This is a genomic window from Variovorax sp. 01T432, assembly GCF_056398605.1.
Genome location: NZ_JBFTPS010000016.1, coordinates 55,473 through 110,012, shown reverse-complemented (window position 1 = coordinate 110,012; position 54,540 = coordinate 55,473). Strand labels below are relative to the sequence as shown.

56 protein-coding genes (2 of these 56 running past the window's edge) are annotated in these 54,540 nt (G+C 68.4%); 30 read left to right on the top strand and 26 right to left on the bottom strand.

Annotation, left to right across the window (positions count from 1 at the left end):
* Positions 1-541, bottom strand: the 5' portion of a protein-coding gene (locus AC1DNF_RS14830) for a hypothetical protein (protein WP_478149364.1). Its footprint begins 449 nt before the window's first position; 541 of the gene's 990 nt are visible here — the first part of the coding sequence; the start codon lies at positions 539-541; its stop codon lies off the left edge, out of view.
* A gap of 229 nt (positions 542-770) precedes the next feature.
* On the opposite strand from AC1DNF_RS14830, the gene AC1DNF_RS14825 reads away from it, so the two are divergent.
* Both AC1DNF_RS14825 and AC1DNF_RS14820 read left to right on the top strand, forming a co-directional pair.
* Positions 771-1,508, top strand: a complete 738-nt coding sequence (locus tag AC1DNF_RS14825) for a glycosyltransferase family 2 protein (RefSeq protein ID WP_478149363.1) — start codon at positions 771-773, stop codon at positions 1,506-1,508.
* 18 nt (positions 1,509-1,526) lie between these two features.
* On the top strand, positions 1,527-3,941 hold the full coding sequence (locus AC1DNF_RS14820; RefSeq protein ID WP_478149362.1) for a catalase: 2,415 nt from the start codon (positions 1,527-1,529) through the stop codon (positions 3,939-3,941).
* 17 nt (positions 3,942-3,958) lie between these two features.
* Here AC1DNF_RS14820 and AC1DNF_RS14815 read toward each other — a convergent pair whose 3' ends face one another.
* From AC1DNF_RS14815 to AC1DNF_RS14800, 4 genes are all read right to left on the bottom strand, one after another.
* Positions 3,959-4,399 (bottom strand): hypothetical protein, encoded by a 441-nt coding sequence (locus AC1DNF_RS14815; RefSeq protein WP_478149361.1) that lies wholly within the window; start codon positions 4,397-4,399, stop codon positions 3,959-3,961.
* A gap of 173 nt (positions 4,400-4,572) precedes the next feature.
* Positions 4,573-5,580 (bottom strand): extracellular catalytic domain type 1 short-chain-length polyhydroxyalkanoate depolymerase, encoded by a 1,008-nt coding sequence (locus tag AC1DNF_RS14810; protein ID WP_478149360.1) that lies wholly within the window; start codon positions 5,578-5,580, stop codon positions 4,573-4,575.
* Positions 5,581-5,593: 13 nt separating this feature from the next.
* Positions 5,594-5,800 carry a hypothetical protein gene (locus tag AC1DNF_RS14805; protein WP_478149359.1) on the bottom strand — a complete coding sequence of 69 codons (207 nt, stop codon included), beginning with the start codon at positions 5,798-5,800 and terminating at the stop codon, positions 5,594-5,596.
* Between the two features lie 362 nt (positions 5,801-6,162).
* A complete protein-coding gene (locus tag AC1DNF_RS14800) occupies positions 6,163-7,017 on the bottom strand; it encodes a restriction endonuclease (RefSeq protein WP_478149358.1) in 855 nt (284 codons plus the stop codon).
* A 242-nt stretch (positions 7,018-7,259) separates the two neighbouring features.
* Here AC1DNF_RS14800 and AC1DNF_RS14795 point away from each other — a divergent pair, with 242 nt between their 5' ends.
* The gene (locus AC1DNF_RS14795; RefSeq protein ID WP_478149357.1) at positions 7,260-7,694 is read left to right on the top strand and encodes a hypothetical protein; all 435 of its coding nucleotides are present in this window, start codon (positions 7,260-7,262) and stop codon (positions 7,692-7,694) included.
* A gap of 264 nt (positions 7,695-7,958) precedes the next feature.
* Here the strand turns inward: AC1DNF_RS14795 and AC1DNF_RS14790 are convergent, their stop codons facing one another.
* Positions 7,959-8,945: an HNH endonuclease gene (locus AC1DNF_RS14790; protein WP_478149356.1), complete on the bottom strand. Its 987-nt coding sequence runs from the start codon at positions 8,943-8,945 to the stop codon at positions 7,959-7,961.
* Positions 8,946-9,013: 68 nt separating this feature from the next.
* On the bottom strand, positions 9,014-9,937 hold the full coding sequence (locus tag AC1DNF_RS14785) for a nuclease-related domain-containing protein (protein ID WP_478149355.1): 924 nt from the start codon (positions 9,935-9,937) through the stop codon (positions 9,014-9,016).
* A gap of 414 nt (positions 9,938-10,351) precedes the next feature.
* Here AC1DNF_RS14785 and AC1DNF_RS14780 point away from each other — a divergent pair, with 414 nt between their 5' ends.
* The gene (locus AC1DNF_RS14780) at positions 10,352-11,065 is read left to right on the top strand and encodes a hypothetical protein (RefSeq protein WP_478149354.1); all 714 of its coding nucleotides are present in this window, start codon (positions 10,352-10,354) and stop codon (positions 11,063-11,065) included.
* Between the two features lie 102 nt (positions 11,066-11,167).
* Here AC1DNF_RS14780 and AC1DNF_RS14775 read toward each other — a convergent pair whose 3' ends face one another.
* The 4 genes from AC1DNF_RS14775 to AC1DNF_RS14760 all read right to left on the bottom strand — a co-directional run bounded on the left by AC1DNF_RS14775 (position 11,168) and on the right by AC1DNF_RS14760 (position 12,968).
* A complete protein-coding gene (locus AC1DNF_RS14775; RefSeq protein ID WP_478149387.1) occupies positions 11,168-11,326 on the bottom strand; it encodes an excalibur calcium-binding domain-containing protein in 159 nt (52 codons plus the stop codon).
* A gap of 173 nt (positions 11,327-11,499) precedes the next feature.
* Positions 11,500-11,994 (bottom strand): hypothetical protein, encoded by a 495-nt coding sequence (locus AC1DNF_RS14770; RefSeq protein ID WP_478149353.1) that lies wholly within the window; start codon positions 11,992-11,994, stop codon positions 11,500-11,502.
* Entirely contained in the window at positions 11,978-12,190 is a 213-nt protein-coding gene (locus AC1DNF_RS14765) for a restriction endonuclease (protein ID WP_478149386.1), read from the bottom strand. The genes AC1DNF_RS14770 and AC1DNF_RS14765 overlap by 17 nt, the downstream gene beginning before the upstream one ends.
* Complete coding sequence (locus AC1DNF_RS14760; RefSeq protein ID WP_478149352.1) at positions 12,123-12,968, bottom strand: restriction endonuclease; 846 nt, start codon at positions 12,966-12,968, stop codon at positions 12,123-12,125. The genes AC1DNF_RS14765 and AC1DNF_RS14760 overlap by 68 nt, the downstream gene beginning before the upstream one ends.
* A 434-nt stretch (positions 12,969-13,402) precedes the next feature.
* Here AC1DNF_RS14760 and AC1DNF_RS14755 point away from each other — a divergent pair, with 434 nt between their 5' ends.
* The 9 genes from AC1DNF_RS14755 (at position 13,403) to AC1DNF_RS14715 (ending at position 21,141) form a co-directional block, all read left to right on the top strand.
* Positions 13,403-13,789 (top strand): hypothetical protein, encoded by a 387-nt coding sequence (locus AC1DNF_RS14755; RefSeq protein WP_478149351.1) that lies wholly within the window; start codon positions 13,403-13,405, stop codon positions 13,787-13,789.
* A 141-nt stretch (positions 13,790-13,930) separates the two neighbouring features.
* Positions 13,931-14,905, top strand: a complete 975-nt coding sequence (locus AC1DNF_RS14750; RefSeq protein WP_478149350.1) for a Bug family tripartite tricarboxylate transporter substrate binding protein — start codon at positions 13,931-13,933, stop codon at positions 14,903-14,905.
* Positions 14,906-14,919: 14 nt separating this feature from the next.
* A complete protein-coding gene (locus AC1DNF_RS14745; RefSeq protein WP_478149348.1) occupies positions 14,920-15,336 on the top strand; it encodes a hypothetical protein in 417 nt (138 codons plus the stop codon).
* Positions 15,337-15,345: 9 nt separating this feature from the next.
* The gene (locus AC1DNF_RS14740) at positions 15,346-16,053 is read left to right on the top strand and encodes a PepSY-associated TM helix domain-containing protein (protein WP_478149347.1); all 708 of its coding nucleotides are present in this window, start codon (positions 15,346-15,348) and stop codon (positions 16,051-16,053) included.
* Positions 16,054-16,077: 24 nt separating this feature from the next.
* Entirely contained in the window at positions 16,078-17,826 is a 1,749-nt protein-coding gene (locus AC1DNF_RS14735; RefSeq protein WP_478149346.1) for an IlvD/Edd family dehydratase, read from the top strand.
* A gap of 44 nt (positions 17,827-17,870) precedes the next feature.
* Positions 17,871-18,590 (top strand): hypothetical protein, encoded by a 720-nt coding sequence (locus AC1DNF_RS14730; protein WP_478149345.1) that lies wholly within the window; start codon positions 17,871-17,873, stop codon positions 18,588-18,590.
* A 79-nt stretch (positions 18,591-18,669) separates the two neighbouring features.
* Positions 18,670-19,638, top strand: coding sequence for a LysR substrate-binding domain-containing protein (locus AC1DNF_RS14725; protein ID WP_478149344.1), 969 nt, complete (start codon positions 18,670-18,672; stop codon positions 19,636-19,638).
* Positions 19,639-19,747: 109 nt separating this feature from the next.
* Complete coding sequence (locus AC1DNF_RS14720) at positions 19,748-20,320, top strand: carboxymuconolactone decarboxylase family protein (protein WP_478149343.1); 573 nt, start codon at positions 19,748-19,750, stop codon at positions 20,318-20,320.
* A complete protein-coding gene (locus AC1DNF_RS14715; RefSeq protein ID WP_478149342.1) occupies positions 20,317-21,141 on the top strand; it encodes an amidohydrolase family protein in 825 nt (274 codons plus the stop codon). Before AC1DNF_RS14720 ends, AC1DNF_RS14715 begins: the two co-directional genes overlap by 4 nt.
* A 157-nt stretch (positions 21,142-21,298) precedes the next feature.
* Here the strand turns inward: AC1DNF_RS14715 and AC1DNF_RS14710 are convergent, their stop codons facing one another.
* Positions 21,299-21,916, bottom strand: coding sequence for a glutathione S-transferase family protein (locus AC1DNF_RS14710; RefSeq protein WP_478149341.1), 618 nt, complete (start codon positions 21,914-21,916; stop codon positions 21,299-21,301).
* The gene (locus tag AC1DNF_RS14705; RefSeq protein WP_478149340.1) at positions 21,916-23,145 is read right to left on the bottom strand and encodes a CaiB/BaiF CoA transferase family protein; all 1,230 of its coding nucleotides are present in this window, start codon (positions 23,143-23,145) and stop codon (positions 21,916-21,918) included. The genes AC1DNF_RS14710 and AC1DNF_RS14705 overlap by 1 nt, the downstream gene beginning before the upstream one ends.
* 204 nt (positions 23,146-23,349) lie before the next feature.
* Between AC1DNF_RS14705 and AC1DNF_RS14700 the strand changes: the two genes are divergently transcribed.
* Positions 23,350-24,318 (top strand): Bug family tripartite tricarboxylate transporter substrate binding protein, encoded by a 969-nt coding sequence (locus AC1DNF_RS14700; RefSeq protein WP_478149339.1) that lies wholly within the window; start codon positions 23,350-23,352, stop codon positions 24,316-24,318.
* Positions 24,319-24,355: 37 nt separating this feature from the next.
* Here AC1DNF_RS14700 and AC1DNF_RS14695 read toward each other — a convergent pair whose 3' ends face one another.
* The 5 genes from AC1DNF_RS14695 to AC1DNF_RS14675 all read right to left on the bottom strand — a co-directional run bounded on the left by AC1DNF_RS14695 (position 24,356) and on the right by AC1DNF_RS14675 (position 29,130).
* Positions 24,356-25,132, bottom strand: coding sequence for an enoyl-CoA hydratase/isomerase family protein (locus AC1DNF_RS14695; protein WP_478149338.1), 777 nt, complete (start codon positions 25,130-25,132; stop codon positions 24,356-24,358).
* A gap of 136 nt (positions 25,133-25,268) precedes the next feature.
* A complete protein-coding gene (locus AC1DNF_RS14690; RefSeq protein ID WP_478149337.1) occupies positions 25,269-26,435 on the bottom strand; it encodes a mandelate racemase/muconate lactonizing enzyme family protein in 1,167 nt (388 codons plus the stop codon).
* A 40-nt stretch (positions 26,436-26,475) separates the two neighbouring features.
* Complete coding sequence (locus AC1DNF_RS14685; RefSeq protein ID WP_478149336.1) at positions 26,476-27,177, bottom strand: SDR family NAD(P)-dependent oxidoreductase; 702 nt, start codon at positions 27,175-27,177, stop codon at positions 26,476-26,478.
* Positions 27,167-28,135 carry a Bug family tripartite tricarboxylate transporter substrate binding protein gene (locus AC1DNF_RS14680; protein WP_478149335.1) on the bottom strand — a complete coding sequence of 323 codons (969 nt, stop codon included), beginning with the start codon at positions 28,133-28,135 and terminating at the stop codon, positions 27,167-27,169. The genes AC1DNF_RS14685 and AC1DNF_RS14680 overlap by 11 nt, the downstream gene beginning before the upstream one ends.
* 56 nt (positions 28,136-28,191) lie before the next feature.
* Positions 28,192-29,130, bottom strand: coding sequence for a dihydrodipicolinate synthase family protein (locus AC1DNF_RS14675; RefSeq protein ID WP_478149334.1), 939 nt, complete (start codon positions 29,128-29,130; stop codon positions 28,192-28,194).
* A gap of 108 nt (positions 29,131-29,238) precedes the next feature.
* Between AC1DNF_RS14675 and AC1DNF_RS14670 the strand changes: the two genes are divergently transcribed.
* Entirely contained in the window at positions 29,239-30,204 is a 966-nt protein-coding gene (locus tag AC1DNF_RS14670) for a LysR family transcriptional regulator (protein ID WP_478149333.1), read from the top strand.
* On the opposite strand, the gene AC1DNF_RS14665 is transcribed toward AC1DNF_RS14670, so the two are convergent.
* A complete protein-coding gene (locus tag AC1DNF_RS14665) occupies positions 30,201-31,805 on the bottom strand; it encodes an EAL domain-containing protein (RefSeq protein ID WP_478149332.1) in 1,605 nt (534 codons plus the stop codon). The two genes, AC1DNF_RS14670 and AC1DNF_RS14665, sit on opposite strands and share 4 nt — an antisense overlap.
* A gap of 119 nt (positions 31,806-31,924) precedes the next feature.
* On the opposite strand from AC1DNF_RS14665, the gene AC1DNF_RS14660 reads away from it, so the two are divergent.
* Positions 31,925-33,265 carry an Nramp family divalent metal transporter gene (locus tag AC1DNF_RS14660; protein WP_478149331.1) on the top strand — a complete coding sequence of 447 codons (1,341 nt, stop codon included), beginning with the start codon at positions 31,925-31,927 and terminating at the stop codon, positions 33,263-33,265.
* A gap of 122 nt (positions 33,266-33,387) precedes the next feature.
* Here the strand turns inward: AC1DNF_RS14660 and AC1DNF_RS14655 are convergent, their stop codons facing one another.
* Complete coding sequence (locus tag AC1DNF_RS14655) at positions 33,388-33,786, bottom strand: hypothetical protein (RefSeq protein WP_478149330.1); 399 nt, start codon at positions 33,784-33,786, stop codon at positions 33,388-33,390.
* 136 nt (positions 33,787-33,922) lie between these two features.
* Positions 33,923-34,810: a LysR substrate-binding domain-containing protein gene (locus AC1DNF_RS14650; RefSeq protein ID WP_478149329.1), complete on the bottom strand. Its 888-nt coding sequence runs from the start codon at positions 34,808-34,810 to the stop codon at positions 33,923-33,925.
* 287 nt (positions 34,811-35,097) lie between these two features.
* Here AC1DNF_RS14650 and AC1DNF_RS14645 point away from each other — a divergent pair, with 287 nt between their 5' ends.
* The 8 genes from AC1DNF_RS14645 to AC1DNF_RS14610 all read left to right on the top strand — a co-directional run bounded on the left by AC1DNF_RS14645 (position 35,098) and on the right by AC1DNF_RS14610 (position 44,206).
* Positions 35,098-36,951, top strand: coding sequence for a TRAP transporter large permease (locus AC1DNF_RS14645; protein WP_478149385.1), 1,854 nt, complete (start codon positions 35,098-35,100; stop codon positions 36,949-36,951).
* 37 nt (positions 36,952-36,988) lie between these two features.
* Positions 36,989-37,849 carry a transketolase gene (locus AC1DNF_RS14640; protein WP_478149328.1) on the top strand — a complete coding sequence of 287 codons (861 nt, stop codon included), beginning with the start codon at positions 36,989-36,991 and terminating at the stop codon, positions 37,847-37,849.
* The gene (locus AC1DNF_RS14635) at positions 37,846-38,859 is read left to right on the top strand and encodes a transketolase family protein (protein ID WP_478149327.1); all 1,014 of its coding nucleotides are present in this window, start codon (positions 37,846-37,848) and stop codon (positions 38,857-38,859) included. Before AC1DNF_RS14640 ends, AC1DNF_RS14635 begins: the two co-directional genes overlap by 4 nt.
* 51 nt (positions 38,860-38,910) lie before the next feature.
* A complete protein-coding gene (locus AC1DNF_RS14630; RefSeq protein WP_478149326.1) occupies positions 38,911-39,660 on the top strand; it encodes an SDR family NAD(P)-dependent oxidoreductase in 750 nt (249 codons plus the stop codon).
* Between the two features lie 25 nt (positions 39,661-39,685).
* Positions 39,686-40,711, top strand: coding sequence for a TRAP transporter substrate-binding protein (locus tag AC1DNF_RS14625; protein WP_478149325.1), 1,026 nt, complete (start codon positions 39,686-39,688; stop codon positions 40,709-40,711).
* Positions 40,708-42,735: a transketolase gene (gene tkt, locus AC1DNF_RS14620; protein ID WP_478149324.1), complete on the top strand. Its 2,028-nt coding sequence runs from the start codon at positions 40,708-40,710 to the stop codon at positions 42,733-42,735. Before AC1DNF_RS14625 ends, tkt begins: the two co-directional genes overlap by 4 nt.
* 8 nt (positions 42,736-42,743) lie before the next feature.
* Positions 42,744-43,709 (top strand): D-2-hydroxyacid dehydrogenase, encoded by a 966-nt coding sequence (locus AC1DNF_RS14615; protein WP_478149323.1) that lies wholly within the window; start codon positions 42,744-42,746, stop codon positions 43,707-43,709.
* Between the two features lie 95 nt (positions 43,710-43,804).
* Positions 43,805-44,206 (top strand): hypothetical protein, encoded by a 402-nt coding sequence (locus AC1DNF_RS14610; RefSeq protein WP_478149384.1) that lies wholly within the window; start codon positions 43,805-43,807, stop codon positions 44,204-44,206.
* A 16-nt stretch (positions 44,207-44,222) separates the two neighbouring features.
* Here the strand turns inward: AC1DNF_RS14610 and ylqF are convergent, their stop codons facing one another.
* Positions 44,223-45,161: a ribosome biogenesis GTPase YlqF gene (ylqF, locus tag AC1DNF_RS14605; protein ID WP_478149322.1), complete on the bottom strand. Its 939-nt coding sequence runs from the start codon at positions 45,159-45,161 to the stop codon at positions 44,223-44,225.
* 67 nt (positions 45,162-45,228) lie between these two features.
* A complete protein-coding gene (locus AC1DNF_RS14600; protein ID WP_478149321.1) occupies positions 45,229-45,474 on the bottom strand; it encodes a hypothetical protein in 246 nt (81 codons plus the stop codon).
* 115 nt (positions 45,475-45,589) lie between these two features.
* Here AC1DNF_RS14600 and AC1DNF_RS14595 point away from each other — a divergent pair, with 115 nt between their 5' ends.
* The 5 genes from AC1DNF_RS14595 (at position 45,590) to AC1DNF_RS14575 (ending at position 51,730) form a co-directional block, all read left to right on the top strand.
* Positions 45,590-46,171: a MarR family winged helix-turn-helix transcriptional regulator gene (locus AC1DNF_RS14595; protein ID WP_478149320.1), complete on the top strand. Its 582-nt coding sequence runs from the start codon at positions 45,590-45,592 to the stop codon at positions 46,169-46,171.
* Positions 46,119-47,249, top strand: coding sequence for an HlyD family secretion protein (locus AC1DNF_RS14590; protein WP_478149319.1), 1,131 nt, complete (start codon positions 46,119-46,121; stop codon positions 47,247-47,249). The genes AC1DNF_RS14595 and AC1DNF_RS14590 overlap by 53 nt, the downstream gene beginning before the upstream one ends.
* Positions 47,249-48,787, top strand: coding sequence for an MDR family MFS transporter (locus tag AC1DNF_RS14585; protein WP_478149318.1), 1,539 nt, complete (start codon positions 47,249-47,251; stop codon positions 48,785-48,787). Before AC1DNF_RS14590 ends, AC1DNF_RS14585 begins: the two co-directional genes overlap by 1 nt.
* Positions 48,784-50,250 carry an efflux transporter outer membrane subunit gene (locus tag AC1DNF_RS14580; protein ID WP_478149317.1) on the top strand — a complete coding sequence of 489 codons (1,467 nt, stop codon included), beginning with the start codon at positions 48,784-48,786 and terminating at the stop codon, positions 50,248-50,250. Before AC1DNF_RS14585 ends, AC1DNF_RS14580 begins: the two co-directional genes overlap by 4 nt.
* 91 nt (positions 50,251-50,341) lie before the next feature.
* Complete coding sequence (locus AC1DNF_RS14575; protein WP_478149316.1) at positions 50,342-51,730, top strand: FAD-binding oxidoreductase; 1,389 nt, start codon at positions 50,342-50,344, stop codon at positions 51,728-51,730.
* A 13-nt stretch (positions 51,731-51,743) separates the two neighbouring features.
* On the opposite strand, the gene AC1DNF_RS14570 is transcribed toward AC1DNF_RS14575, so the two are convergent.
* On the bottom strand, positions 51,744-52,487 hold the full coding sequence (locus AC1DNF_RS14570) for a histidine kinase dimerization/phospho-acceptor domain-containing protein (RefSeq protein WP_478149383.1): 744 nt from the start codon (positions 52,485-52,487) through the stop codon (positions 51,744-51,746).
* A gap of 329 nt (positions 52,488-52,816) precedes the next feature.
* Complete coding sequence (locus AC1DNF_RS14565; RefSeq protein ID WP_478149315.1) at positions 52,817-53,494, bottom strand: response regulator transcription factor; 678 nt, start codon at positions 53,492-53,494, stop codon at positions 52,817-52,819.
* Between the two features lie 171 nt (positions 53,495-53,665).
* Between AC1DNF_RS14565 and AC1DNF_RS14560 the strand changes: the two genes are divergently transcribed.
* Positions 53,666-54,022 (top strand): HPF/RaiA family ribosome-associated protein, encoded by a 357-nt coding sequence (locus tag AC1DNF_RS14560; RefSeq protein WP_478149314.1) that lies wholly within the window; start codon positions 53,666-53,668, stop codon positions 54,020-54,022.
* A 7-nt stretch (positions 54,023-54,029) separates the two neighbouring features.
* On the opposite strand, the gene AC1DNF_RS14555 is transcribed toward AC1DNF_RS14560, so the two are convergent.
* Positions 54,030-54,540, bottom strand: partial view of an efflux RND transporter permease subunit gene (locus AC1DNF_RS14555; RefSeq protein ID WP_478149313.1) — the 3' portion only. 2,615 nt of this gene lie beyond the right edge of the window; the window shows 511 of its 3,126 coding nt (coding positions 2,616-3,126); its start codon lies off the right edge, out of view — the gene reads right to left on this strand; its stop codon occupies positions 54,030-54,032.

The following is a 54,540-nucleotide window of genomic DNA, read 5'->3' as shown; positions in this document are numbered from 1 at the left end:
TCGGGCCGCCATCGGCCGATGCGGCAGCGCCCATCCCGGCGCCGGCGCCGGCCGCCACCGTGGCGGCGCCTCCGACCAGCGAAGCGCCCGCCTGCGCGCCGCCGCTCACGATGGCCCCGATCGTCGAGCCCAGCAGCGCGGCCGTCGCGAGCGAAGCGATGGCCCAGGCGAGAAAGCCGTGGGCGGTATCGCGGAAGTACACCTCGTCGGTGTGCAGCGCCGACCATCGCGTGCGAAGCCGGCCGGCGAGATAGCCGCCCATGCCGGATGCCGCGAGCTGCGTGAAGGTGAGCCAGAGGATGGTCGAGACACCGAACGCCGTCGCGCTGGCGCCCCTGCCTGCCCAGGGCGAGACGGAAGACAGCCCGAGGCCGGTACCCAGGATCAGCAGGATCAGGGACAACGCCGCCGCGGCGACCCCACCGGCCAGGATCGCGCCCCATGAGACACCGCTGCCCGAAGGCCGCGCGTCGCCGGCGAGGTCGCGGCGCGCCGCAAATTCTTCATTGGCCAAGAGATCCTGGGTCGCAATCGTTGCCATGTCCGATCCTTGTAGTGATGTGGCGGCGAGGATGCTTGATCGGAGGTGAACGAAAGTGGGCCGAAGGCCAGCGCTGTCGTAGGAGGCCGGCTGTTCGCGGGGCTCGCTGTGTGAAAAGACATGCTGCGACGCCCCACGCCCGCGCACGCCTACAAGTCCAGTGCCGCACTGCTGACCCGGCCGCGCCACCGGAGCCCTCAGCCTTGCCGGCCTGCCCACGAAAGAACCCATGCTCGGCATCGTCATACCCGCCCACAACGAAGAATGCGTCATTCACGATTGCGTTCGCGCCGCGGTCGCCGGCGCGAACCATCCCGCGCTCGACGGCGAGCATGTCGAGATCCTGGTCGTCCTCGACAGTTGCACCGACGCCACCGAAAGCAGGGCCCTCGCGGCCGGCGCGAACCGGGTCCGCGTTCAAGCGCGCAACGTGGGCATCGCACGCGCCGTCGGAGCCGAACATCTTCTCGCCAAGGGCGCGCGATGGCTCGCCTTCACGGATGCGGATACCCTGGTCTCCCCTTCGTGGCTGGTCGACCAGCTCGCCTTGCGGGCGGACGCGGTCTGCGGTTGCGTGACCGTGGACGATTGGTCGCCCCATGGCATCCATGCGGACATGCTGCATGCGCATTTCCGGGAAACCTATACGGACCGGGACGGCCACCGGCACATCCACGGGGCCAACCTCGGCGTCTCCGCCGCCGCCTATCGGCGCGCCGGCGGATTCCAACACCTCGCGTGCAGCGAAGACGAAGCGCTGGTCAAGGCGCTGGAACGCACCGGCGCGCGCATCGCCTGGAGTGCCGGCCCGCGCGTGGTGACCAGCGCGCGTCGCGACGCGCGCGCCAAGGGCGGCTTCGCCGATGCGCTGTTGCACGCGATGCGGGCCCGGCTGGCGTCATTGCCCGATCACGCCCGCCCCTGCGCCAACGTGAATCCCTCCTTCGCGATCCCTCCCCTGCACTGAACCTCACCAAGGAAAACCATGTCCACCCCCAAGCCGCCGCCCGCGCCAAAACCCGCAGCCCCTGTCGCCGCCGCATCCGCCGCGCGCAACACCGACAGCGGCGCCGCCCATCTTCCGCCGGGCCACCCGGCCGACGCCCTTGCGCTCAAGGCCGCGCACGTCGAAGAGCTGGCGGCCCTGATGCCGTACAACCTCAACAAGTCCCTGGAGCACGGCCACGACAATGCGCTCAGGCCGCCCATCGGCCTGAGCGTCGAGCCGCCTTCGCCCGCCGCCACGGCGAGCACGCTGTCGGAAGAGGTCGGTTCCGCCAAGGTGGGAAGCATGGCCGCGCCGGGCATCAACGCGAGCATCGAATCGCTGGACCGGGTCCGCGTCGACGCGGCGGGGCAGCCGCTCACGACGAACCAGGGCGTGGCCATTGCCGACAACCAGAACTCGCTGAAGGCGGGCCTGCGCGGCCCGGCGCTGCTCGAAGACTTCATCCTTCGCGAGAAGATCACGCACTTCGACCACGAGCGCATCCCCGAGCGCATCGTGCATGCGCGAGGCTCCGCCGCGCACGGCTTCTTCGAGTGCTATGACGCCATCCCGCAGTTCACCAAGGCAGCGCCCTTCCGGGAGGCCGGCAAGATCACGCCCGTGTTCGCGCGCTTCTCCACCGTGGCCGGCGAACGCGGCTCCAAGGACACCGCCCGCGACGTGCGCGGCTTTGCCGTCAAGTTCTACACCGACGAGGGCAACTGGGACCTGGTGGGCAACAACATGCCGGTGTTCTTCATCCAGGACGCGATCAAGTTTCCGGACCTGGTGCATGCCGTCAAGCCGGAGCCGCACCACCAGATGCCGCAGGCGGCGAGCGCGCACGACACCTTCTGGGACTTCGTGTCGCTCATGCCCGAGTCGACCCACATGCTGATGTGGCAGATGTCGGACCGCGCGATTCCGCGCAGCTACCGGATGATGCAGGGCTTCGGCGTGCACACCTTCCGGCTCGTCAACGAAGCCGGCCAATCGGTGTTCTGCAAGTTCCACTGGAGTCCGGTGCTCGGCACCCATTCGCTCGTGTGGGACGAGGCGGTCAAGATCTCCGGCGCGGACCCCGACTACCACCGCCGCGACCTGTGGGAAGCCATCGAGGCCGGCGCGTTCCCCGAATGGGAACTCGCGCTGCAGATCTTCACCGAGGAACAGGCCGAGGCCTTCAGCTTCGATGTGCTGGACGCGACCAAGATCGTGCCCGAGGAGCTGGTGCCGCTCACGCCCGTGGGCCGCATGGTGCTCAACCGCAACCCGGACAACTTCTTCGCCGAGACCGAACAGGTGGCGTTCTGCACGGCGCACGTGGTGCCGGGCATCGACTTCAGCAACGATCCGCTGCTGGCGGGGCGCATCCATTCCTACGTCGACACGCAGATCACCCGGCTCGGCGGACCGAATTTTCACGAGCTGCCGATCAATGCGCCGCTCGCGCAGGTTCACAACAACCAGCGCGACGGCATGCATCGCCAGGCGATCCACCGCGGCCGTGTCGCCTATGAGCCGAACTCGCTGGGCGGGGGCTGTCCGTTCCAGGCGGGTGCCTCGGCCGGCTTCGTGACCTTTCCGCAGAAGGTCGAGCAGGACAAGGTGCGCGGCAAGCCCGAGAAGTTCGCCGATCACTACACGCAGGCGACCTTGTTCTTCGAGAGCCAGACGCCCGCCGAGCAAGCCCACATCGCCGCAGCCTTCCGGTTCGAACTCTCCAAGTGCACGGTGCCCGCGATCCGCGAACGCATGGTGGCAGGCCTGATCAACGCCTCGCCCGCCCTCGCGCAGAAGGTGGCGGAAGGGCTGGGCATGGCGCTGCCCGGCGCATTGCCCAGAGCCCTGGCCGTGCCCGCCAGGCCCGAGGTCACGCGGTCGCCTTCGCTCTCGCTCATGGCGCGCCCCGGCGACGGATCGATCCGCACGCGCAAGGTGGCGCTGCTGGTGGCCGACGGCATCGACGGCACGGCGCTGGCCGCGGTGCAGGCGGCGCTGCTCGATGCGGATGCCGTCGGACGGCTGGTCGGCCCGCGCATCGGGCCCTTCAAGACGGCGCAGGGAGAAGGAATGGAGGCCGACGCCTCGATGGAGAACGAGCCGGGCTTCCTGTTCGATGGACTGGTGCTGCCGGACGGCGAGGCGGGCGTGGCGCTGCTGGCCGGCGACGGCCATACGGCCGAGTTCATCAAGGACCACTTCCGGCACGGCAAGGCCATCCTGGCACGCGGCGCGGCGCAGTCGCTGCTGGTCGACAACAAGATACCGGAGACGCTGCCCTCGGGCGACGCGGACCCCGGCATCGTGCGGGGGGATGCATCGGCGGCGCGCAGCGCGATCGACGCCTTCCTGGCCGCACTCGCGAAGCACCGGCATCCCGAGCGCGAGACCGATCCGCCACGCGTGTGATCCGGAGGCCGCAGGGCCTATTGACGGCGGCTTCGCCGAAACGCGAACAGCAGCATCGTCGTCGCCAACGCCCCGGCGGCGATGGCGATGAGCGACGCGCGCACGGGCTCGTCGGCGACGTACTTCGCGCAGTTCGCCTTCGCGTCGCCCACGCGCTCCTTCAGGTGCCGGATCTTCTGGCCGGCCGCATGGACGGCGTCCCTTGCGTAGGCCCGGCCGGTGGCGCCCGCGTCCCTGGCGACGTCCTTCACGTCAGCGGAGATGGCGGCGGCCGTGTCGGCGGCCCGCCCGCCCATCTCCCTGGCATCTTCGACGCTCGCCCGAATGGACCGCAAGGCGTCGCCGCCGATGCGCCCGCTCTCCTGCGCATAGCCCTGCGCCGCCTGGAGCGCGTCACCGCCGAATTGCCGGGCCTCGTCCGCGAGTTCCGAGGGGCTCAAGATGTTGTCTGTTGCCATGTCTTTCTCCTGTTTGCCGCAGCGGCAGCGTGCCGCCTTGAAGCATTGATTTCAAACCATGGGAAAGGCGGCGGTGTGAGCCTTCCGCGCAGACAGGCGTAGGCCAACGCGGCCTCGCGCAGGCATGCGACCGCCGCCGCGCGCGCGGCTCACTCAAACACTCACTCACTCACTCAGCGACGGAACTGCCTGGCCGCAAAGGCCCAGACCATGCGGGACGCGTCCGGCCCCAGACCATCGCTGAACAGTTGCTTCGCAGCCCCGCCGCTCCAGGCGTGCCCCAGGCCGGTGACATCCACGAGCGTGGCCACGGTGCTCCCCCTGCGCTTGAAGTCGGTGACGTTGGCGGGGTACCTCTTGCCGCGTTGGACGAGGCGCGGCTTTCCCGACGAGGCGCCCGCGGCGTCTGCCCAGGCCTGGACCGCGGCAAGCCCATTGCTGGGCGCCACGGTCCTGTCGCCGGCACCATGGATCACCATCAGAGGGGGCCATGACGCCCCCATGGCCACGGGCGTGGCCGGCAGTGGCCTGGTCGCCCGGTGACCATGCATGGCCCCCAGCGCCGACATGGTGGAATGCGCCGTGCCCGGCGGAATTCCCGAATGCATGACCACCGCCTTGAAGCGCTCGGGATGCCGCGTCACCAGGAGCGCGGCCATGCTCGCGCCGGCGGACAGCCCCGCAACCGCCACGCGCGTGCGGTCGGCGGCGTACATGACGCTCACCTGGTCGATGGCATTCATGATCAAGGCCGCCTCGCCATAGGCCCTGCCGGACGTGGTGTCGAACCAGTTCCAGCAGCCATGGGGATTCGACAGGCGGTCCTGCTCCGGATAGAGCACCATGAAGCGCTCGCGCGCCGCGATGGTGTTCATGCGTGTGCTGGTGGCGAAGCCCTTCGCGTCCTGGCCGCAGCCATGGAGCATCACCAGCAGGGGAAGGCTCTCGCCGAACTTGACGCCCGGCGGCCGGTAGAGCCGGTACTTGCGCATGCCCGCGGGTCCCAGGGCCGTGCCGGCGAGCCATTGGCCCTCGCCGGGTGGCGCACGGCGCTTTTCAAGCGTGGGTTTGAGCGCGCGGCTGGCGGCCAGCGTGTTCGCGCGCAGGGCGATGCCGGTGAAGGATGCGACGCTGCGACCGATGATCTTGGCCCATGATGAGTTCTGTCGCCGTTTGGCCATTCAATGTTTCCGCTCAGCGGCGAGTCTTCTTCCGTGCCACGGGGGTGGCCGGCTTGCCGGTCCAGAAATCGACGATCTGCCGCGCGGCCTCGGCCTGCGTCGCGGCGACCTGGCGCCTGGCCATGGCGCTCGCCTTCCCGCGCGCGGTGCCCGCGGCCCGATTGGCCGCACTGAGCCACATGCTCATCAGGGGGTTCTTCTTTGTCCAGGGATTGCTCATGATTCCTCTCATCGGGCCGTGGCCACCATGGGAGTCTGGGGCGTGGGAGAGCCGTGCGCCTAAGGGCCGCGCCTGTTTTCGCGTGGCTCGTGTCCTACGCCGCACCGCGGGTGTGCATGCATGCACGCGCGAGGGAGCGCGGTACCCTCATCGTGCTGGTGTCGATGGGACGGATATGACAGGTCGCCCTCTGTAGATTTCTCGGTTCGACGGCTCTGGACGGGAATCCGGCACGCTGTTCCGGTCAATGACACCACTGCTTCTCGCTCGGAACCCCGTCGCCGTTGCCGTTGCCGTCCATGTTGACCCCGGGGCGGTTCAGTTCGTGGAATCGATCGCCGGGAGGGCTGGGGGTCGGTTCTTCACGCGGTTCCCCTGCATTGAGGGAACGCGGCGCATCCCCAGAATGAATCGCCCGCGTGCGCGCCCTTCCTCGCGGTTCTGCGCACCATCGCGCCCGCGCATTTCGGGCAGGCGGGCGCCTGCGGTGCCGGCGCTGCCTTGCTGGCCGGCGCCGGCGGCACCGCCTGCGCCGCTCGCGAAGGCGCTGCGCGCTCGACGGCTCGCGCGGATCGAATCAAGGCGAACAAGGCATCGCCATCGAGCAATTGGAGGTTGCGCCCCTCGGCAAAGGCGCGCGCCTCATCGGTGAACCGGCCAGAGGTCACGACGAAACCACCCGCCGCGCCTTCAGCCGCCATCACGCCGAACAGCTCCCGCACGACCTGCACGCCCACCTTGTAGGCGCGCCATTGCTTGCACTGCACGAGATGCTTCTCGCCACCCCGGCGCAAGACGAGATCGACACCGCCATCGGCCCCGCCACCGCCCCGCTCTTCGACCTGGAAGCCCTTGCGCCTGAAGCCCTCGCCGACCAGGATCTCGAACTCAGGCCAGCTCATGCCTTGAAGGACGTCCGCCGTCTTCGCGGCGGCCACGTTGTCGGCCAGGCCCCGCCTCTGACGGCGGCGCCATGCGGAGACGGCCGCGCCGGAGAGACAGATGAAAGGCAAGAGGTATTGGCCTGCGAGTGCCAATGCGTAATAGATGCCCGATGTGAGCTGCGGTCTGGTCAGCATCTCGGCTGTGATTCGAGCAGCCCATGCATGCGCAAGGAAATAGCTCAGCGGGGCCAGCGCGACGCCGACCCACCAGGGGAGCATCGATACGACCTCGATCAGGTCTTCCAGCAGGCTGGTCTTCTTGCGTCGTGGCATGGGGTCTCCTCGTTGTTGTTGGTGCGGCGGGGCCGGACGTGTTTGCCCTGGACTCTAGCCAAAGCGGCGGCGCGGATGCGGTTTGATCGGGCGACCAGGATCGAATTCGTGACTATTGGCACCGGATGCCGTCGTCCAGGCTAAAGAATTCATCGGCGGTGCCGATATCCCTGAGGATGCTCGTCCTCAGAAGACCTCTTGACGGCGCGTCACAACCCCAGCACCGCGTCTACCAACAACATATGAATTTCAATCCTTCAGTGCGCGTCTTGATCATCTGTGCCTCAATCCTTGGGGCGGGCGAGACCTCCGCATCCGCAGCAGCCGAATGGGACTTCCTCCTGCCGCCCAACTCGTTTGCCGCCAACATCAAAGCCAACCTCAACCCCGGCTATCGGCGAGCCAAGGCGCAACTGTTCCAGGAGGGGGCGGCATATTCCTTCCGCGTTCAAGGTGCAGGCGTCGACGAGTGTCTTGATCGAGAGATGCCGGCATCGGTCGAAAAATCGGCGGAGACGACAACCATCACACCGGAGCCGCCAATGAAGGCATGTCCGCGCATTCGGTTGGTCATCAAGAACGATGGAACCGGCGGTCTCTTGCAAGTCAAGGCTGGCAAACGGAATGCCGAAACTTGGGTTGATGATGAGAATGACTATGGCTTGACCAAGAGGTGACGCACGAGGCGAAACCAAGTCCGCTGCCCCGCCAAGGAAACGCCAACGGAGCGGCGCGAAGGTGGTCAAAGCCGCGCACCAAGCGTGCCGTCCTGCTCAGCCTGCGCCAGCCGCACCAAGCCGCAGGCGTGTCTGATGCCGCTGACCAGGATCTGGGTGTAGCTGACATGCGGACCAGTCGGTGTCTGGTCGACCCGCTTGCTAAGCGGAGGAAGTCTGCCGAAGGGTTGCCTGTGACTGAATGAAATCCTGACGCGGGCCAATTTAGGCCAAATGATCCAGAAAGCTAGACCGCAGCAACACATTCTCGCGATGGAATTCCAGGAAGCGTCGCTGCCCCGTCGAGAAGCCGCCCACGTTCGGCGGTCGTTCGGGCTCGATCCCCATCCTCACCAATGATTCGCGGTGCGCGACCGGCGACACGATCACCTGTCCGCTGTCCTCGAAGGCGATGAAGCCGCGATCGAAGAGGTGGTCAATGCTCGGCGTGAGCAGCAGACCGTTCTCGCCATCCAGCCGCTCTTCGTGGGTCGCATCACGCCAGGGCTTGCAGTGGCTTGCCCGCAGGTGCTCTTCGCGGTCTACCCCGGTGATTCGGCAGGCGTGCTCGATCTTCATCACGCGCTTCTTGAAAAGACCTTGACCGCGGCGCGCCAGCACGATGGCTTGCCGGTCCGTCTCCGGCAGCGAGAGGTCCGATTGAACCTTGTTCAGTTCGTGCTCTTCCCATTCCACCAGGCCAATGGCGGAAGCGGCCGATGATTCATCCGCAACGCGATAACCCAGCACCAGGTCGCGTGCCTCGGCGCCCAGCAGGTCGACCAGCGCTGCCGCGAGTCGGTCGGGGAGGCGTGTGAGATACACGCTCTGAAGGCCGGCACCGTTGGGGCGCAGCGGAGCGTACCGCTCTGGCAGCAGCGGCTCCAGCGTGGCCATGTGTTCGGACGGTCTGATCGGCAAGCGCAACTCGCTGAAGCGCACATCGATGCGCCAGCCGATCTTGTCCCAATAGGCGCCGGCAACGCCGAACTCCAGCGGCTTGGGCGCCTCGTAGGCATGCGACCCGGCGATGCCGATGGCGCGAATGACGGTGTTCGCGAACGAGAACACGACGTCTCCCGGCGCCACCTCGCGCATGAAGTCGTAGAAGGGGTTCTTCGCCTGGTTGGCCTTGCGCTTCGGCGACCATAGGTAGCCGCCGCGCACTTCGTGGCGGTACGTTTGGTTCTGGTTGACCCACCAATAGCGCATGTGTGAATGTACGTGGGCCCGGGGCTACGGCCTGGCGCTCCGGGCTTTCGCCTTCACACGTGCTGTTCTCAAGACGCTTTCACCTTCTCCGAATACTTCGGAGCGACCGTGCGACAACGCTGTTGCACCTGATGAGCGACGCGTTGAACGTCCTGATCGGACAAAGGTAGAGCACCGCGCGACCTCAGCAACTGAGGCAGTTGCTTCCCGCTGTAAACGCTGACATTGCCGAGACCATTGAGCTCGACGAACCAGCCGGGAAGCGCCAGAACCGGAAGCGCATGGACTGGGCTGCCGATGGCACTCGTCAACCACTTGGCGAGCCAGTCGGCCTGTCGCTCAGCCTGCTCCAGCGGCTCCTTGGTCGTCCATGCCGGGAACTTCAGAACCTTGCCGTCGAAGGAAACGGTTGCATCGGCCCGGCCCCGTCCGCGCTTCGGCTTCGTGAAGCCCTTTGTCTCCACTGCGAAGACGCCTTCGGCGGCGATCACCACATGGTCGATGTTGAAGTTCGTCGCAGGGAAGTCATGGAACACAAAGGCGCCCTGGCGCATCAGTTGGTCGAGTTCCTGCCCTATTGCAAGCTCGGCGTCATACCCGGCCTTGAGCTTGTCCAGTTGCTCGCCTGATTTCCAGAGCCTGTAAACCATGAAGGCCACGAAACTCAACGTGAAGATCGCATAGAACGGCCCCAGATGCATCATCCCCTGCATGCCACGCAGAAGGCCTTGCGCGAGGAATACAGCGATGGCCATCAAAGGCACCAGCATCAGCAAGAACGCATCACTGAGTACATCGGCACCCGCTTCATCGATCTGGTCGCGCAGCGTATGTCCGGGGCTGCGAAGCAGGTCGATGCCAATAGGAGACCGGCGACGGGCCCGAGCGCGGCGCTTGCGAACGACGAGAAATCCGATGGCTAGCAGCGGCCCGGCGAAGCTCCCGGCGAGCACGCCCGCGATGATCGCGATTTGCAGGGCGATCTCGCCCATTACGTCGATCCGGGGAGTTGCACTGTCATCAGTCCCTGGTCGGGAGTCAGCGCAACCTTGACCCCTGGTTGGCGCATCAATGCCAGGCCAATCATGTCCCCCAGCGGGCTGCTATTCATCCGTCTCGACATGCGTTCTCCTCATTGTTGTTCGTTCGGCGGCTCCGGACGTGAATGCGGCACTCTATCGCGAAGGAGCACGCATAGGTGCGCATTGGTTATCGGGTGAGGTGCGATTCCGTGACTAGTGAGACTTTCTGCCTCGCGTTCGGCGCATGTGCTGGCAACAATGCTTGCCTGCCATAGAACAACTACAGGAGACGCACACGTGGGCTTGTCAAAGAATCAAATCAGTTTCACGAAGGCCGTCGCCCTCATCTGCATATCGGCACTCGCAACAAGTGGGTGCAGCACCATGGTTGCGTATTCCGCCAAGCCAAACGCTCCCGCACAGGCCCTGAAATATTCTCAAGGCGTGGGCACGGTATCCGAGCGAAGTGAAGTCCATGAAGTCTTCATGTTCCCGACGTTCAAGACCCAGGGCACAACCATGCCGACGTTCACGATCGGCTATGCCAACAACGGCGGCGAGGCTATCAACTTCGACACGAGCAATATCAAGGCCTATTTTCGCGGCCAGCCCGTGCCGATCTACACGTACACCGAGCGCATCGCCGAGATTCAAAACGAGAAGCGAGGCCAGCAGGTTGCATTGGCCATCCTCGGGGGATTGGCTGCAGGCGCAGCCGCGTACAACGCGTCGCACCAGACTTACACCACGAACTACCACGGCTATGTCGCCGGCCGCGGCGGCGGGGCCACATTCGCAGGTGCTAATACGGTACGAGTCTACGACCCGCTTGCCGGCATCGTGGCGGGCGCCGCAATCGGCGGGGCTACTGGCCTCGGAGTTCAACAGCTCGAATTCAATGCCCAGAATCAGGAGCAGGCCGCCAATTCCATTCTGCAGACCAACACAGTCGACCCGCTGCATATGGTTTCTGGAGAACTGATCCTCAGGAACTGCTGCGATCCGTACGCCCAGGCAAACGATTTGATCCGCTTCGAGGTGACAGCGAGCGGAAAGACTTCAGTCTTCGAGTTCGAGCGCAGGAAGGTATCTCAGTGAGTGGTGAGTGCTGAAGCCTGAGCCTTGAAGGAACACGCGATTCAAATGCACCAAGGGCCGCCGCACACTGATTGCGGCAATCGACGAGGGGGGAAGTCCCGGTCAATGACACCACTGCTTCTCGCACGGCACCCCGTCGCCGTTGCCATCCATCTTGACCCCGGGGCAGTTCTTCAGGAAGAAGGTCGCCTCGGCGCATGAGTTCATCTGAGAGCAGTACGTGCGGCCGTCGCACTTGAAAGCGGTGTTGGTGGATTCGATGGCCGGGCGGCTGGACGTGGAAGGACTCCATGCCGGGTCGGCAACGGCTGCGCGGCCGCCCTGCTCCCGCTGCTCGAAGTGGGTGTAGTGCCTTGGTTGGCAAAGAAGTAAGAGGCCATGTGATCGGACGATAAAGTGTGGGTGTGAAATCTTCTGGTAGACGAACTCCGAAACTACAGCGGGTTGAGCACCGGCTTAACACCGAATGCAGTTCCGTTTCGACAATCACGTTCAATTTGGAAGGCCAGATTCGCTGACGAGGCAAAGGCGAACTGGTACTCCAACCTCTCGTGAATGTACTGGCGGGTTAGTCTGTCGAGGTTCAATTCACCTGATGCGAACAACGGCAGTTGCTCAGGTCGAAGTGCAGGGACCACAAATCTGTTGGCAACGTAGACGCAAAACTGGTTGCCGCTGAGGCGTCCATTGGCGTGCATACCAAGACGGTTTATCAATCCGACCTTCGTTCGACCGGTGGCTACAGATTTCTCGAACTCGCGGCCTGCCATGCCACAGTAGATAAGCTTGTTGCCATCCCAAATGGCATACACGCCAGCTGCGACGTTCGGGATTTCCGCGTTAGGCCAGTGCGCGAATTTGTGGCGGGCAGAGAACGCAGGCGCGCTCATTTGATACACAGCGCGAGCGGCGTCAGGAGGCTTCTTCAAAGTAGTCGCCGTCGATCCGCTTGAGTTCGTACGTGGTGGCGGCCATCACGCCGATGTTGTGATCGACCATGAGAGCCACCAGCTTCTCGCCATCAATCAGCGCGATATTCCCGTGATCTTGAGCATATTCACGCGCCCCCTTGGTGAAATAGGAAGTAGTGACAAATACACCCTTGCTTGCGCGCTTGCCTCTCAGTGCGCCGGCAAACGCTTGCAGGCGATCGACTCCTACGGGGTTGTCCCTCGGCGTTGCACTTGGCCTGGATGTAGATACGATCAAGTGCAAGGCGATCTTCATCGATGACACCATCCACGCCACCATCTCCCGATGTCTGGAATGCTCGCCCTGCGTTGCGCCTGGAACCCCCGTATCCCATTGCCAGCAGGAGATCCACGACAACCTTCTCGAAGTAGCGGTGGCCCGCGAGCCTGATCTGCTCCAGGAGCTTCGTCTCGATGTCACTGCGATGGCTCTTGTACGCGCCTTCCATGGCCTCTTCTGGTGGCACTTCAAGGTCCACGGTTGACGCGTCGGCAGCTTCAACTAGCGACACGGCGTTTGTCACTGCTGGAAGACCCGTGGGAAGACCATCCTGCTGTTCCTTCTCCTTCCGTTGCTTGCTGGCAGCCGCATAGGCAGGAATCGTCATCAAGAACCTGCCATCTATCTTTTCCGGAGGCGCCGCTAACAACTTCCGGCCCTCGTCGGTGATTTGATACCGGCCGCGCTGAGGTTGAGCGATTAGGGCTGCGCGCTTCAGAAACATCGCTCCCCATGCGACACGATTAGCAAACAGGTAGTCGGTATCGCTGGGTACGCGCTCCGCGAGTTGATCCTCGGTAAGTTGAAACTCTCGAGCCAACTGCTCGACCAGGTCTCGAAGCTTTATGTCCCCGCCATCTCGAATCGCCTTCAGCAAGGGAAGGGTGGTGTCGGTAGCTGAAGGAATTTCGTTGAATGGTTCGGCGGGCATGAGTGCATTGTGGCCGAGCCAGCCTTGGTTGCACGCAACAGGTTGAGGTGACTCGACGGCTGTCACCGGGCACTTCTATCTCGCGAAGGTGGGCCATCGCGGCGTTGCCGATGTTCCGAACGACTACTCAATTCCCACAGGCCGCCTTTCCGGAATCCACGAGACGCCCGTATCCTTGCGTCGGCTAGCCAGCCTAGTTGGGAGCCAAGCCCTGTCGACAGCTTCGACTGCAGTTGGATCCTCCCGGGTGCCCCTCATCAGACGCGCATATTTGCGCCCCGCCCGCCCCCATCACCGTAGCTATACTGCCCGCCACGCCCAAAAAGGCGTGGCGGGATTGGCGTCCTGCAATAACACCGCTTGCAAGGTCAGTCGCACTCTCTACCGCAGAGGGTGCGGCCGTTTTTTGTCATCTGTTTTGCTAGGAGCCACCCATGGCCAATCGCCCTTGCGCATCCGCGCATGCCCGCACCCTTCCTGATTCCCGCGACGCTTCCGCGCCCGCTGTCGACTCCGAATCCGCCCCCAGTCCCGCGTCCCTCGCCCTCCGCGCCATCGACGAAGCCGACAACCTCCACGAGGTCCAGCAAGCCTACGCCGGCCTCGAACTCCTCCTCGCCCCTGTAGGCGTGGACGAGTGCGAGGACATCCAGGCCACGCGCAGCGAGCTCAGCGCCTTGCTGCGCCTGGTCAATGAAGCGCTGGGTCGCCGCATCGACTGCGTCGACGACGCCCTGCGCACCGTCCACGAGGCCCTTCTCGACTTGCAGGCCGCCGCGCGCCTCGACGCGCCCGAAGCGGCCGAAGCCCCGGCCGGCTGAACCCGCGCGCACCCGCGCCCACGGCGGCGCGGGTCACGAACACGCCCGCCGGCCGCCGGCCGCCGTAGCCCGGGTCCCCACCGGCTGCGCCGCCCCGCGCTTTGTGGCATGGTCTGTCTCCCCACAAGGAGACAACACCCCATGATTCAACGCCGCCATTTCACCCCTCTCCTCCTCGCCGCCGCCCTCGCGCCGGCCTTCGCGCTCGCCCAGGCCGCCTGGCCCACCAAGCAGCCGATCCGCATCATCTCGCCCTACGCCCCGGGCGGCACCACCGACGTGCTGGCGCGCATGCTCGCGCCTATCCTGCAGCAGAAGCTCAACCAGACCGTCGTCGTGGAAAACCGCGGCGGCGCCGGCGGCAACATCGGCACCGACTACGTCGCCAAGGCCGCGCCGGACGGCTACACCCTGCTGCTCGCGGCCAGCGGCCCGATCGTGATCTCGCCCTCGCTCTACGCCAAGCTGCCCTACGACCCGATGAAGGACCTCACCTACGTCGCGCCGCTGGTCAACACCTCCTTCGTGATCCTGGCCAATCCGGCCTCGGGCATCACCTCGCTCAAAGACCTCATCGACCGCAGCAAGCGCGGCGAGAAGATCAACTTCGCCTCGGCCGGCTCGGGCACGCCGCAGCACATCATCGGCGAGATGTTCAACCAGCGCGCCGGCATCAAGATGCAGCACATCCCCTACAAGGGCTCGGGCCCGGCGATGAACGACCTGCTCGCGGGCACCGTGCCCATCTCCTTCGAGAACCCCTTGCCCGCCATGCCGCACGTGAAGGCCGGCAAGCTCAAGGTGCTGGCCAGCACCGGCGCCAAGCGCGCCGAAGCCTTCCCCGACATCCCGACGGTGGCCGAGCTCGGCCTGCCGGGCTTCGACGCCAAGCCCTGGTACGGCCTGCTCGCCCCCGCCGGGCTGGACCCGGCCATCACGCTCAAGCTCAACCAGATCGTGCGCGAGGCGCTGGCGCAGACGGAGATGAAGGCGCGCCTGTTCGCGCTCGGCACCGAGCCGATGTCGATGAGCACGCCGGAGTTCCACAACTTCGCGCGCAAGGACCTGGAGAAGTGGACGCAGGTGGTGAAGACCTCGGGCGCCACGCCCGATTGAGCGCGGGGGCCGGCATGAGCAGCAGCAGCAATAGCAGCGGCGGCACCGCGCCGACCCTCTCGCCCTCGGGGATCCGCGCGCTCGCGGCGGCCTATGTGCCCCTGGCGGGCTGCCGCTGCGCGCGGCTGCACTGCCCGGGCTGGGAGACGGTGTCGTCGACCTTCGACGAATCGATGCTGCGCCGCGTGGGGCGCGTGGCCGGGGGCGATGCCTACGACGAGCCGACGGTGGAGGAATACCATCCCGACGGCACGCGCTACGATTCGCCGCAGGCGCCGATCGCGCTGGGCTATTTTCCGTACAACCGCTGCGAGGTCTGGCAGTGCGTGCAATGCGCGCGCCCCTTTCTGCGCTATACGGAATATGGCGGCTATTACATCGACCACCGCATCCGCGAGCTGAACGGGGCGCTGGTGGTGGATGCTCCCTGACGAATCTCAATGAACACGGTCCTCCCCTCCTCTTCCGCCGACACACCCGCCGTTGCCGAACGACATCCCCACCACCGCCGCGCGGTCTTCGTGCGCTGGCTTCGCAAGACGCACGGCTGGTTCGGCCTGTGGGGCGCCGTGCTCGGGCTCACCTTCGGCCTGAGCGGCATCTGGCTCAACCACCGCGCGGTGCTGAAGCTGCCGGCCATGGCGCAGGTGCGCGCCAACAGCCAGATCGCGCTGCCGGAGCCCGCACCGGCCGACGCGCAGGCGCTGGGCGCCTGGCTGCAACAGGCGCTGGAGCTGCCCGCGCCGCCGACGAACATCCGCATCGACAAGGCCCGGCCCGTGCCCTGGGCGGACAAGGCGGAGAAGGCCGACAAGGCCGCGCCCGCGCTGATGCAGCCCGAGCGCTGGGTCTACACCTTCGGCGGCCCGCGCGAGAGCGTGCAGGTGGAGCACTGGCGCGGCAACCGCTCGGTGGCGGTGACGACGACGCGCAACGGCTTCATGGCCACGCTGACCAACATGCACAAGGGCAACGGGATGCCGCTGCCCTGGATCCTGCTGGTGGATACGCTGGCCGGCAGCCTGATCTTCCTCTCGCTCTCCGGCGTGATCCTGTGGGTGCAGATGCACCGGCGGCGCACGGTGGGCCTGAGCATTCTCGGGCTGTCGGCGCTGACCTATCTGGCGATCGTCTCCCTGCGGCTTTGAACACTGAACATCGAGCAAGCAAGCATGCCCTCTTCCCCCTTCGAACCCGATGACGCCGCCGAACCGGGCGGCATGCGCAAGGGCCTGACCAGCTACGGCGACCAGGGCTTCTCGCTCTTCCTGCGCAAGGCCTTCATCAAGGGCGCGGGCTATACCGACGCGGCGCTCGACCGCCCGGTGGTCGGCATCGCCAACACGGGCAGCGCCTACAACCCCTGCCACGGCAACGCGCCGCAGCTGATCGAGGCGGTCAAGCGCGGCGTGATGCTGGCCGGCGGGCTGCCGATGGACTTCCCGACGATCTCGGTGCACGAGAGCTTCGCGGCGCCGACGAGCATGTACCTGCGCAATCTCATGTCGATGGACACCGAGGAGATGGTGCGCGCCCAGCCGATGGATGCCGTGGTGCTCATCGGCGGCTGCGACAAGACGGTGCCGGCGCAGCTGATGGGCGCGGCTTCGGCGGGCATTCCCTCCATCCAGCTCATCACCGGCTCGATGCTGACGGGCAACCATCGCGGCGAGCGCGTGGGCGCGTGCACCGATTGCCGGCGCTACTGGGCCAAGTACCGCGCGGGCGAGATCGAGGCCGAGGAAACCGCCGACGTGAACAACCAGCTGGTGGCGAGCGTGGGCACCTGCTCGGTGATGGGCACGGCCAGCACCATGGCCTGCATCGCGGAGGCGCTGGGCATGACGATGCCGGGCGGGGCCTCGCCGCCGGCCGTGACGGCCGACCGCATCCGCATCGCGGAGCAGACGGGCGCGCAGGCGGTGCGGATGGCGCGCGAGGGGCTCACCATCGACAAGATCCTCACGCCCGCGGCCTTCGAGAACGCGATGCGGGTGCTGCTGGCCATCGGCGGCTCGACCAACGGCATCGTGCACCTGACGGCCATCGCGGGCCGCGTGGGGCTGGAGATCGACCTGCAGGCGCTCGACCGCATGGGCCGCGAGACGCCGGTGCTGCTGGACCTCAAGCCCTCGGGCCAGCACTACATGGAAGACTTCCACAAGGCGGGCGGCATGGCGACGCTGCTGCGCGAGCTCAAGCCGCTGCTGCGCCTGGACGCGATGACGGTCACGGGCCGCACGCTGGGCGAGGAGATCGAGCGCGCGGGGCCGGGCTTCAGGCAGGACGTGGTGCGATCCCTGAGCGACCCGATCTATCCGCAGGGCGGTATCGCGGTGCTGCGCGGCAACCTGGCGCCGGGCGGGGCGATCATCAAGCAGTCGGCGGCCGATGCGGGCCTGATGGAGCACGAGGGCCGCGCGGTGGTGTTCGAGAACATCGAGGACCTTGTCACGCGCATCGACAGCGACGAGCTGGACGTGACGCCGCAGGATGTGCTGGTGCTGAAGAACATCGGCCCCAAGGGCGCGCCGGGCATGCCGGAGGCGGGCTACATCCCGATTCCGCGCAAGCTCGCGCGGGCGGGGCTGAAGGACATCGTGCGCATCTCCGACGGGCGCATGAGCGGCACGGCCTTCGGCACCATCGTGCTGCACGTGACGCCGGAGTCGGCCATCGGCGGGCCGCTGGCCCATGTGCGCAACGGCGACCGCATTCGCCTGAGCGTGGCGAACCGCGAGATCGCGCTGCTGGTGTCGGACGAGGAACTGGCGCGCCGCGCGAAGGAGGCGCCGGTGGTGGAGCCGAAGGGCGAGCGCGGCTATCTCAAGCTCTTCCTGCAATCGGTGACGCAGGCCGACCAGGGCGTGGACTTCGACTTTCTTCGCGCGACGAAGACGATCGGCAAGGCGCCCCGCTAGCACGGCGCGGCCGGGGCGCTGTTTCAGGGGCGGACGGAGCGCGGATGATCTACGGCAAGGACTTCTTCGACCTGCAGCTGGAGTTCGCGCGCGGCGTGAGCGCGCTGTCGGGGATGCGGCTGTCCGGCGCCCTCCTCGTCTACACCAACCTCTATGTGCGCTTCGGGCTCGGGCGGGATTTCGACGCGGAGCATCCCGCATGGCGCGCCTACCTGGCGGGCGTGGAACGCGCGGGGGATGCCCGCGACTGGACCTATGCCTTCTATCTCACGCGCACGCCCGATGACGGCATGCCGCCGGTGATGGCGACGGTGGGCTGCTTCTCGTATGCCCGCTGGGGGGACAGCCACGTCCGCCTGCATTTTCAGGACGCGGAGGCCGATGGCGATTCGCCGCTCGCCGCGGACCGCCGCGCCCGGAGGCGGGCCGAGCTGCGCACGCTCTTCGCGGAGATCCGGCGCAGCGAGCCCGCGGAGGTGCGCGTGGCGGGCACCTCCTGGCTCTACAACATCGAGGCGTATCGCGGGCTCTTTCCCCAGGGCTACCTGCGCACGGCGAGGCCGGCGGGGCCGCGCTTTCGCAACATGTCGCTGTGGGGGCAGTTCCTGGACCGCAAGGGCGAGCTCCGGCCCGGGCCCACCGCGGTGCTGCGGCAGCGGCTGGCCGCGGCGTCGGGGCTGGAGGGTGTGGGGCGGTGCTTTCCGCTGCAGGTGCTGGCGCTCGATGCACCGCTGTCGGCGTTCGAGGGCTTCTATGCGGCATAGCGCGTGAGGGAAACCCGGCATTCGCCTGCCGGGCGCAGGCCGGACAATCGCACGCTTTCAATGCTCCGAGCAACGTTCCATGCAAACTGGCAAGGCCACTCAGATTCAGCTCGCCATCACCTCGGACCTGCAGAAGTGGCGGGCCTTCCTGGCCATTGCCGAACTCGGCAGCCTGACGCGCGCGGCGCTGTTTCTCGACAGCAACCAATCGCTGTTGAGCCGCCACCTGAATGCGCTCGAGCGGGAGTGCAAGGCGCGCCTCTTCAACCGCACGGGCCGGGGCGTGGCGCTGTCGGATGTCGGCCAGCGGATCTTCCCGCTGGTAAAGGCGCTCCTGTCGAACGCGGAACAACTGGAGCTCGAGATCCACGGCGAGGCGCGCGAGCCTTCCGGCCGGGTCACCATCGGTTCGCTGCCATCCATCACGAATTCGATCGTGGGGCGCCTGTTCACCCAGTTGCGCGAGCACCATCCCGGCATCCAGCTCAGAATCCTCGAAGGCTCGAGCGGGCAGGTCGAGGAATGGCTGGCCGACGCGCGAATCGACATCGCCATCCTCTACAGATACGGCCATGCGCTGCCCGAGCAGGAGCAGGCGCTCGCCACCGTCGACAGTTACCTGGTCGGCCCCCCGGGCGATCGGTTGACCGCCCCGCCCGAAGTCGCCTTCGCCGCCCTGCACGAGTTGCCCTTCATCCTGCCGAGCGCCCCGAACGGGCTGCGCACGGCGCTGGATGCCTTGGCTCGCCAGGAACACATCACGCTGGCGCCGGTCATCGAGGCCGATTCGCTCCCCTTGATGCGCTCGACCGTCGCCGAAGCGAGGCTCTACACCGTCCTGCCCATTCACGCGGTCTGGGCCGAGCTGCAGGAAGGCCGCTTGCAGGTGGCCAGGATCGCTTCGCCGACGCTGCAGCGGACCGTGTCCATGGCGATCGCGCGCACCAAAGGCCCGGCGCGGGCCGTCTCCGCCGTGGCGGCCGAGATCGTGGGCATCGTGGAAGATGGCGCGCGCAGCGGAATGTGGCACTTCGGCGGCCCCGCGTAGCGCCCGTCTTGCACGAGGACGCATAGCAGCGTTGCGTCGCGCGCGCGGGCCAGCGTGGCCCGCGTCCTCTAAGCTCGCCGGAAGAGATCGATCCCCAGGAGACACACGGATGCCACGAATTTCCCTGCCCGCGCCCGAAGCCATGAATCCCGAGCAACGCGCGGTCTACGACAAGATCGTTTCCGGTCCGCGCGGCCGAATCCAGGGCCCTTTGCGGGCCGCGCTTCACAACCCCGATCTCGCCGACAAATGGCAGGCGCTCGGCGCCTTGTTGCGCTACGGCACGACGCTGCCGGCGCGCCTGTCGGAGATTGCCATCCTGGTCACGGGCCGCGCCTGCGACTCGCCCTTCGAGTGGTATGCGCATCGCGCCGAAGCGGAGAAGGCCGGCATCGAGCAGCCGATCATCGATGCGCTTCTCGCCCAGACCGAGCCGCCGGGCCTGTCGGCGGACGACGCGGCGGTGTACCGCTATACGGTCGAGCTCAACCGGCACAACTCGGTTTCGGACGCGACCTACGCCGCGGCTCTCGCACGCTTCGGCGAACGCGCCGTGGTGGAGCTGACGGCGCTCATCGGCTACTACACGATGGTGGCGATGACGCTCAACTGCCACGAGATTCCGCTGCCGGAAGGCGTCGCGCCGGCCTTCCCGCTCCCGCAGAAGGCAGCGCTGAGATGAGCGGCACCGCCCTCGCGGCCGCCGGCTGGGATTGCCACGCCCACCTGTTCGGCCCCTACGATCGATTTCCGCTGGCGGCCGAGCGCAGCTATACGCCACCGGAAGCCATCGAGTCGCACTACCTGGCGCTTCTCGACAGACTGGGCCTTGCCAACGGCGTGCTGGTTCAGCCGAGCGCCTACGGCAAGGACCATGCATTGCTGCTGGATGCATTGGCGGCACAGCCGAAGCTGCGCGGGGTGGTGGTTGTCCAGCCCGGCGATGCACTGGCGCCTGGAAGCCTGCGAGCGCGCGGCGTCCGCGGCGCGCGCTTCAGTCATCGCAGCGGCGCGGGCGCCAATTTCGCGGGCAGCGCGTCGCTCGACGACCTGGGCGCGCTGGCGCCTCGGCTGGCTGACGCCGGCCTGCACGCGGAACTGTGGACGGACTGCAAGGCATTGCCGGCCATCGCCTCGCGCTTGACGAAGCTGCCGGTGCCGGTCGTGATCGACCACATGGGCGGCTTCGACGTTCATGCGGGTGTCGACGATCCGGGTTTTCGCGCCCTGCTGGACCTCCTGGCGACGGGCAAGGTCTGGATCAAGCTTTGCGCGTACCGCAATCTTGCGGGCGTCGCCGACTGGCGAGCCGGGCTGCCGTTCCAGCAGAAGATGATCGAAGCCAACCCCGAGCGCCTGGTGTGGGGCAGTGACTGGCCGCACCTTCGCGTGACGCCCGCGCCCGATGCGGCGCAACTGCTCGCGATGTTCAAGGATTGGGCAGGCAGCGCGGCCATCGCGGACCAGGTGTTGCGGCTCAACCCGGAGCAGCTCTACCGATGAATGCGCCGGCCCTGATCGCGATTTCGCCTACGCTTCCTACGACCAGGTCACGCGCATCGGCAAGCTGCTCACCCGCTGATCCGGCTGATCGTTCAAGAAATCCGGCGCGACCGCCGAGTGACCAGGCATCGCCGGTCACTCGATCGGCGATCAGCGATCAGCCATCGATGGGCGCTGTGGATTGGAAGGAAGGACGGCGCTCCAAGGTCGCGAACCAGTCCGCGAGCCGCGGCGCCAGGGCCCGCCAGCCGAGCGTGTCGAAGCGATAGTCGATGTAGCCGAGCGCGCAACCGAGCGTCACGTGGCCGATGGAGAACGCGGCGCCGGCCAGGGACTCGGCCTCCGTGTCGAGCAGTCGCAGCCAGGCCCGGGTCTTGAGGTCGAATGCTTCCGTCAGCGCCTGCAGCGGGTGCTCGCGTTCGCGCTCGTTGCGCCACAGGATCAACGCGTCGAGCAGGCCGTCGCCCAGGGCGTGCCAGCGCAGGGCGCGCCAGCGCGCTTCCCCCCGCGCCGGAAAGAGCGTGCCGCCCGCCAGGTCGTCGAGATACTCGCAGATCACGATCGAATCGAGGAGCGTCGAGCCGTCCTCGCGCACGAGTGTCGGGATCTTCGACAGCGGGTTGTCCGCCATGATGGCCGGGTTGGGCTTGAGCATGGCGGCGACGGAACGCACGAGTTCGAGCCTGGGCAGCAGAGCGAGCTCGTGCGCGCAGATCATGACCTTGCGCACATAGGGCGACTTGGGCGACCAGTGCAGCTTCATCGTCGCGGCCATCAGATCGCTCCCGCCTGGCGCAGCGCTTCGATGCCGGCGCGGCTGTAGCCCAGCTCGCCCAGGATGTCGTCGCAGTGCTGCCCGAGCAGGGGCGGCGCGGATTGCGCATGCAGGGGTGACTCGGCAAAGCGCATCGGGCTGGCGACCAGCGGCACGTCGACGCCGCTCGGATGCGGCACATGGCGAAGCATCTCGCGCGCCTTGACCTGCGGCTCCGCGAAGACGTCGGCGACGGAGTTGATGGGGCCGCAGGGCACGCCCGCCCGGTCGAGCGCCTCGATGAGCTTGTCGCGCTCCCACCGGGCGAACGTGTCGCGCAGCATGCCCGAGAGTTCGCCGATGTTGCGCACGCGCTGGGCGTTGGTGGCGAAGCGCGGGTCCGTGATCCATTCGGGCCGGCCGAACACTTCGCACAGCCGGGCGAACTGGCCGTCGTTCCCGACCACCAGGATCACGTCACCGTCGGCGCAGGCATACACGTCCTGCGGCTGGATGTTGGGATGCGCGTTGCCGTTGCGGCGCGGCACCTGTCCCGACACCAGGTAGTTCATGGCCTGGTTCGACAGCGTCGCGACCTGCACGTCGAGCATGGCGATGTCGATGGTGTCGCCCACGCCGCTTTCGTTGCGGCGGGCCAGCGCGGCCAGCACCGAGACGGCGGTGTACATGCCGGTCATCAGGTCCACGATCGGTATGCCGACCTTCTGCGGGCCGCCTCCGGGGCGGCCATCCTTCTCGCCGGTGACGCTCATCAGGCCGCCCATGGCCTGGATCAGAAAGTCGTAGGCCGGCTGGTCGCGCCGCGGACCGGTCTGGCCGAAGCCGGTGACGGAGCAGTAGATGAGCCGCGGATTGATCTTGCGCAGCGAGGCTTCGTCCAGGCCATAGCGCTTGAGCGTGCCGGCCTTGTAGTTCTCGAGCACGATGTCGGCGCGGGCGGCGAGCTCCTTGACGATCTTCTGCCCCTCGGGTTTCTCGAGGCTCACCGTGATCGAACGCTTGCCGCGATTGACGGCCAGGTAGTAGCCTGCCTCCTTCGTGTCCTGGCCCTGGGCGTCCTTCAGGAACGGCGGGCCCCAGGTGCGCGTGTCATCGCCCGCGCCCGGCCGCTCGACCTTGATCACCTCGGCGCCGAGGTCGGCAAGAATCTGGCTGGCCCAGGGGGCCGCGAGGATGCGGCTCAGATCGAGCACCTTCACGTGCGACAGTGGGCCCTTGGCGGTTGTCATTCGAAGTCTCCTTGTGTTGCAGCCGATTCTGGGAGCGCGAATGGCTTCGAGCTAGACGGCCGGCCGCAAGACTGTGATGCGCCGCGCAACATAGCAGCGAGCCCGGCCGCACGCGGGCCCGCATAGCAGCTATGCGCCGGACCACGGTGGCAGCCACCGAGGCGCCACCTAGAGTCCAGGCATCACAAACCTGGAGACATGGACATGAATCGACTTCTCAAATCCGCTGCCGCGCTGACCCTCGCCGTGACCGCCCTGACCGGGTGGGCGCAAGCCTACCCGACCAAGGCCATTCGCATGGTCGTGCCCTTTCCGGCCGGCGGTCCCGTCGACCAGACCGCCCGCGCGCTGGGCGCGAGGCTGGGCACATCGCTCGGCCAGCCCATCATCATCGACAACAGGGGGGGCGCCGGCGGCGTGCTGGGCGCCGACGTGGTCGCGAAATCGCCGGCGGACGGCTACACGCTCCTGTTCTCCTCGGCAGGCGCGCTGGCCATCGTGCCGCACATCGTTCCGTCGATGCCCTACAACCCGCAGAAGGACCTGGTGGCCGTGACCCAGGCGCTCAAGGTGCCCGCGGTGCTGGTGGTGTCCGCCGACTCGAAGTACAAGACCTTCGCCGATCTGAAGGCAGCCGCCACCGGCGATGCCAGCAAGATCAACTATGCGTCGGCCGGCAACGGCACCACGCCGCACCTCCAGGCGGAGCTGCTCAAGCGCGAAGCCAGGCTGAACATCAATCACATTCCGTACCGCGGCGCGGCGCCGGCGCTGACCGACCTGATGGGCGGACAGGTGGACATGATGATGGCCGATATCCCCGTGGTGCTGCCATTGATCCAGTCGGGCAAGCTGCGCGCGCTGGCGGTGACCAATGCCCGGCGAATTCCCATCCTCAAGGACGTGCCCACGATGGCGGAACTCGGGATTCCGAAGGCCGAGGCGTACAACTGGTACGGCATGCTGGCCCCGGCACGCACGCCGCCCGAGGTCATCCAGAAGCTGTATGCCGCCGTCGGTGCCGCGCTGCGCTCGCCCGACCTGAAGCAGCAGTTCGATCAACAGGGCGTCGAGGTGGTGGCCAGCAAGCCCGAAGAGTTCGGGTCCTTCATCTTCGCGGAGTCGGAACGCTGGGGAACGCTGGCCAAGGCGGTGGGCGCCAAGCTGGACTGATGGCGCGGACACGCCGGCCCGGCCCGGCGTGTCTCGCTCAGTGGCCCGTGAAGACCGGCGCGCGCTTTTCGGCGAAGGCGCGCTGCGCTTCCTTCGCATCGTCCGTCTTGCCGATCAGGGCGGTCATGTCCTGTTCGTAGCGATAGCCGTCGCGCAAGCTCATGTCCTCGATCACATTCAGCGTGTGCTTGCCCATCCGGGTCGACACCGGGCTCTTCGAAGCGATGATGGCGGCGAGTTCCAGCGCCTTGGGCATCAGGTCCTCGGGCGTGGTGCACTCTTCGACGACGCCGAGCCGGTACAGCTCGGCGCCCGGCACGCGCATGCCGGTCAGCATCATGCGGCGCAGGCGGGAATGGCCGAAGAGGCGCATCGCGTGGCGGCAGCCGCCCAGCAGGCCCACGTCGACTTCAGGCAGGCCGAGGGACGCCTTCTCCGATGCGATCAGGATGTCGCTCGAGGCGGCCATGGCCACGCCGGAGCCGAGCGCGGCGCCGTTGATCGCGCAGATCACCGGCTTCGCGCATTCGCGGATCGCATGAAAGCATTCGCGCGTCCGGCGTGAATGCGCGAGGAGGTCTCCGGGTCCCTTGATGACCGAGGCACGGCCCTTGAGGTCGGCGCCCGCGCAGAACACCTTGCCGGCGCCGGTCAGGATGACGACCCGCACCTCATCCATCTCGGAGATCCGGTCGAGCGCCAGGGTGAGTTCGTCATTGAGGACGCGCGTGAGCGCGTTCACGGGCGGGCTGTTGAGCGTGAGGGTGGCTACGAAGTTGTTCAACTCGTAGTTGAGCTGGGTCAGGTCGTTCATGGTCTCCATTTCCGCCGCAAGGCGTGGGTGTGTCATTGGGACTTGCCAGTCTACGGACGAGGCACACCGCACGCAGCCCAACAGGAACAGAGCTGCTATATCGATTTCGGCACAACCGAGGCGGATCGCGCCGCCCTCAGCTCGCCAGCGCCCGCATCTCCGCGATCAGGTCCGCCTTGCCCTCGAAGCCGATGCCCGGCAGCGGCGGCAGCGTGACGTAGCCGTTGTCGACCTTCACGCCTTCGGGGAAGCCGCCGTAGGGCTGGAACAGGTCGGGGTAGCTCTCGTTGCCGCCCAGGCCCAGGCCGGCGGCGATGGCCAGCGACATCTGGTGGCCGCCGTGCGGGATGCAGCGCGAGGGCGACCAGCCGTTCTCCTTCAGCATCTCCAGCGTGCGCAGGTACTCGACCAGGCCGTAGCTCAGCGCGCAGTCGAACTGCAGCCAGTCGCGGTCGGGCCGCATGCCGCCATGGCGGATCAGGTTGCGCGCGTCCTGCATGGAGAACAGGTTCTCGCCCGTGGCCATCGGGCCCGCATAGACCTCGCCCAGCCTGGCCTGCAGCTGGTAGTCGAGCGGGTCGCCGGCCTCCTCGTACCAGAACAGGGGGTACTGCGAGAGCGCGCGGCCGTAGTCGATGGCGGTCTGCAGGTCGAAGCGCCCGTTGGCGTCCACCGCCAGTTGCTGGCCGGGGGCGAGCAGCTTGAGCACCGCCTCGATGCGCTCGCAGTCCTGCGCCAAGGGGGCGCCGCCGATCTTCATCTTGACGACGGAGTAGCCGCGCTCGAGGTAGCTCGTCATCTCGCGCCGCAGGCCTTCGATGCCCTTGCCGGGGTGGTAGTAGCCGCCGGCCGCGTAGACGAAGACGCGCGGGTTGGCCTTGCCGTTGCCGTAGCGCTCGGCCAGCAGCTCGTGCAGCGGGCGCTGCGCGATCTTGGCGACGGCGTCCCACACGGCCATGTCGATGGTGCCGACCGCGACGGAGCGCTCGCCGTGGCCGCCGGGCTTCTCGTTGATCATCATGCGGGCCCAGATCTTGTGCGGGTCGAGGTTCTCGCCGGTGTCGTCCACCAGGGACGCGGGCTCGGCTTCGAGCAGGCGCGGCATGAAGCGCTCGCGGATCAGGCCGCCCTGGCCGTAGCGGCCGTTGGAGTTGAAGCCGTAGCCGATCACGGGCCGGCCGTCGCGGACGACGTCGGTGACGACGGCCACGAGGCTCAGGGTCATCTTCGAGAAATCGATGTAGGCGTTGCGGATGTCCGACTTGATGGGACGGGTGGATTCGACGATGTTGACGATCTTCATGGTCTTGAGGGGTGTGGAGGGTTGGAGGAAGGCGGGGCGCTCAGCGCGGCAGCGAGGCGCCGCCGCAGATGGCGATGTCCTGGCCCGTGATGGCGGCGGCCGGCGCGGACAGCAGGAAGGCGACGAGTTCGGCGATCTCCCCGGGCTGGATCAGCCGGCCGATGGGCGGCAGGCGCGGCGCGCTGCCCGCGCGTGCCGGGTCCTGCAGCATCGAGGTCTCGGTGGCGGCGGGCGAGACGACGTTGACCGTCACCTGCCGCGGCGCGACTTCGGCCGCCCAGCTGCGCGCCAGCGCCACCAGCGCGGCCTTGGTGGCGGCATATTGGCCGCGCCCGGGCATGCCCTGCGCCACGCGGCTGCCGATGAACACCACGCGGCCCCGGCCGCGCGCGGCCATGGCGGGAACGATGGCATCGGCCAGGCGGGTGGCGGCATCCACGTGCAGGCGCCACATGAGTTCGCCGCCCGCCAGGTCGAGCCGGCCGAGCGGGCCGACGCGCAGCACGCCGGCCGCATGCACCAGGGCGTCGGCGTCCTGCATCTCCGCCGCGGCGCGGGCGATGGCGGCGCCGTCGCCGAGGTCGACCGTGACAGGCCGGAAGGCCGCATGCGAGAGGCTGGGCGCCGCGAGGTCCAGGCCGCTCACCTGCCAGCCCCGCGCCAGCAGGTGCTCGGCGATGGCGCGCCCGATGCCGCTGCTGCTGCCGGTCACCACGGCGCGCGGGGCGGTCTCATTCGACACGGATGTTCCCGTCGGTGATGATCTTCTGCGCGCGTTCCATATCCGTGCGCTCGAACTTGGCGAAGTCCTCGACGCTGCCCGGCGTCAGCAGCAGGCCCTGCTGGGACAGCGTCTCGCGCATGTCGGTGCCCAGGGCCTTGTTGACTTCGGCGTTGAGCCGTTGCGTGACCGCCGCGGGCAGCTTCGCGGGGCCCCACAGGCCGTACCAGCTGTAGAACTCGTAGCCGGGGATGGTCTCGGCCACGGTGGGCACGTCCGGCAGGCTGGAGGCACGGGCGGCGGAGGTGACGGCGATGACGCGCAGCAGGCCGCCCTTGTGGTACTGCAGCGAGCCGAGGATGGGGTCGATGAAGCCGTCGATCTGGCCGCCGATCAGGTCCTGGAAGGCGGGCGCGGTGCCCTTGTAGGGAACGATCAGGTAGTCGAGCCCGCCGGCCGCGCGCTTGAGCAGTTCGGTCGACAGGTGGCCGGCCGAGCCGATGGAGCCGACGGCGAAGGTCATCTTGCCCGGGTGGGCCTTGGCGTAGGCGATGAGGGACTTGACGTCGGTGATCGGCAGGTTCTTGTTGATCGCCACCGACAGCGGCGCCTTGGCGACCAGGGCCACCGGCGTGAAGTCCTTGAGCACGCCGTAGGGCACGGACTTCATGGTCATGGGCGCGGTCACGAAGGTGGACGCGTTGAACATGAGGGTGTAGCCGTCGGGCGCGGCCTTGGAGACGACGTCGGCGCCGATGATGCCGTTGCCGCCGGGCCGGTTCTCGACGATGAAGGTCTGGCCGGTCTGCTCGCCGAGCTTCTGCGCCAGCAGGCGGCCGACGGTGTCGAGCGTGCCGCCGGGCGGGAACGGGATCACGATGCGCACCGGCCGGCTCGGCCAGGTCTCGGCGAAGCCGGTGGAGGCGGCGGCGAGCGCGAGGGCCGCGATGGCGGCGCGCAGGAAGTTTTTGCGTTGCATTTGTCTTGTCTCCTTCGGGTTCGGGTCGGTCGCGCGGCGCCGCCGCGCGGGGAAGCTCAGCGGCCCTGCAGGCCGGCCTGGCGCACGGCGGCGCGCAGGGCTTCCATCTCCTGCGGGTTGGGCGCCTCGGTGGGCGGGCGCACGGTGGCGTTGTCGAGCACGCCCGCCAGGTACATGCCGCCCTTCATGCGCGCATGGGCCTCGCCGGTGGGCTCGCCGCCGCCGTAGACGGCATCCTTGAGCGGGGTGATGAGCGCCTGCACGGCCATGGCCTTCTTCAGGTCGCCCGCCTTGACGGCGTTCCAGAGGTCGATGATGAGCTGCGGGATGAAGGTGGCGAAGCCGACCAGCGCGCCGTCGACGCCCTGGACCATGGAGGCCAGCAGGTATTCGTCGTGGCAGGTGAGGATGGCCTTGGAGGCATCGGCCTCGCGGATGGCCTGGATGTCGCGGGCGTACTTGTTCATGTCGCGCTGTCCGACCTTGAAGGCCTGGACGTAGGGCAGGCGCGCGAGGTCGGCCAGCAGTTGCGAGGAGTAGGAGGCGCGCGTCCATGCCGGGTAGACGTGGCAGACCAGGTCGAGCTCGGGCGCGGCGCGGTGGATGGCCTCGAAGTACTGCAGCGCGTGGCCGGCGGTGAAGCCGAAGCGCAGCCAGTGGTGCGGGGGCATGACGTCGAGCGCGACGGCGCCGGCGGCCTGGGCGGCGCGGGCGTGCTCGGCGGCTTCGGCCAGGCCTTCGCAGACGATGGAGGAGATCACCGGCATGCGGCCGCGGAGCTCGTCGGCGACGATGCGGGTGACCTCGGCGCGTTCGGCCGGCGTCAGGGAGAACACCTCGCCGGTGTGGCCGTTGGTCATGATGGCGACGACGCCGTCGTGGCCGGCCAGCCAGGAGGCCAGCTTGCGCAGCGCGGGCTCGTCGATGCGGTGGTCGGGGGTGAAGGGGCAGGAAATGGCGGGGATGATCCCGCGATAATTCGAGATGGAAGGCATGAGAGGGTCTCCGTGGTGTTCGAGGTGCAGCGAGGCCCGCATCTTTTTCCGCGGGGGCACGCGGCGTCCAATACTCGAATCGCATACAACTATCCGGCAGCGCAACGCATGGGCCCCGACAACCGACCCCTCGACCTGGAATGGCTGGAAGACTTCCTGGCCCTGGCCGAAAGCGGCAATTTCTCGCGCGCCGCGCAGGCGCGCGCGATCGCGCAGCCCGCGTTCAGCCGGCACATCCGCGCGCTGGAAGAGTGGGTCGGCGTCGACCTGTTCGACCGCAGCGCGCATCCGGCGTCGCTGACGGCGGCGGGCAAGCGGCTGCGGCCGCTGCTGCAGGAGACGCTGTCGGGCCTGGAGGCGGCGCGGATCAAGGCGCGCGCCGCCCACGACCTGGCGGCCGCGAGCCTGAGCTTCGCGGCCACGCATGTGCTGTCGCTGACCTTCTTCCCGCGCTGGCTGGGCGGCATCGAGGCCCAGTTGCGCCTGGGCCCGATCCAGACCATGTCGGACAACTCCCAGGCCTGCGAGGACCTGATGCTGCAGCGCCGGGTGCAGTTCGTGCTGTGCCATGGGCATGCGGGGGTGCCGGGCCGCCTGGACGACGGGCACTATCCGGTGCTGCGGCTGAGCGAGGATGTGCTGATGCCCGTGGCGGCGCCCGGGCCGGAAGGCGCGCCGCTGCATGCCATCGGGCGCGAGGGCGCGCCGAGCGTGCTGGCCTACAGCGAGGCTTCGGGCCTGGGGCGCATCATGCGTGCCTGCCTGGGCGAGGCCCACGGCGCCGCGGCCGGGAAGGACCCGATGCCGCCGATGTCGGTGGTGTTCACCGCGCACCACGCGGTGCTGCTGCGGACCATGGCGATCGAGGGCCGCGGGCTGGCCTGGCTGCCGCTGAGCCTGGTGGCCGAGGACCTGCGCACCGGTGCGCTGGTGGACGCGGCCGGGGGCCACTGGCGCATTCCGGTGGAGATCCGGCTGTACCGGCAACCCGCCGAGATGGCCTCGGCGGCCGAGGCGCTGTGGCGCCTGGTCGGCGGCGGCGATGCCGCCGCCGCGCCCGTGGCCCTCGACTAGGCGCGCGTCACGGCGTTCAGCGAGGCGCGGATGGCCTCGGCCTCGCGCGCCGCGCGCTCGCCCTCGGGGTCCGCTTCGGCGAAGAGGCCGCTGGCCGGCACCGGCTTGCCGAACAGCCAGCCCTGCGCCAGGGCCGAGGGGTCGAGCTTGAGGAAGTACGCGGCCTGGCTCTCGTCCTCGATGCCTTCGATGACGAGGATCAGGCCCAGGGCCTCCGCCATGGCGACGATCTGCGGCGCGATGCTGGCGCCCTGCCCGGTCTCGCGCAGCGCGAGGGTGAACGAGCGGTCGATCTTGATGGCGTCGACGTGCAGATGGGCGAGGTAGGACAGGCTGGAGTAGTCGGTGCCGAAGTCGTCGATGTACACCTTGTGCCCGATGTCGCGCAGGCGCTGGATGCCCCGGCCGATGGCCGAGCGCTCGGCGGTCGAGCGTTCGGTGAGTTCGAAGCCGATGCTGTCGACCGACACGTTGGCGGCCTGGAGCTGGTCCTTCAGGAAGCTGGCGAAGCCGGGGTTCAGGAGGTCGTGGGCCGAGACATTGATCGTCACGCGGAATCCCGGGCGCCGGCGCAGTTCCTCGCCGAGTTCGGCCAGGACGCGCTTCACCACGAACTGGGTGAGTTCCAGGATGAAGCCCTCTTCCTCGGCGACGACGATGAAGACGTTCGGGCTGATCGGGTTGCCGGCCGTGTCGTTCCATCGCAGGAGCGCCTCGGCGCCGGCCGGCTGCCGGTCGGAGAGGCGCACGATGGGCTGGTAGGCGACGGTCAGGGTGCCGGCGCGCACGGCCGCGCGCAGGCTCTTGCCCAGGGGCCGCGAGCGGCCGATGACCGAGCCGGCCCCGAAGCCGCATCCGGCGCCCGCCAGCAGGCCGCAGAGGGCAAAGCCCATGAACACGGGCGACTGGTAAGGCGGCGATGGGGGCATGGCGGTCGCCAGGACGCAGGTGTTCCGGTTGGTCGTACACCGCACTTCGTAGCGACGCTGGCCCATCTCGACCCGCGCTCCCGGGACGAGCTGGGCCTTGTCCGGCGGCAGGGCGGAGCCGGTGGACACGAGCGGGGTGCTTTCGCCGCCGTGCCTGGCGATGACGGTGAATTCGAAGCGGGAATCGAGTTGCGCCAGGTAGGCCTGCACGCTGACCGCCACGGCGGCGCCGTCCCGCGCCATCAGCACCGATCCGGAACTTGGCGTGGACGCATCGATCGACACGCGCACGCCGCGGTCGGTGACGAAGGTGGCGGGGGGCAGCGGCCGGGGCTCGTCGATGCGGCCGAGGTCGGAACTGCACAGGGTGCGCCCCTGCCCCTGGCGCGCGGCGCTCTTGAGGAAATGTGACGACATGACGACACGCCGCAGGTGCGCGAGGTCGGCGTCGGAACAGCCCGGGTCGGGGGAACGGTTCAATTCCTCGAACGCCGCGCCCACTTCCGCGGCGATCTCGTCGGCGCGCGCCGTGTAGGCGTCGGCGAAGCGCCCCGCGTCGACCTCGGCCTGGCGCTCGACCACCCATTCGCAGAACAGGACTCCCAGCGCGAGGCCGCAGAGGGCACCGACGGCGACCGACGCGGCGGTGCGCAGCGACGACTTGCTAATCATGGTTTCGGGGGAGTCTGCTTTCGGCTGTCATGGAAATCATGAGAGTGGCTACAGCCCGGAGTGTGCCTCAGCGGCCGGCGGACCGTCCCGGAGCGGACAGGCCATTAAACTGCGCCGCGATGTTCAACCCGCTCGCCAGCCTCCTGCGCCTGCTGCCGCAGACCCCGACGGCCCCTTTCTGCCCCTCGGAGGTGAGCGGCACGATCGACATCCGGCCCGGGCTGCCCTTCTACCGCCGGCTGATGCTCTACGTCGGCCCGGGCCTGCTGGTGTCGGTCGGCTACATGGACCCCGGCAACTGGGCCACGGACATCGAAGGCGGCTCGAAGTTCGGCTTCGCGATGCTGTGGGTGGTGGTGCTGGCGAGCCTGACGGCGATCGTGCTGCAGCTGATGGCGATGCGGCTGGGCATCGCGACGCGGCAGGACCTGGCGCGGCATTGCCGCGAGCGCTACTCGCCGCCGGTGCGGCGCCTGCTGTGGATCCTGGCGGAGCTGGCCATCATCGCCTGCGACCTGGCCGAGGTGCTGGGCACCGCCCTCGCCTTCCATCTGCTGCTCGGCGTGTCGCTGACCCACGGCATCCTGCTGACCGCGTTCGACACGCTGATCGTGCTCGGGCTCAAGGGCAAGGGCTTCCGGCAGGTCGAGGCGATCATGCTGGGGCTGGTGGGGACCATCGCCCTGTGCTTCCTGCTCGAGATGATCCTGGTGCGGCCGCCGGTGCGCGCGCTGCTCGGCGGGCTGGTGCCGCGGCCGCGCGAGATGGTCAAGCCCGAGTTCTGGTATCTCGCGGTGGGCGTGATCGGCGCCACCGTGATGCCGCACAACCTGTACCTGCATTCGTCCATCGTGCAGACGCGCATCGTGCGCGACGACGAGGCGAGCAAGCGCGATGCGATCCGGCTGCTGCGCTGGGACACCATCGGCTCGCTGCTGGTGGCGCTGCTGATCAACGCCGCGATCATGGTGCTGGCGGCAACGGCCTTCCATGCGGCGGGGCGCACGGACGTGGCGGACATCCAGGACGCCTACCACCTGCTCGACCCGCTGGTCGGCACCAGCCTGGCGGCGCTGCTGTTCGGCATCGCGCTGCTGGCGGCCGGGCAGAGCTCGACCTTCACCGGCACGATCGCGGCGCAGGTGCTGATGGAAGGCTTCCTGCAGCTGGAGATGCCCTGCTGGAAGCGGCGCTTCATCACGCGCTTCTGCGCGCTGGTGCCGGCGCTGGTGGGGGTGGTGTGGTTCGGCGAGGGCGCGCTGGGCAAGCTGCTGGTCGCGAGCCAGGTCGTGCTGTCGCTTCAGCTGCCGTTCGCGATCTGGCCGCTGGTGTCGATCACGAGCGACCGCGCCCGCATGGGCCCCTTCACCAACACGGCGCTGGTGCGGCGCACGGCCTGGGGCATCTTCGGGATGGTGTGCGCGGCCAATCTCTACGTGCTCTGGACCTTGCTGCTTTGAGCCGGGGTGCGCGTCAGTGCCGCATCGCCGCCTCGCCGGCGTCCGACACTTCGACCCGCTTCCTGTCGGGCACCGGAGATCCCAGGCCGTGAATCACAAGTCAGCGTGGCGGGATTCCGGCGCTAGCGCACGAGGTAGTAGGCGGAGAACTCGCAGGCGCCATGCGCGCAGCGCTGGAAGCCCGTTCGAACCAGCCAGCGCTCGAAGCGGGGGCTCGCGATGTTCTCGAGGTAGAGCACGCGGGCCGTCAGGCCATCGCTTCCATCGAGAAATCGCGCGACGAGGCGCGCGAAGTAGCCCAGGCCGCGCGCGTCGCCGGCGACCGTGATGTTGGCCAGGCACAGCGCGGGCTCGCCGGGGGTGGAAGGCTTGAACCAGGAGTAGCGGGTGTAAGCCTGGAGCATCTCGCTCCTGTACCAGCACGAGACGACGTTGCGTGCGCGGGGGACGCTGGCTTCGAAGTGTGCGAGCCAGGCGAAGTAGCTGTCGAGTTCAGTCTCGAGGTGGGTTGCGGAATCCATGAGGCATCGTAGCCCGTGCCGACGCGCACTTTTGCGCGCCCGCAACACTGCGCGCGCGAAGAAATCGGTTTCCTTCCGGGGACTTTCCCGGGTGATAAATAGCCGCCGCGGTTCGGCACGTGTCGAGCGCCGCGATTCAGGCCTTCTTCGCCGCCTCGCCGTGGAGCCAGGACAGGAATGCCTCGACCGGCGCGCGTCTGGCATGACGCGCCGGGTAAACGACGAAGTGGGCCTTGGTGCGCACGGTCTTGTCCAGGCCGAGGATGGGCTTGAGCTTGCCCTCGGCCATGTGCCGGCCGGCGATGGTGTAGCTCTCCAGGGCCACGCCCAGTCCCTGCGCCGCCGCGTCGAGCGACATCATCGCGCGGTCGAAGCGCAGGGTGAAGCGCTCCGGCGCACGCTGGCGGGTGTTGGCGGCAAACCAGTCGGACCACTGCACCACGCTGACGTTGCTCTGGATGAGCGGAACCTCCAGCAGTTGCTCCGGCCGCTTCAGGCGGTGCTCGCGGATGAAGGCCGGGCTCGCCAGGGGCAGGATGCGCTCCTCGAACAGCGGCTCGATCACGAGGTCGGGCCACTGCGGCACGCCGTAGCGGATGTCGACGTCCGCCTGGCCGAGCCCGAAGTCGCTGTGGGTGTGGGCGGCCGACAGGTTGAGCGAGATGTCGGGGTAGGCCTTGGCAAACGCGGGCAGCCGCGGCAGCAGCCACAGGCTCGCGAAGCTCGGCGTGGAGTGCACGTAGAGGCTGTTGCGCATGCCCTGGCGCAGGTCGTCGCTGGCCGCGGCGATGGCCTGCAGCGCGCCGCCGATGCGCGAGAGGTATTGCTCGCCCGCGGCACTCAGGCGCACGCCGTGCGCGCTGCGCTCGAACAGGCGCACGCCCAGTTGCGATTCGAGGCGCGCCACCTGGTGGCTGATGGCGGACGCGGTGAGGTGCAGCTCGGCGGCGGCGAGCGCGAAGCTGCGGCGGCGGGCCACGGACTCGAAGGCCTGGAGGTTCACGAAGGGAGGTACGGAGGCCATGGGGTCAACCCTCAGGTCAGATGAATTCCTGTCATCTTAGGCTGATGACTCTTCGCTTGTCGTCAAGTGCTCCGGCGCGGAACATCCGCTCCCAGGAACCCAGGAGACAAGGCGATCACGCAAGTGCGCCAGCCCGCGAAGGCCACGCCGAGGGCATCGGCATCTCCGAGGGTCGACCCATTGATCCACCCTTTCAAGGAGACAACCGAGATGCTGAACCATGACCACCACGCGGCCAGGGGCCGGGCGATGCCGCAAGCCGGCATCGGGAGCCGGAAGTGAGCGCCGTGCTGCTGGAAGCCCACCCCCCACTGCAGGCCGGCGATTCGCTGGCGGCACGCGCCGAATCCTGGCTCGGCCACGCCATTGAAGTCCCCGCTGCCGCATTGGTGGTCGGCGAGGTGGTGGTGCTGCTGGCGGGCGTGATCATGCGCTTCGTCTTCAACAGCCCGATTCCGTGGGCCGACGAACTCGCGTCGATCCTGTTCCTCTGGCTCGCCAACCTGGGCGCGGCCGTGGCGCTGCGACGCGGCACGCACATGCGCACCACCGCGCTGGTGTCGCGCTGGAGCCCTCGCGCCAAGGCCTGGGCGGAGACCCTGGCGATTGCCGCGCCTTGCCTGCTGCTCGTGATCCTGATCGGGCCGATGACCGAGTACGCGAGCGACGAATGGATCGTGCAGACACCGGCCCTCTCGTGGCCGAACACGATCCGCGCCGCGGCGGTTCCGGCCGGCGCCGGATTGATGATCGCGCTCGGCCTGTTGCGCCTGGCGCGCCTGGGCGTCGCCGACCTCGTCGGCGTGTCGATCGCCATTGCCGCCCTGGCGGGCGCGCTGTATCTGGGCTCGGGCTGGCTGCAGGCGATCGGCAACTGGAACCTGGTCATCTTCTTCGCGCTCCTGCTGGGCACCGGCGTGCTGCTCGGCGTGCCCATCGCGTTCTGCTTCGGGCTGGCCACCGTGGCCTTCCTGCTGTGCGTCACGTCCACACCGCTGGCGGTGGTCAGCGGCCGCATCGACGAAGGCATGAGCTCGCTGATCCTGCTGGCGGTGCCCCTGTTCATCCTGCTGGGGCACCTGGTCGAGATGACGGGCATGGCCAAGGCGATGGTGGATTTCCTGGCTTCGCTGCTGGGCCATGTGCGCGGCGGCCTGAACTACGTGCTGCTGGGCGCGATGCTGCTGGTGTCGGGCATCTCCGGCGCCAAGACCGCCGACATGGCGGCCGTGGCGCCCGTGCTGCTGCCGGAGATGAAGAAGCGCGGCAACAACGAGGGCGAACTGATCTCGCTGCTCGCCGCATCCGGCGCGATGGCCGAGACGATCCCGCCGTCGCTGGTGCTGATCACGATCGGCTCGGTCGCGGGCATCTCGATCGGCGCGCTGTTCACCGGCGGCATCCTGCCGGGCGTGGTGCTGGCCCTGATGCTGGCGGCCCTGGCGCGCTATCGCAGCGCCGAGGTCGCGCACGGCCTGAAGCGGGCGCCGTTCAGGGTGATCGGCCGCACGCTGCTGATCGCGTTTCCCGCCTTGCTGCTGCCGGTGCTGATCCGCACGGCGGTCGTGGAAGGCATCGCGACGGCCACGGAGGTGTCGACCATCGGCATCGCCTATGCCGTCGTCGCGGGCCTGCTCATCTACCGCCGCTTCGACTGGCGCCGTCTCTATCCGATGCTGGTCGACACCGCGGCCTTGTCGGGCGCCATCCTCTTCATCATCGGCACCGCCACCGGCATGTCCTGGGCGCTGACGCAGTCGGGCTTCTCGCACAGCCTGGCCGACATGATGACCAGCGTGCCGGGCGGCAAGTACGGCTTCCTGCTGGTGTCGATCGCGGCCTTCATCGTGCTCGGCAGCGTGCTCGAAGGCATCCCCGCGATGGTCCTGTTCGCGCCGCTGCTGTTCCCGGTCGCCAAGGCAATCGGCGTGCATGAAGTGCACTACGCGATGGTGGTCATCCTGGCCATGGGCATCGGCCTGTTCGCCCCGCCTTTCGGCCTGGGCTACTACGCCGCCTGCACGATCGGCCGCGCCCACCCCGACGTCGCCGTGCGCCGCATCTGGCCGTACCTCGGCGCGCTGCTGGCCGGCCTGCTCATCGTGGCCTTCGTGCCCTGGTTCTCCATCGGGCTCCTGTGAGCCGCCTCTTTCAACGACTTTCACCACAAGGACTCACATGTCTGATCTGACGACGACGGTTCGCGAACGCGCCTACCGCATCCGCCGCTTCGCCCTGCGCATGGGCGAGGTGCAGGGCCAGGGCTACATCGGCCAGGCCCTCGGCTGGGCCGACGTGCTCGCGGTGGCCTACGGCCATGCGCTCAACTACCGCGCCGCTGACCCCGCGTGGGAAGGCCGCGACCGCTTCCTGCTCTCGCACGGGCACTACGCCATCGCCTTCTACGCGGCGCTGATCGAGGGCGGGATCATCGACGAGAGCGAACTCGAGACCTACGGCAGCGACGACAGCCGCCTGCCGATGTCGGGCATGGCCACCTACACGCCGGGCATGGAGATGTCGGGGGGCTCGCTCGGCCAGGGCCTGCCGATCGCCGTGGGCATGGCGCTCGGCCTGCGCCAGAAGAAGAACCCGGCCTTCGCCTACGTCTCGATGTCCGACGGCGAGCTCGACGAGGGCTCGGTGTGGGAGGCGGCCATGGGGGCCGCGCACCATCGGCTGGCGAACCTGATCTGCCTGGTCGACATCAACAACCAGCAGGCCGATGGCCCTTCGAGCAAGGTGCTCGGCTTCGAGCCGCTGGCCGACAAATGGGCGGCTTTCGGATGGGACGTGCAGCGCGTGGACGGCAACGACCTGCCGGCCGTGCTGAAGGCTTTCGACAAGGCGCGCGCACTGACCGAAGCGAAGCCGCGCGTGATCCTGTTCGACACCTTGATGGGCAAGGGCGTGCCCTTCCTGGAGGCGCGCGAGAAGAACCACTTCATCCGCGTCGACCCGCCCGAATGGCAGCAGGCGCTGCAGGTCCTGGACGACGACTGGTCGGCCACCACGGCAAGCGAAGGAGCCCTGGCATGAACACCGTTGTTGCGGCGGAAAAGAAGAAGCCGCGCCTGACCACCTCGGCGATGATCGCCTCGATCGCCTCCGAAGGGCAGCGCGTGAAGGCCGCGCCCTTCGGCAAGGCACTGGTCGAGCTGGCCGCCCAGCGGCCGGAGATCGTCGGCATGACGGCCGACCTGGCCAAGTACACCGACCTGCACCTGTTCGCGCAGGCCTACCCGGAGCGCTTTCACCAGATGGGCATGGCCGAGCAGCTGCTGCTCGCCGCCGCGGGGGGCATGGCCAAGGAAGGCCTGGTGCCCTTCGCGACGACCTACGCGGTGTTCGGAACGCGGCGCGCCTATGACTTCATCCACCAGGTCATCGCCGAGGAGAACCTCGACGTGAAGATGTGCTTCGCATTGCCCGGCCTGACGACCGGCTACGGCCCGAGCCACCAGGCGACCGAGGACATCGCGATGATGCGCGGCATCCCCGGGCTGACGATCGTCGACCCGTGCGACGCGCTCGACATCGAGCAGGCGGTGCCGCAGATCGCGGCGCACAAGGGGCCGGTCTACATGCGCCTCCTGCGCGGCAATGTGCCGCTGGTGCTCGACGAGTACGACTACAAGTTCCAGCTCGGCAAGGCCAGCATGCTGCGCGAGGGCAATGAGGTGCTGGTGATCTCCAGCGGCTTCATGACGATGCGCGCGCTCGAAGTGGCGCAGGACCTGGCGGCGGACAACATCGGCGTCGCGGTGCTGCACTGCCCGACGATCAAGCCGCTCGACGAGGCCGCCATCGTCGAAGCCGTTCGCTACAAGCACCGTCTGGTGGTCGTCGCGGAAAACCACTCCGTGATCGGCGGGCTGGGCGAGTCCGTCGCCAGCGCGCTGCTGCGGCACCGGGTGCAGCCGGCCGGCTTCGAGCTGGTCGGATTGCCCGACGCCTTCCTCGATGCGGGCGCATTGCCCACGCTGCACGAGCGCTACGGCATCAGCCGCGAAGCGCTGGCCGGCCGCATCCGCAAGTGGCTGGGCTGACGCCCGGGCCGCACCCTTTTTCATTCACTCAACCTCTCATTGGAGACAAAGATGCTTCTCGCAGGCAAGGTAGCCCTCATCACCGGCGGGGCCGGGCTCAACGGACTGGGTTTCGCCACCGCGCGCATGCTGGCGGCGCAAGGCGCCCGCGTGGTGATCCTCGACCTCGAACGGGCCGACCCGGCAGGCGCCGCCGCAAGGCTCGGTCCGCAGCACGTGGGCCTGGTGGCCGACGTCACGGACAAGGCCTCGTGCGAACGCGCGGCCAAGTCGGCCGTGGCGCAGTGCGGGCGGATCGACATTCTCGTCAACAACGCCGGCATCACGCAGCCGCGCAAGACCTGCGACATCACCGGCGCGGACTACGACGCGGTGCTCGACGTCAGCCTGCGCGGCACGCTCTACATGTCGCAGGCCGTGCTGCCGGCGATGCGCGAGGCCAAGGCCGGCTCGATCGTCTGCATCTCGTCCGTGTCGGCGCAGCGCGGCGGCGGCATTCTGGGCGGCCCGCACTACTCGGCGGCCAAGGCCGGCGTGCTGGGCCTGGCGCGCGCGATGGCGCGCGAATTCGGCATCGACGGCATCCGCGTCAACTGCGTCACGCCCGGCCTCATCGCGACCGACATCAACAAGGGCCTGATTCCCGATGACCGCAAGCAGGGCATCCTGGACCAGATCCCGCTCAACCGCATCGGCGAGCCCGACGACGTGGCCGGATGCGTCGTCTTCCTGGCCAGCCCGCTCGCGAAGTACTGCACCGGCGTCACGCTGGACGTCAACGGCGGCATGCTGATTCACTGAACGACGAACATCACGGAGACACGCAATGAACAAGATCCTTCATGGCGGCCTGACCCGCCGCCAATGCCTGGCCGGCACCTCGGCGCTGCCGCTGTTCACGATCCTGCCGCGGCGCGCGCATGCGGCCGAGTTCACCTACAAGCTGGCGACCGGCCAGGACCCGAGCCATCCGGTGAACAAGCGCGCGCAGGAGGCTGTCGACCGCATCAAGGCGGCGACCAACGGGCGCCTGGAGATCCGGCTGTTCCCGGCGAACCAGCTCGGCTCCGACACCGACCTGCTGGCGCAGGTGCGCAATGGGGGCGTCGAGTTCTTCAACCAGGCCAGCTCGGTGCTGTCGACCCTGGTGCCGGCGGCGGGCATCGTCAATACCGGCTTCGCCTTCACCGACTACGACCAGGTCTGGAAGGCGATGGACGGCCCGCTCGGCAAGTACGTGCGCGGCCAGATCGAGAAGGTCGGACTGCTCACGATGTCCAAGCCCTGGGACAACGGCTTCCGCCAGATCACGACGTCCACCAGGCCGATCCACACACCCGACGATCTGCGCGGGCTGAAGCTGCGCGTGCCCTCGGCGCCGATGCTGTCGACGCTGTTCACGGCCCTGGGCGCGAGCCCGACGCCGATCAACTTCAACGAGGTCTACTCGGCGCTGCAGACCCGGCTGGTCGAAGGCCAGGAGAACCCGCTGGCGATCATCGCCACGGCGCGCCTGTACGAGGTGCAGAAGTACTGCAGCCTGACCAACCACGTGTGGGACGCGTACTGGATCCTCGGCAATCGCAAGGCCGTGGACCGCCTGCCCAAGGACATCCAGGAGATCGTGTTCCGCGAGTTCGAGAAGTCCGCCAACGACGAGCGCGCCGACATCGCCGCGCTCAGCAAGTCGCTGCGCGGCGATCTGCAGGCCAAGGGCCTCCAGTTCGTCGAGCCCGACAAGAACGTGTTCAAGGCCGCCCTCGCCAAGAGCAACTTCTACAAGGACTGGCGCGGCAAGTTCGGCGAGGACGCCTGGAAGCTGCTCGAAGAAGGCGCAGGGTCGCTCGCATGAGCGCGGTGCTTGCGGCGAGTGCGGCGGCCATGCCGAGGCCGGTGTTGTCGAAGCTTGCCAACGCGATCCGTTTTCTCGCGATCGATGCGATCGTGCGCGCGGGCGAAGGGCACCAGGGCGTGCCGCTGGGCATGGCCGAGATCGCGACCGCGCTCTACACGCGGCACCTGAAGTTCCTGCCCGCCGACCCGAGCTGGCCGGACCGCGACCGCGTCGTTCTCTCGAACGGCCATGGCTCGATGCTGCTCTATGCGCTGCTGTACCTGACGGGCTACGAGGCCATCTCGATCGACGAGATACGGCGCTTCCGCGAGATGGGCTCACGCTGCGAGGGCCATCCCGAGATCGCGCCCGGGCACGGCATCGAGGTGACCACCGGGCCCTTGGGCCAGGGCATTGCCAATGCGTTCGGCATGGCGGTGGCCGAGGCCTACCTGAACGCGCGCTTCGGCAGCGGCCTGGTGGACCACCACACCTATGCCTTCGTGGGCGACGGCTGCCTGCAGGAGGGCATCGGCCAGGAGATGATCTCGCTGGCCGGCCATCTGCGCCTGGGCAAGCTGGTGCTGCTGTGGGACGACAACCGCATCACCGACGACGGCAGTACCGCGTTGTCGATCAGCGAGAACGTCGCGGAGCGTTTTCGCGTGGCCGAGTGGCATGTGGTCGAGGTCGACGGGCACGATCTCGACGCGGTGTCGGCGGCCTTGGCTGCGGCGAAGCTCGATCCCCGCCCGTCGATGATCGCCTGCCGCACCGTGATCGCGCGCGGCCTGGCACGGCTGCAGGGCAAGCGCGGCGGCCACAGCGCGCGCCTGCATTCCGAGGATGCCGACGTCGCCCGGCATGAACTCGACTGGCCCCATGCGCCGTTCGAGGTGCCCGCGCCCGTGCTGCAGGCCTGGCGCGATGCGGGGCGCCGTGGCGCCGAGGCGCACGCCGCATGGCAGGCGCGGCACGACGCGCTCGCGCCCGCGGAGCGCGCCGAATTCGACCGCGTCATCGCCGGCGACTTGCCCGACGGCTGGCGCGAGACGCTGGCGGGCTACAAGCGGCAGGCCGTCGGGTCCGCCGAATCGCCCGGCGGCATCATGATCTCGGCGGAGATCAACGACCTGCTCACGCCGGTGTTGCCCGAGCGCATGGTGGGCTGTGCCGACCGGGAGGCGCCGACCAGCCACAAGCGGCGCCTCCAGGCCTTCAGCGCTGCCGAGCGCGGTGGCGCGTACGTGCACTGCGGCGTGCGCGAACACCTGATGGGCGCCATGGCCAACGGCATGGCCGCGCATGGCGGGGTCATTCCGCTGGCCGTGACCTACCTCGCCTTCTCGGACTACGAGCGTCCCGCCATGCGCATGGCGGCGCTGATGGGCCTGCCGGTGAAGTTCGTGTTCAGCCACGACTCCATCGGGGTCGGCAAGAACGGGCCCACGCACCAGCCCGTGGAGATTCTGGCCTCGCTGCGCGCGATGCCCAACATGCTGCTGCTGCGTCCCGCGGATGCGGTCGAGGCCGCCGAGTGCTGGGAGCTCGCGCTGGAGCACCGCGGCGGCCCGGTCGCGATGGTCTTCGCGCGACAGGCGCTGCCGCTCGTGCGGCATAGCCATCAGCCCGACAACCTCTCGCGCCGCGGCGCCTACGTGCTGGCCGAAGCCGAGGGCGGCGCGCGCCAGGTGACGCTGATCTCCACCGGCTCGGAGGTGACGATCGCATTGCAGGCGCGCGAGCTCCTGCAGGCCGAGGGCGTGCCCACCGCGGTGGTGTCGATGCCTTGCTGGGAGCTCTTCGATGCGCAGGACGCGGCCTATCGAGGCGCCGTGCTGCCGCCGGGCGGCATCCGCGTGGCCGTGGAGGCTGCCGTGCGCTTCGGATGGGATCGCTACCTGGGCGAGCGCGGCGGCTTCGTCGGCATGGCCGGCTTCGGCGCGTCCGGGCCCGCCGACGAGCTCTACAGGCACTTCGGCATCGTGCCCTCGGCGGTGGTCGCCGAGGCGAAGCGATGGCTGCAACCCAGCAACGGATGAGACCCGGCATGCACAAGATCGTCTTCCTCGACCGCGCGACCATCGCGCCGCAGATCCGGCTGCGCCGCCCGGACTTCGAACACCAGTTCGTGGAGCACGCGTACACCGCGCCCGACGAGGTCGCCGAGCGGCTGGAGGGCGCGAGCATCGCCATCACCAACAAGGCGCCCATCACCGCCGCCACGCTGGAGCGGCTGCCCGCGCTGCGCCTCGTCGCAGTGGCGGCCACCGGCACCGACTGCGTCGACAAGGCCGCCTGCCAGGCACGCGGTGTGGCGGTCGTCAACATCCGCGCCTATGCCGTCCACACGGTGCCTGAGCACACCTTCGCGCTGATCCTCGCGCTGCGGCGCAACCTCGTCGCATACCGCGCATCCGTGCTCGAAGGCCGCTGGCAGCAGTCCGGTCAGTTCTGCTTCTTCGACCATCCCATCCGCGACCTCGCGGGCGCGCGGCTGGGCATCATCGGCGAAGGCGTTCTGGGCCAGCGTGTGGCCGACCTCGCCCGCGCCTTCGGCATGGAGCCGCTCTTCGCCGCCCACAAGGGCAAGAGCGGGATGGGGCCCCTGTACACCCCCTGGCAGGAGGTGCTGGAGACCAGCGACGTCATCACCCTGCATTCGCCGCTGACGAAGGACACGCGCGGCATGATCGCGATGCCCGAGTTCGAGGCCATGCGGCGCCGCCCGCTGATCGTCAACACCGCGCGCGGCGGTCTGGTCGACGAGGCCGATCTGGTGCGGGCGCTCGATGCGGGGCTCGTCAGCGGCGCCGGATTCGACGTCGTCGATGGCGAGCCGCCATCGCCCGACAACCCGCTGATGCGCGCGGCCTCACGCCCCAACGTGATCCTCACGCCGCATGTGGCATGGGCGTCGGACGAGGCACAGCAGGCGCTGGCCGATCAGCTGATGGACAACATCGGGAACTTCGTCTCCGGCAGGCCGACGAACCTGGTGCTCGGCGCCTATTGACAGGGCCGGGACAGGGCCGGCGGTGCCGCGCCCCCGGCGTTCGCCCACGAGGGCCGGGATGTGCGCTATCGTGCGGGATCGATGGGGAATGGATGATGTCAAGCGATGGGATGCGCCGCGTCAGGCTGTTCGTGCAGCGCTTCTGGCAGCCGACCGGCGCCTGCATGACCTGCATGCCGGGCAGCTGGGGCAATGTCTGGAGCCTTGCCCACTGGACGACCGCGCTGCAGACAGGTCTGGCCACCGGCATCCTGGCCGTGCTCCTGACCTTCACACCGGCGGGCAGGCTCTACGCGAACCGGTACGGCAATGCGCTGGTCGTCGGCCTGCTGACCATGCTGGGCGACGCCTACTCGCACGCGAACCACTATGACATTCCCTTTGCCGAGGCCATCGTGACAGGCGTGATCTCGGGCTTGCTGACGCTGGCGGGCTCGTACCTCTTCGAGGACCGCGCGCGGCGCCTTCGGGCGGCATGGGCGAGGTTTTCCGGATAGCTCTCCGGCAGCCGCCTCAGGGCTCGCGCGTGCCGGTGCCGGGGCGCTTCTTCTGCGCGCGCGCCTCCTTCTTCGCCCGGCGCTCGGCATCCACGAGCTGCCCGGCCGCGAGCCACTCGGCGAACTCCTGCGGCGTCTCCAGCGTGATGCGGCCCATGTTGCCGCTGCGGAACTCGTGCATCACGACCTCGGCGGCCTTCTGCAGGTTCACGCGGCCCTTGCCCAGCAGCGCGCCGCGCTTGCGGCCGATGGCTTCGAGGACCTCTTCGTCGTTGAGGCCGTCGATGGGGTCGAGCTTGAAGCGGGCCTCGATCAGGCCGGCGTAGTCGCGCTTGAGGTAGTTCAGCAGTTCCAGCGCCACCTCCTCCTCGTCGAAGGCGTTGCGGCCGATGGCGCCGCTGGCGGCCAGGTTGTAGCCGCTCTTGGCGACGATGATGCGCGGCCACAGCATGCCGGGCGTGTCCCACAGGTAGAAGTCGTCGGCCAGCGTGATGCGCTGCTCCAGCTTGGTGATGCCGGCCTCGTCGCCGGTCTTGGCCTTGCGGCTGCCGGTGAGCGTGTTGATGAGGGTGGACTTGCCGACGTTGGGAATGCCGCAGATCAGCACCCGCATGGGCTTGGCCATGCCGCCGCGCAGGGGCGAGAGCTGGTGGCAGGCCTCCACAAGTTGCCGCGCCGGCGTGGTCTGGCTGGCGTCGAGGCCGATGGCGCGCGTGGCGGGTTGGGCGTTGTAGTGCGCAAGCCAGAGCGCGGTGCGCGCGGGCTCGGCCAGGTCCTGCTTGTTGAGCACCTTGAGGCCCGGCTTGTGGCCGGTCAGCTCGGCCAGCATGGGGTTGGCGCTGGAGCCGGGCAGGCGCGCGTCGAGCAGCTCGATGACGACGTCGATGTCCTTCACGCGCTCGGCGATGGCCTTCTGGGTCAGGTGCATGTGACCGGGGAACCACTGGATGGCCATCGGGAATGTTCTTTCTCTCGCTACGGGACGGGCGTGGATTGTCGCCGGGGCCGGCGCGCGGGCGGAATCAGCCGCGGTCGACGAGGATGACCGCGCACAGGACGGCGCCCAGCACGTAGAGCAGCCAGGTCTGCGGCACCGCGTAGGGGTAGAACATCAGCGCGACGCCGAGCCACTTGGTGCGCGGGCGGGCGGCGCGCTTGCCGTAGCGGTAGGCGACGATGCCGGCGATGCCGAACAGCACGGCGCCCACGATGTAGGCCAGGCTCGGGAGTTCGAGTCCGAGCGATTGCAGCGCTTGCAGGTTGTCCATGGGCAGCCATCATGCCGCATCGGGATACCTGCATCGGCATCACACGATATCGTATCTTGCGTTATTATCTCGTCCGCTACGGGCAACCCGCCCGCGACAAGGACCACCGCCCTCCATGGACAGGCTGAAGAACTTTGGCTTCCTTCTCAAGGACCTGAGCCGCCGCTATGTGCTGCGCTTCGAGCAGCGCGCCGCGGCCATCTCGCTGACGCTAAATCAGTGCAAGGCACTGGTGCAGCTCGACAAGAACGAGGGCATCAACCAGGTGCGCCTGGCGGAGCTGACGGACGTGGAGCCGATGACGATGGTGCGCATCCTCGACCGGATGGAGACCGACCAGCTCATCGAGCGCCGGCCCGACCCGGTCGACCGGCGGGTGCGCCGCCTGTACCTCACGGACAAGGGCAAGCCGCTGGTCGCCGAAATCTGGCGTCTGGTGGAGCTCACGCGCGCCGAGATGTTCGAAGGCATCGGCGACGCGGACCGGGAGCGCTTCATGCGCGTGCTGGAGAAGCTGCACGCCAATGTGAGCGTCCTCACCGGCCAGCCGGTGGACGACCCATGCGACACGGCGCCCGCGCTCGCGGCCGCCCCGAAGGGCGCGGATGCGATCCGCGCCGAATCCAACCCAACGAACGACGACCATGGATCAATCCGAACAGAAGGCCCTCGCCCTCGCGGCCGCAAACGCGCCTGAGACACCCGACGCACCTGGCTGGCGCCGGCGCGCGCGCCTGCCGCTGATGCTGGCGGGCGTGGTGGTGGTGGCGGGCATCGCGGGCTACCTCTACCTGAGCGGCGGGCGCTTCGAGTCGACCGACGACGCCTACGTGAAGACGGCGCGCGTCTCCATCAGCGCGAACGTGGCCGGGCGCGTGGTCGAGCTGGCCGTGCACGACAACCAGGCGGTGCACACCGGCGAGCTGCTGTATCGGCTGGACGACGCGCCCTTCCGCATCGCTGTGGCGGATGCCGAGGCGCAGCTGGCCAGCGCGCGGCTGCGCGTGGGCATGCTGAAGGCCAACTACCGCCAGCGCCAGTCCGAGGAGGCATCGGCGCGCGACACGCTGGCCTTCCAGCAGAGCGAGCTCGACCGGCAGCAACGCCTGATCGGCGCGGGCATCGCCTCGCAGGCGCAGGTCGACAAGGCCCGGCACGCGCGGGACGAAGCGCGCGAAAAGGTCGCCGGCGCGGCGCAGGAGATCGGCGCGGTGGCGGCGCAGCTGGGCGGCAATCCGGCGATCGAGGCCGACCAGCATCCGGCCGTGAAGCAGGCGCAGGCGGCGCTCGACCGCGCGCGGCTCGACCTCTCCTACACGGCGGTGCGGGCGCCCAGCGACGGCGTGGTGACGCGCGTCGAGGCGCTGCAGGTGGGCAGCTACGTGAATGCCTCGGTGCCGGTGTTCGCGCTGGTCTCGACGCATGACGTGTGGCTGGAGGCGAATTTCAAGGAAGACCAGCTCGCCCACATGCGGGTCGGGCAGGAAGCCTCGGTCGAGGTCGACAGCTATCCGGGCGAGGTCTTCAAGGGCAAGGTGGCGAGCGTGAGCCCGGGCACGGGTTCGCAGTTCTCGGTGCTGCCGCCCGAGAACGCGACCGGCAACTGGGTCAAGGTGGTTCAGCGGCTTCCGGTGCGCGTGGAGCTCGCCGCGCTCGATCCGGCCTTTCCGCTGCACGGTGGCCTGAGCGCGAATGTGGAGGTGGACACGCGCTACAAGCGCCACCTGTTCGGCCCGGGCGAGGTGATGGCCGATCCGAAGGTGGCTGCGAACTGATGGGCTCGGACGCCGTCGCGCAAGGCCGGGCGGGCGACGCCTCGCACCGGCGCATCATCACGCTGCTGGTGATGCTCGCCTCGATCATGCAGGCGCTGGACAACACGATCGCCAACGTGGCGCTGCCGCGCATCCAGGGATCGCTGTCGAGCACGCAGGACCAGATGACCTGGGTGCTGACTTCGTACATCGTGGCCGCGGCGATCATGACGCCGCTGTCGGGCTGGCTGGCCGGCCGCTTCGGGCGCAAGCGCATCTTCCTCATCTCGATCTTCGGCTTCACGGTGGCCTCGGCGCTGTGCGGGCTGGCGCAGTCGCTGCCGGAGATCGTGGTCGCGCGGCTGCTGCAGGGGCTCTGCGGGGCGGCGCTGATTCCGATGTCGCAGGCGGTGCTGCTGGACATCAACCCGCCCGAGCACCACGGGCGCGCGATGGGCATCTGGGTGATGGGCGTGACGATCGGCCCCATCCTCGGCCCCGCCCTGGGCGGCTGGCTGACGGAGAACTACAGCTGGCGCTGGGTCTTCTTCATCAACGTGCCCTTCGGCATCGTCTGCTTCTTCGGCATCCTCGCCTTCATGCACGAGACGGTGCTGCGCAAGTCGCGCTTCGACCTGTTCGGCTTCGCGGCGCTGAGCCTGGCCGTCGGCGCCTTCCAGCTCATGCTGGACCGGGGCCAGACGCTCGACTGGTTCAACTCGATGGAGATCATGGTCGAGGCGGGGGTCGCGGGCCTGGCGCTGTACCTGTTCGTGGTGCACATGCTGACGACGACGCAGGCGCCCTTCGTGAGCCCGGCGCTCTTCAAGGACCGCAATTTCCTCACCGGCAATCTCTTCATCTTCATCGTCGGCGTGGTGCTGTTCGCCACGCTCGCCCTGCTGCCGCCGCTGCTGCAGGGGCTGATGAACTACCCGGTGGTGCTGACGGGGCTGGTGACCGCGCCGCGCGGCGTGGGCACGCTGCTGGCCATGGTGGTGGTCAGCCGGCTGATGGGGCGGATGGACACGCGCTACATCATCGCCGCCGGCTTCGCGATGACGGGCATCTCGCTGTGGCAGATGACGCATTTCTCGCTGGAGATGGACAGCAGCGTGGTGATCTGGTCCGGCCTGCTGCAGGGCTTCGGCACCGGCTTCGTGTATGTGCCGCTGGCGGCGATCACCTTCGCGACGCTGTCGCCGGCGCTGCGCAACGAGGGCACGGCCGTCTTCAGCCTGGTGCGCAACATCGGCAGCAGCATCGGGATCTCGGTGGTGACGACGCTGCTGACGCGCAACATGCAGATCATGCACTCGCGCCTGGCCGAGCACATCACGCCCTACGGCGATGCGCTGACGGCGCCGGCCACGCAAGCGCTCGCCTCGCCCACGGGCCTGGCGAAGCTCGAAGGCCTGGTGAGCCAGCAGGCCGCCATGATTGCCTACAACAACGATTTCAAACTGATGATGGTGCTCACCTTCTGTGCCGTTCCGCTGGTGGCGCTGCTGCGCCGCGCCAAGGCGGCGAAGAATGCCGAGCCCGTGGTGATCGAATGAACAAGACAAGCCTCTCCAGGACCCTGGCACTCGCGCTGGCCGCGATGGCGGCCGCCGGCTGCACCGCCGTCGGCCCCGACTTCCGGCGCCCCGACGCGCCGGCGGTGCAGCGGTACACGGCCGAGCCGCTGAAGCTCGAATCCGCCGCCGCCGGCAACGACGCGCAGGCGCAGGCGCAGCATCTCGCGCCCGGCGAGGCGCTCGCGCCGCAGTGGTGGCGGCTGTTCCATTCCGGCGCCGTCGACGGCATCGTGGAGCGCGCGCTGGCCGGCAACCGCACGCTGACGGCCGCGGCGGCGTCGCTGGCCCAGGCGCAGGAGCTGGCGAATGCGCAGGCCGGCACGCTCGCGCCGCAGGTCGGCCTCTCGGCCAGCGCGGGCCGGCAGAAGCTCGGCGCGGCCTCGCTGGGCGACTTCAGCCTGCCGCCCTTCACCTACTTCGCGGTCGGCCCGACGGTGAGCTACACGCTGGACTACACGGGCGGCGAACGCCGCTCGGTCGAGCAGCAGCAGGCGCTCGCGGAGTACCGGCAGCATCAGCTCGAGGCCGCGCGGCTGGCGGTGACCGGCAACACCCTGACGCAGGCGCTGCGCATCGCCTCGCTGCGCGCGCAGATCGCCACGGTGGAGAGCCTGCTCGAGCGCGACCGGGAGAACCTGAAGCTGGTGCAGGTGGCCTTCGACGCCGGTTCGGTGGCGCGGCTGGACATCGTGAGCGCGCAGACCCAGCTGGCCGCGGACCAGACGCTGCTGCCGCCGCTGCGCCAGCAGCTGAGCGTGGCGCGGCATGCGCTGGCGGTGCTCATGGGCGCCGCGCCGGCCGCCGCGGCGCTGCCGGATCTCGACCTGGCCGAGCTGGCGCTGCCGATGCGGCTGCCGCTGAGCGTGCCTTCCGAACTGGCACGCCGGCGCCCGGACATCCTGGCGGCCGAGGCGCAGTTGCATGCGAGCACGGCCGCGGTCGGGGTGGCGGAAGGCAACCTGTACCCGCACATCGACATCACGGCTTCGGCGGGCACGCAGGCCGGTGTGTTCGGACATCTCTTCGACCGCTCGGCAGGCGTCTTCAGTCTCGCCGGCGGGCTGGTCGCGCCGCTGTTCGACGGCGGCACCCTGCGCGCGCAGAAGCGCGCGGCGGTGGAGGCGATGCACGCGAACGCGGCCAACTACGAGCAGACGGTGCTGGAGGCCTTCGGGCAGGTGGCCGATTCGCTGCAGGCGCTGGAGCACGGCGCCGAAGAGCTGCAGGCGCATGCGCGGGCGCAGGATGCCGCGCGCGACGACGTGGCGCTCACGCGGCGCAGCTACCAGGAGGGCAATGTCGGGGTGCTGCAGGTGCTCGACGCCGAGCGCCGCTACCAGCAGGCGCGGCTCGGTTTCGTGCGGGCCCAGGGGCAGCGCTACATCGACACGGTGCAGCTCTTCCTGGCCCTGGGCGGCGCGGGCCCCGGCACGCGCGGCTGAGGCGCGCGAGCCCCTCGTTCTGTTACAGCAACGCGGGCTGGCCTCCTGCAGAATCCACCGAGCCGGCCGACCGGCGCATCGGGGGAAGAACATGCAAGCTTCAGTGCTCAGGCAGCGCGATGGCGTTGCGGTGGACAAGGCGGCCATCGAGGCCTTCAGACATGATTTCCGCGGCCAGGTGTTCCTGCCGGACGATGCCGGCTACGACGCGGCGCGCCGCATCTGGAACGCCAGCATCGACAAGCACCCCGGCCTGATTGCCCGATGTTCGGATGCGGCGGACGTCGTTCGCGCCGTGAACTTCGCGCGCGCGAAGCAGCTGCGGGTCGCGATCCGGGGCGGCGGTCACAACGTCGCCGGCCGGGCGCTCTGCGACGACGGCATCGTGATCGATCTCTCGGCGATGAACCGGGTCGAGGTCGACGCCGAATTCCAGACGGTGCGCGCGCAGGCGGGCGCGCTGCTGGGCGACATCGACCGCGCGGCGCATGCGCACGGCCTGGCGGTGCCGGCCGGCGTGGTGTCGAAGACCGGCATCGCGGGGCTGACGCTGGGCGGCGGCGTCGGCTGGCTGGTGCGCAAGTACGGCCTGAGCTGCGACAACCTGATCTCCTGCGACGTGGTCACGGCCGAGGGCGAGCTGATCACCGCGAGCGAGGAGTTCAACGAGGACCTGTTCTGGGGGCTGCGCGGCGGCGGCGGGAATTTCGGCGTCGTGACCTCCTTCCTCTTCCGCGCGCATCCGGTCTCGACCGTGCTGGGCGGGCTGATCCTCTTTCCGCGCGAGCAGGCCGGCGCCTTCCTTCGCCACTTCCGGGGCTTCATGGCAACGGCGCCGGAAGAGCTGACGGCCTATGCGGGCCTGATATCGACGCCCGACGGCGTGCCGGTGGTGGGCGCGATCGCCTGCTACTGCGGCGACCCGGCCGAAGGCGAGCGGGTGCTTGCGCCGCTGCGCGGCTTCGGCCCGCCGATCGTCGACGCGATCCAGCCGATCCCCTTCCCGATGATGCAGAAGCTGCTGGACGACGCGTTTCCAGACGGGACCTTCAACTACTGGAAGTCCACCTTCCTGCGCGAGCTCAGCGACGAGGCCATCGACCTCATGGTGGCGCATGCGAACCGGGCGGCCTCGCCGCTGTCGGGCGTCGTGCTCGAGTTCTATGGCGGCGCGCCGGGCCGGATCGGCGATGCCGATACGGCCTTCGCCCAGCGGCAGGCGGTCTACAACGTCGGGATCATGGCGCAGTGGACGGATGCGGCCGGCGCGGAGGGCCATATCGGCTGGACGCGGGCGCTGTACGACGCCTTGCAGCCGTATTCCAACGGCAGCTCATTGCTGAACTTCCTCAGCGAGGACAACGCAGAGGTGGTGCGGGCGGCGTTCGGGCGCAATCATGCGCGGCTGGTCGAGCTGAAGACCAAGTACGACCCGACGAACTTCTTCGCCCTGAACCAGAACGTGGCGCCGCGCGGCTGATCCGGGCCGCGCGTCACGGGGCGCGGAAGTAGACGCGCGCCAGGAAGATGCCCTCCGAGCGGTGCTCGCTGAAGCGCCACCGGTTGTGGTCGCAGATGCGCCGCACGATCTCCAGTCCGTAGCCGTGGCCGGGCGGGGAAGCGACGCTCGCGTTCGAGAGGGGGTTGCGGATCTCCACCACTCCCGGGCCCAGGCAGACGATGACCTGCCCCGTTCCATGGACGAGCGCGTTCTGCAGGAGATTGCCCAGGACCATCTCGATCATGGGCGCATGGCCGACGGCGGCCGCGCCGGCGTCGCCACCGATGGCGACGTGCGGCGCACCGGGCCGGCCCGCGCGGGTGAACTTCTCGACGTACTTCTCGACGGCCGGGCCCAGCGCGACGACGGCCACGGCGGCCTCGCCGGCCTGGCCCTCTTCGCGGCCGAGCTGGAGAAAGGTCTCGACGACGGTCTCGATCTCGCGGCAGGCCTGGTCGATGCGCGCGAGGTTGCGCGCGCGCTTTTCCTGGCCGCAGTCGGGCAAGGTGACGACGGACAGCGCGTTGCGGGCGATCGCCAGGGGGGTGCGCAGTTCATGGCTGACGTGCCGCGTGAAGCAGGCTTCGCGCCGGATCGCCGCATGCAGCCTGCGCGCGGGCACGATGGCGAGCATGCCCGCCGCGCTGATGACCAGGCCCGCCAAAGCGCCGACGAGGGCAAGGACGAAGCTGCGCCGCTCGCCCAGCGGACTGAACTTCGACGCATCGAGCACCATCACCAAAGGGCGAGTGGCGCCTGGGCTCGGCGACGGCCACGCGCAGGCCGTGGTCGACGGCATGGATGCCGGGGCCGAGTTCGCTCAAGCGGGCGGGCAGGCGGCGGTCGTCCTGCCAATAGCTTTCGAGGTAGCTGGTCGACGGCAGCGGCACGCCGGGCCCCGCGCGGGTGTAGAGGCACTCGAAGCGCGCCATCTCCCGGGCGACGTGCTGTTGGGCCACACGGTCCTCCGCCATGAAGAGGCCGGCCGCCACCAGGGTGCCGCACACGACGGCGACGGCGGCGGCCCCGGGCAGCAGCGCGAGCGGCCCACGGCCGCAGAAGGTGTCAGTCAGGGATGGCAAGCCGATACCCGATGCGGTGGACAGTCATGAGCAGGGGTCGCTCGAAAGGCACGTCCAGCGCCTGCCGCAAGCGGTAGATGTGGGTGCGCAGAGGTTCGCTGCCGGGCCGGGCATCGGACCAGATCCGGTCCTCCAGCCTGGCCTTGAACACCGGCAGCGGCGCCGCCTGGGCCAGTTCGGACAGCAGCCGAAAGGGGATCTCCGACAGCTCGACCCGGATGCCGTCGCGCAGCGCCTGCGAATGCGCGTGGTCGATCACCAGCTCGCCCAGGCGCTGGATGCCGGCGCCGCACAGCTTGCCGCGGCGCGCGATGGCCCGCAGGCGAAAGGCAAGCTCCTGCGGGTCGATCGGCTTGGCGAGATAGTCGTCCCCCCCGGCGCGAAAGCCCTCCAGCTTGTCGGCCAGCGCGTCGCGCGCCGTCAGAAAGACGACGGGCGTGGCGACATGGTGGCGCTCGCGCATCGCCCGACAGGCCGCGAGGCCGTCGACGCCCGGCATGCCGACGTCCATGACGATGGCATCGTATTCCCGGCGCGCCGCCTGCTCGATGGCGACGGCGCCATTGAAGGCGAAGTCGACCTCGAATCCGACTTCGGACAGGTAGTCGGCCAAGGAACCCGCCAGGGCGCCGTCGTCCTCCACCAGCAACACATTGATCATTCGCTCCCCTTGCCTGCATTCACCGCCCCGCAGCCTAAGGAGGAAAGGATCAAACAGTTGTCAAAAATGGCTTCTCGGGCGCCTGTTCCTCAACCCCGTTGCCGAAATGCCTACGCACGCGGGGCCGATATGGGCGCACAGTGGGGCACCGAGCGAACGAAAGGAACATGCATGCAGATCCAGGTGAACACCAGCAATGGCATCGAGAACAAGGAGACGCTGGACAAATGGGCCGATGCGGAGATCCGCCAGTGCCTGAGCCGATTCTCGGAGGACGTCACGCGCGTGGAGATCCACCTCAGCGACGAAAACCATGACGCCAAGGGCGCCGCCGACAAGCGCTGCGCGATGGAAGCGCGGCTCGCCAAGCACCAGCCGGTGGCCGTGACGCACCACGCGCCGAACATGGACGAGGCCTTCCGCGGCGCCGCCGACAAGCTCAAGCGCGCGCTGGACAGCACGCTCGGGCGCCTCTACGGCCATCGGGATCGCGAGTCGATCCGCAAGGATGGCCCCGTCAGCGAATAAGGACTGATCAGGGCTCGCGCCCGTGCGCGAGCCGATACAGCATCGGCAGCACCAGCAGTGTCAGGGCGGTCGAGGACAGGATGCCGCCGATCACGACGGTGGCGAGCGGCCTCTGGACCTCGGCGCCGGTGCCGAGGGCGATCGCCATCGGCACGAATCCCAGCGACGCGACCAATGCCGTCATCAGGACCGGGCGCAGTCGCGTCAGCGCGCCCTCGCGGATCGCGGCGTCCAGCGGCATGCCGTCAGCGCGCAGGCCGCGGATGCACGAGATCATCACCAGGCCATTGAGCACCGCCACGCCCGACAGCGCGATGAAGCCCACGCCGGCGGAGATCGACAGCGGAATGTCCCGCAGCCACAGCGCGACGACGCCGCCCGTCAGGGCGAAGGGCACGCCGGTGAACACCAGCAGGCCGTCCTTCGCGTTGCCGAACATCACGAACAGCAGGGCGAAGACCAGCAGCAGCGCGACGGGAACCACGATCTGCAGGCGCTTGCCGGCCGACTGCAGTTGT

What these genes read in the sequence shown, in the direction of transcription:
- AC1DNF_RS14805 (WP_478149359.1), bottom strand. Translation starts at nt 5,800, where the DNA reads ATGAGCAATCCCTGGACAAAGAAGAACCCCCTGATGAGCATGTGGCTC.
- AC1DNF_RS14610 (WP_478149384.1), top strand. Translation starts at nt 43,805, where the DNA reads ATGTCAAGCGATGGGATGCGCCGCGTCAGGCTGTTCGTGCAGCGCTTC.
- AC1DNF_RS14660 (WP_478149331.1), top strand. Translation starts at nt 31,925, where the DNA reads ATGTTCAACCCGCTCGCCAGCCTCCTGCGCCTGCTGCCGCAGACCCCG.
- AC1DNF_RS14745 (WP_478149348.1), top strand. Translation starts at nt 14,920, where the DNA reads ATGAGCAGCAGCAGCAATAGCAGCGGCGGCACCGCGCCGACCCTCTCG.
- AC1DNF_RS14815 (WP_478149361.1), bottom strand. Translation starts at nt 4,399, where the DNA reads ATGGCAACAGACAACATCTTGAGCCCCTCGGAACTCGCGGACGAGGCC.
- AC1DNF_RS14755 (WP_478149351.1), top strand. Translation starts at nt 13,403, where the DNA reads ATGGCCAATCGCCCTTGCGCATCCGCGCATGCCCGCACCCTTCCTGAT.
- AC1DNF_RS14690 (WP_478149337.1), bottom strand. Translation starts at nt 26,435, where the DNA reads ATGAAGATCGTCAACATCGTCGAATCCACCCGTCCCATCAAGTCGGAC.
- AC1DNF_RS14635 (WP_478149327.1), top strand. Translation starts at nt 37,846, where the DNA reads ATGAACACCGTTGTTGCGGCGGAAAAGAAGAAGCCGCGCCTGACCACC.
- AC1DNF_RS14560 (WP_478149314.1), top strand. Translation starts at nt 53,666, where the DNA reads ATGCAGATCCAGGTGAACACCAGCAATGGCATCGAGAACAAGGAGACG.
- AC1DNF_RS14575 (WP_478149316.1), top strand. Translation starts at nt 50,342, where the DNA reads ATGCAAGCTTCAGTGCTCAGGCAGCGCGATGGCGTTGCGGTGGACAAG.
- AC1DNF_RS14585 (WP_478149318.1), top strand. Translation starts at nt 47,249, where the DNA reads ATGGGCTCGGACGCCGTCGCGCAAGGCCGGGCGGGCGACGCCTCGCAC.
- AC1DNF_RS14700 (WP_478149339.1), top strand. Translation starts at nt 23,350, where the DNA reads ATGAATCGACTTCTCAAATCCGCTGCCGCGCTGACCCTCGCCGTGACC.
- AC1DNF_RS14680 (WP_478149335.1), bottom strand. Translation starts at nt 28,135, where the DNA reads ATGCAACGCAAAAACTTCCTGCGCGCCGCCATCGCGGCCCTCGCGCTC.
- AC1DNF_RS14630 (WP_478149326.1), top strand. Translation starts at nt 38,911, where the DNA reads ATGCTTCTCGCAGGCAAGGTAGCCCTCATCACCGGCGGGGCCGGGCTC.
- AC1DNF_RS14640 (WP_478149328.1), top strand. Translation starts at nt 36,989, where the DNA reads ATGTCTGATCTGACGACGACGGTTCGCGAACGCGCCTACCGCATCCGC.
- AC1DNF_RS14735 (WP_478149346.1), top strand. Translation starts at nt 16,078, where the DNA reads ATGCCCTCTTCCCCCTTCGAACCCGATGACGCCGCCGAACCGGGCGGC.
- AC1DNF_RS14810 (WP_478149360.1), bottom strand. Translation starts at nt 5,580, where the DNA reads ATGGCCAAACGGCGACAGAACTCATCATGGGCCAAGATCATCGGTCGC.
- AC1DNF_RS14730 (WP_478149345.1), top strand. Translation starts at nt 17,871, where the DNA reads ATGATCTACGGCAAGGACTTCTTCGACCTGCAGCTGGAGTTCGCGCGC.
- AC1DNF_RS14570 (WP_478149383.1), bottom strand. Translation starts at nt 52,487, where the DNA reads ATGGTGCTCGATGCGTCGAAGTTCAGTCCGCTGGGCGAGCGGCGCAGC.
- ylqF (WP_478149322.1), bottom strand. Translation starts at nt 45,161, where the DNA reads ATGGCCATCCAGTGGTTCCCCGGTCACATGCACCTGACCCAGAAGGCC.
- AC1DNF_RS14780 (WP_478149354.1), top strand. Translation starts at nt 10,352, where the DNA reads ATGGTTGCGTATTCCGCCAAGCCAAACGCTCCCGCACAGGCCCTGAAA.
- AC1DNF_RS14565 (WP_478149315.1), bottom strand. Translation starts at nt 53,494, where the DNA reads ATGATCAATGTGTTGCTGGTGGAGGACGACGGCGCCCTGGCGGGTTCC.
- AC1DNF_RS14720 (WP_478149343.1), top strand. Translation starts at nt 19,748, where the DNA reads ATGCCACGAATTTCCCTGCCCGCGCCCGAAGCCATGAATCCCGAGCAA.
- AC1DNF_RS14795 (WP_478149357.1), top strand. Translation starts at nt 7,260, where the DNA reads ATGAATTTCAATCCTTCAGTGCGCGTCTTGATCATCTGTGCCTCAATC.
- AC1DNF_RS14590 (WP_478149319.1), top strand. Translation starts at nt 46,119, where the DNA reads ATGGATCAATCCGAACAGAAGGCCCTCGCCCTCGCGGCCGCAAACGCG.
- tkt (WP_478149324.1), top strand. Translation starts at nt 40,708, where the DNA reads ATGAGCGCGGTGCTTGCGGCGAGTGCGGCGGCCATGCCGAGGCCGGTG.
- AC1DNF_RS14650 (WP_478149329.1), bottom strand. Translation starts at nt 34,810, where the DNA reads ATGGCCTCCGTACCTCCCTTCGTGAACCTCCAGGCCTTCGAGTCCGTG.
- AC1DNF_RS14740 (WP_478149347.1), top strand. Translation starts at nt 15,346, where the DNA reads ATGAACACGGTCCTCCCCTCCTCTTCCGCCGACACACCCGCCGTTGCC.
- AC1DNF_RS14580 (WP_478149317.1), top strand. Translation starts at nt 48,784, where the DNA reads ATGAACAAGACAAGCCTCTCCAGGACCCTGGCACTCGCGCTGGCCGCG.
- AC1DNF_RS14675 (WP_478149334.1), bottom strand. Translation starts at nt 29,130, where the DNA reads ATGCCTTCCATCTCGAATTATCGCGGGATCATCCCCGCCATTTCCTGC.
- AC1DNF_RS14615 (WP_478149323.1), top strand. Translation starts at nt 42,744, where the DNA reads ATGCACAAGATCGTCTTCCTCGACCGCGCGACCATCGCGCCGCAGATC.
- AC1DNF_RS14715 (WP_478149342.1), top strand. Translation starts at nt 20,317, where the DNA reads ATGAGCGGCACCGCCCTCGCGGCCGCCGGCTGGGATTGCCACGCCCAC.
- AC1DNF_RS14825 (WP_478149363.1), top strand. Translation starts at nt 771, where the DNA reads ATGCTCGGCATCGTCATACCCGCCCACAACGAAGAATGCGTCATTCAC.
- AC1DNF_RS14655 (WP_478149330.1), bottom strand. Translation starts at nt 33,786, where the DNA reads ATGGATTCCGCAACCCACCTCGAGACTGAACTCGACAGCTACTTCGCC.
- AC1DNF_RS14790 (WP_478149356.1), bottom strand. Translation starts at nt 8,945, where the DNA reads ATGCGCTATTGGTGGGTCAACCAGAACCAAACGTACCGCCACGAAGTG.
- AC1DNF_RS14710 (WP_478149341.1), bottom strand. Translation starts at nt 21,916, where the DNA reads ATGGCCGCGACGATGAAGCTGCACTGGTCGCCCAAGTCGCCCTATGTG.
- AC1DNF_RS14695 (WP_478149338.1), bottom strand. Translation starts at nt 25,132, where the DNA reads ATGAACGACCTGACCCAGCTCAACTACGAGTTGAACAACTTCGTAGCC.
- AC1DNF_RS14800 (WP_478149358.1), bottom strand. Translation starts at nt 7,017, where the DNA reads ATGCCACGACGCAAGAAGACCAGCCTGCTGGAAGACCTGATCGAGGTC.
- AC1DNF_RS14785 (WP_478149355.1), bottom strand. Translation starts at nt 9,937, where the DNA reads ATGGGCGAGATCGCCCTGCAAATCGCGATCATCGCGGGCGTGCTCGCC.
- AC1DNF_RS14820 (WP_478149362.1), top strand. Translation starts at nt 1,527, where the DNA reads ATGTCCACCCCCAAGCCGCCGCCCGCGCCAAAACCCGCAGCCCCTGTC.
- AC1DNF_RS14600 (WP_478149321.1), bottom strand. Translation starts at nt 45,474, where the DNA reads ATGGACAACCTGCAAGCGCTGCAATCGCTCGGACTCGAACTCCCGAGC.
- AC1DNF_RS14670 (WP_478149333.1), top strand. Translation starts at nt 29,239, where the DNA reads ATGGGCCCCGACAACCGACCCCTCGACCTGGAATGGCTGGAAGACTTC.
- AC1DNF_RS14595 (WP_478149320.1), top strand. Translation starts at nt 45,590, where the DNA reads ATGGACAGGCTGAAGAACTTTGGCTTCCTTCTCAAGGACCTGAGCCGC.
- AC1DNF_RS14725 (WP_478149344.1), top strand. Translation starts at nt 18,670, where the DNA reads ATGCAAACTGGCAAGGCCACTCAGATTCAGCTCGCCATCACCTCGGAC.
- AC1DNF_RS14625 (WP_478149325.1), top strand. Translation starts at nt 39,686, where the DNA reads ATGAACAAGATCCTTCATGGCGGCCTGACCCGCCGCCAATGCCTGGCC.
- AC1DNF_RS14705 (WP_478149340.1), bottom strand. Translation starts at nt 23,145, where the DNA reads ATGACAACCGCCAAGGGCCCACTGTCGCACGTGAAGGTGCTCGATCTG.
- AC1DNF_RS14750 (WP_478149350.1), top strand. Translation starts at nt 13,931, where the DNA reads ATGATTCAACGCCGCCATTTCACCCCTCTCCTCCTCGCCGCCGCCCTC.
- AC1DNF_RS14665 (WP_478149332.1), bottom strand. Translation starts at nt 31,805, where the DNA reads ATGATTAGCAAGTCGTCGCTGCGCACCGCCGCGTCGGTCGCCGTCGGT.
- AC1DNF_RS14760 (WP_478149352.1), bottom strand. Translation starts at nt 12,968, where the DNA reads ATGCCCGCCGAACCATTCAACGAAATTCCTTCAGCTACCGACACCACC.